Source organism: Streptomyces sp. NPDC003327, assembly GCF_053589515.1.
The window spans coordinates 1-56183 of record NZ_JBSFSA010000002.1; the positions used below are offsets into that span (position 1 = coordinate 1).

A 56183-nucleotide genomic window follows, 5' to 3' on the forward strand; every position below is an offset into this window, starting at 1 on the left:
CAGGTGACGCGGCGGGCCCGGTGCTTCACGGCGCGCAGGCGCGCCTCGGTGGGCAGCTCGGCGAGGCCCGCCGCCGTCCGGGCGTGGGCGAGCGCGCGCGTGCTCAGACCGTTCAGGGCCTCGCCCGGGGAGGCGTGGGGCTCCAGGAGCAGCGCGATCCGGGTACGGGGGGCGGAGCGGCGGCCGGTGAGGGAGACCTTCGCCCGCGCCACGCCCTCCTCGGCCGTGGCGTCCGCCTCCAGGACGCTCTCCAGGGCGCGGCCCCGCACGACCGCCTCCTCGCCGTCGCCGGTGTCCACGACGACCTCGGCGAGCCGGGCCCGCCGGAACTGGACGAGCAGCCACCACAGGGCGAGCAGGACGAGGAGGCCGAGGACGGCGATCACCACCGGCCACCACCAGCCCTCCTCGCGCCACCGGGTGCGGTCGGCGGTGGAGAGCAGGACGTCGGAGGGCCCCGACCAGGGCCACCAGGAGGGCACGGACAGGCCCGCCCCCGCGGCGAGGACGGCGCCGCCGACGAGGACGAGGAGCAGCCCGGCGAGGCCGAGCAGCACGCGGTTGACGCGCCGGAGGACGACCGTCACCGGCTCACCCCTTTCGGTTCGGACGGGCGACCCGCACGGTCAGCGCGGGCGGGCTGGCGAGGCCGAGGCCGACGATGCCGTCGGCGAGGGCGCTCTCCACGTCGGTGCGGACCTCGTCGAGGTCGCGGAAGTGCGAGACGGCCCGGGCGTTCACCTTGGCGCGGCCGACCTTGACCCGGACGGACTGGACGCCCGAGACCTCCATCGCCCGGTCGCGCAGGGTCAGCGCGGCGGCCTCCCGGTCGAGTCCGGCCCGGACGTCGGCGTGGTCGCGCCGCATGGGAAGGACGGCGCGGAGGCCGGGGGTGAGGGCGAGGACCAGGAGCCAGAGGCCGACGAGCACGGCGAGCGCCGCGCCGACGCGGACCCAGGTGTCGTCGAGGGGCCGGGTGGCGAGCCCGTTGGCGAGCTCGCGGCGCCAGGCCATGGCGTCGTGCTCGGCCCGGACGGCGGCCACGTCGTACAGGAGCAGGCCGGTGGCGCCGAGGACGACCGCGGCGAGGAGGGCCGCCGGGATGCGGCGGACGGACCAGAAGCGGCGGGCGGGTGTGCCGGAGGCGGCGCCGAGGACGGGTACGGAGGTGCTGTCCGCGCCCGGAGCGTCCGGGTCCGTGCGCGTGCCGGTGACGGTGCCGCCGGAGGCCGGGTTCGTGCCCGTACCGGGGTCCGGTCGTGGTGCGGTGGTCATGCGAGGCGTCCTCTCCCGGCGGTGGACCGGGTGTGCGCGGAGTGGAGGCGCTCCACGTGCACGGAGACCTCGTGGACCTCCATGCCGGCGAGCTCCTCCACCCGGCTGCGGACCCGGCCCCGGACGGCGCCGCACTGGCGGCCGACGTCCGAGGGGTAGTCGAGTTCGAGGCTCACCGAGACCCGGGCGACGTCACGGTGGACGGCGACCGAGGCGTGCGGCGGCGAGGCGCCCTCCGGGACCCGGCCGAGGCCCTCCCGGGCCGCCTGTGCGGCGATCTTGGCGACGACCCGGTCGGCGATCGTGGTCGCGCCCCGGTCCCGTACGGGATCGCGGGCCGGGTCCCGCCCGGCGGGAGCCGGGAGCCGGGCGGGGTTCGCCGCCGGACCCGGCCCCCGGCCGGCCGGGTCCTTCGGGTCGGCCGGGTCCGTCGCGGAGTGCGCCGTCACCCGCCGTCACCGCCGCCGCTCGCCGCTGCCGCGGCCCCGGAACAGGTCTCCGGGTTCGAGGTCGCCGTCGAGGAAGCGGCCGGCCACGAAGCCGATCGCGCCCAGGGCGGCGACCAGCAGGAACGCCCCGAATCCGCCGAAGTATCCGGCGAAACCCAGAGCCATGCCGGCCAGGAGGCCGACCACCGCCATGCTCATTGTGCGAGCCCCTTTCCACGGGTCTCCTCGGGCGGCCCGAGCGGGCCGCCGACGGTTACTGCAGCTTGGACTCCGGCTCGTCTTCCTCTTCGTCGGGCAGCTTCACATCGCTGACGGCGATGTTCACCTCGACGACTTCCAGGCCCGTCATCCGCTCCACCGCGGCGATGACGTTCTCGCGCACGTCACCTGCGACGTCCGCGATGGAGACGCCGTAGTCGACGACGATCTCCAGGTCGAGCGCGGTCTGCACCTCGCCGACCTCGGCCTTGACGCCCCGGGTGACGCTCGCCTTGCCCCCGCCGCCGCCCGGCACCCGGTCCCGTACGGCTCCGAAGGTGCGGGAGAGGCCGCTGCCCATGGCGTGGACGCCGACGACGTCCCGGGCGGCCATGCCCGCGATCTTCTCGACGACGCCGTCGGCGATCGTGGTCCTGCCACGCTCGGCCGGTGCGCCCGTCCCCCGCTTGGTCACGCTGGTCCGACGCGCCTCGCGCTGTTCGCCGCCCGCTGCGCCGCCGGTCTGTGCGGTGTCCGTCATCACGTTTAGCCCCTTCTGGGATATTTCGGGGTTCCTCGCCCACACTAAGGGCGCTTGCCCCGTCTCGCCCCGGGGATGCGGCAGGCTGGGGGAATGACGACGGCTGAGGGTGGATGGAAGACGGCGGTGCGGGACCGTCTGGCGGCGGGCAGGCTGCTGCCGCTCGGTGCGGCGGCGGACGGCGCGTGGATCACGGAGCGGGCGGCCCGGGAGGTACTGGGCCGGGCCGCCTCCGCGGTACGGGACGTGGTGCCCGGCGCGATGCGCGTCGGGCCCGGCGGGGAGGGCGGTTCCGACGGCGGGCCGGAGCGGGCGGGCGATCCGCCGCTCCCCGTACCGCCGAGCGGGTTGCCGCCGGGGCCGCTGCGGATCACCGCCGCGTTCGGGGCGGTGGCCGGGCGGCCGGTGCCGGACCTCGCGGCGGAGCTGCGCGGGGCCCTGTTCGCCGCGGCGGCTGACGGGCTCGGGCTCGACGTGACGGAGGTGGACCTGCGGGTGACGGAGCTGCTCGACGCGCCCCCGCCGCCCCCCTCCGCGCCGTCGAAGTCGCCCATGCCTCCGTCAGGGGCGCCCTCGCCCGCGAGCACCTCCCCCGCGACGGACGATCCCCTGGCGCTCGCCGTTCTGGCGGTCGCGGGAGTGGCGGCGGTGACGGACACCTTCGGGCCGCCCGTGCACCGGGGCCCGGGCGGAGAGGTACGGGTCGAGCTGGCGGTGACGGCCGGGCGGCGCGCCCTCGACGTGGCGCGCGCGGCCCGTGCGGCCGTCACCGCGGCCGCCCCGGAGGCGACCGCGGTCACGGTGCTGGTCTCGGACGTGCGGTAGCGCATCGCCCGCAGGGACGGGGACGGCCCGCACAGGGGGGTGCGGGCGCCCGCGCGGGAGGGCGGTCAGTCGCCGAGGCCCGTCAGGTCGCGCAGGCGGCGGGCCTGGGCGGCGCGCTCGGCGACGCGCTGCTCCTCGTACGAGCGGCCGGAGACGCCCTGGAGCAGCGCCTTGGTCTCGACGACCGCGTCGCGCGGGGCCGCGAGCAGGGCGGCGCTCAGGTCCCGTACGGCCGCGTCGAGTTCGGCGGCGGGCACGGCGATGTTGGCCAGGCCGATCCGCTCGGCCTCCTCGGCGTGGACGAAGCGGCCGGTGGCGCAGATCTCCAGCGCGCGGGCGTAGCCGACGAGCGAGACGAGCGGGTGCGTCCCGGTGAGGTCCGGGACGAGGCCCAGGCTGGTCTCGCGCATGGCGAACTGCACGTCCTCGGCGACGACCCGCAGGTCGCAGGCGAGGGCGAGCTGGAAGCCGGCACCGATGGCGTGCCCCTGGACGGCCGCGATCGACACGATGTCGCTGCGGCGCCACCAGGTGAACGCGTCCTGGTACTCGGCGATGACGGCGTCGAGGTCCGCGTCGGAACCGCGCGCCAGGTCGAGGAAGGACGGCTCGCCGTCGAAGCCCTCGGGCGTGAACGCCTGCCGGTCGAGTCCGGCGGAGAAGGACGCGCCCTCGCCGCGCAGCACCACGACCCGCACGCTGCCGGGCAACGACCGTCCGGCCTCCGTCAACGCCCGCCACAGAGCGGGAGACTGGGCGTTGCGCTTCGCCGGGTTGGTCAGGGTCACCGTGGCAACGGCGTCCTCGACGGTGAGCCGTACACCGTCCTTGTCGAACACGAGCTCAGAGTCGTCGAGCGTAGTCATGGGGCGCCTCCGGTTCCGGTGCAGCACTGCATGTGACATGCCAAGTGACTGCACAGTAACCACCGGGTCGGCCACACGGTCGACCGGGTGCCCACCGGGGAGGTCCCGGTGGGCCGGACGAGCCGCCCCGATGTCAGGCCGAGGCCGCCTTCTTGCCCCGTGTCGCTCCGCCGCGTCCGCGCAGCGTGACTCCGGACTCACTGAGCATCCGGTGGACGAATCCGTAGGAGCGGCCGGTTTCCTCGGCCAGCGCCCGGATGCTCGCACCGGAGTCGTACTTCTTCTTCAGGTCTGCCGCGAGCTTGTCGCGCGCGGCGCCGGTCACCCGGCTGCCCTTCTTCAGAGTCTCGGCCACCCGTGCCTCCTCATGGGAAGTGCGCTCTGGACTTCTCATGATCACCCCTTCCGGACGTCCTGGCCACCCATTCGACAAGGTCCGTGCCGCCGGGTTTGTGGACGGGTGCGTCGTCATCACGAACGGAATTTCAGATTCCAAGTGGCCCGAGAGCCTCACCCGGGTGGACCTCCGGGGGAAGCAGCAGGTCAGCGGCGCACGGGGAACAGACGTACGGCGCGGGCCTGCCGGAAGGATTCGGCAGAGCACCGCGCCGGGGGTACGAGACGCCCTCACTCAGATGAAGGATCACGCATGAGCCGAATGATCCAGCCCCGCATGATCCAGCCCGGGGTCGGGCGGCGTCAGGCCAGGGCCACCAGGTCCGCGTAGTCCGCGCCCCAGAGGTCCTCGACGCCGTCCGGGAGGAGGATGATCCGCTCCGGGTCGAGCGCCTCCACGGCGCCCTCGTCGTGGGTGACCAGGACGACCGCGCCCTTGTACGTCCGCAGGGCGCCGAGGATCTCCTCGCGGCTCGCGGGGTCCAGGTTGTTGGTCGGCTCGTCGAGGAGCAGCACGTTCGCGGAGGAGACGACCAGGGTGGCGAGCGCCAGCCGGGTCTTCTCGCCGCCGGAGAGCACACCGGCCGGCTTGTCGACGTCGTCGCCGGAGAAGAGGAAGGACCCGAGGACCTTGCGGACCTCGACGAGGTCGAGGTCGGGCGCGGCGGAGCGCATGTTCTCCAGGACGGTGCGCTCCGGGTCGAGGGTCTCGTGCTCCTGGGCGTAGTAGCCGAGCTTGAGGCCGTGGCCCGGGGTGACCTCGCCGGTGTCGGGCTGCTCGACCCCGCCGAGGAGCCGGAGGAGGGTCGTCTTGCCCGCGCCGTTGAGGCCGAGGATGACGACGCGGGAGCCCTTGTCGATGGCGAGGTTCACATCGGTGAAGATTTCGAGGGACCCGTAGGACTTGGAGAGTCCCTCGGCCGTCAGCGGGGTCTTGCCGCAGGGCGCGGGGTCCGGGAAGCGGAGCTTGGCGACCTTGTCGGAGACCCGGACCGCCTCGAGACCGGAGAGGAGCCGCTCGGCGCGCTTCGCCATGTTCTGGGCGGCGACGGTCTTCGTGGCCTTGGCGCGCATCTTGTCGGCCTGCGAGTTGAGGGCGGCGGCCTTCTTCTCGGCGTTCTGCCGCTCGCGCCTGCGGCGCTTCTCGTCGGCCTCGCGCTGCTGCTGGTAGAGCTTCCAGCCCATGTTGTAGACGTCGATCGTGGAGCGGTTGGCGTCCAGGTAGAAGACCTTGTTGACCACGGTCTCGACGAGGTCGACGTCGTGGGAGATCACGATGAAGCCGCCGCGGTAGGTCTTGAGGTAGTCGCGCAGCCAGATGATCGAGTCGGCGTCGAGGTGGTTCGTGGGCTCGTCGAGGAGCAGGGTGTCGGCGTCCGAGAAGAGGATGCGGGCGAGCTCGATGCGGCGGCGCTGACCACCGGAGAGGGTGTGCAGCGGCTGGCCGAGGACCCGGTCCGGCAGCCCCAGGGCGGCGGCGATCGTGGAGGCCTCGGCCTCGGCCGCGTACCCGCCCTTGGTGAGGAACTCGGTCTCCTGGCGCTCGTACTGCTTGAGGGCCTTCTCGCGGGTGGCGCCGCTGCCGGTGGCGATGCGCTCCTCGTTCTGCCGCATCTTGCGGAGCAGGACGTCGAGGCCGCGGGCGGAGAGGATGCGGTCGCGGGCCAGGACGTCGAGGTCACCGGTGCGCGGGTCCTGCGGGAGGTAGCCGACCTCGCCGGAGCGGGTGATGGTGCCGCCGGCCGGCTGGCCCTCGCCCGCGAGGCACTTGGTGAGCGTGGTCTTGCCCGCTCCGTTGCGGCCGACGAGGCCGATGCGGTCGCCCTTGGCGACGCGGAAGGAAGCGGACTCGATGAGGACGCGGGCGCCGGCGCGCAGCTCGATGCCGGAAGCGGTGATCACGGACAGACTCCAGAACGGTGGGGATCGGGGCGGGAGGACGGCTGGGGATCGGCTTCGACGCCGCTAACCCACGAGGAGAATGGCCATGCGGCCAGTCTAACGGGCGCCTGCAACTGGTTTTCGGCCATGGACCGCGAATGACGGAAACCCCACATTTCCCTGCACATCTCCCATGTCACGCATGACGCTCATGTCACGCATGCCACGCACAAGGGGTGAACGGCACCGCGCTGCCCGATACTCGGCTCAGACGCGAAGGGTGGTGGCCATGCAGTTCGACGACAAGGCCGGTCTGGACACCTCTGAGGTGCGGGACGTCCGGGGCAGCCGCATCCCGGGCGGCAGGGCCACCGTCGGCGGCGGCGTCATCGGCGTCGTCGCCCTGGTCCTGGGGCTCCTCTTCGGGGTGGGCCCCGACCAGCTCGGGCTCTCCTCGGGCGGCGACGAGCCGGCCGCGACCTCCTCGTCCGCGGCCCAGCTGGAACGGAGCTGCCGGACGGGCGCGGACGCCAACGCCCGCGAGGACTGCCGGATCGTGGCCGTCGTCAACAGCCTCCAGGACTACTGGCGCGGTGAGTACGCCCGCCGGGGCGGCAGCTACACCGCCGCCCCGACCGTGCTGTTCACCCAGCGGGTCGGGACGGCCTGCGGCGCGGCGACCTCGGCCGTCGGGCCCTTCTACTGCCCCGGTGACCGGCGGGTCTATCTGGACCTGGGGTTCTTCGAGGAGCTGCGCACGACGTTCGGCTCGACGGGCGGGCCGTTCGCCCAGGCGTACGTCGTCGCGCACGAGTACGGCCACCACGTCCAGAACCTGATGGGCACGCTCGGCCGGGCCCAGGACGGGCGGACCGGCGCGGACTCCGACGCCGTGCGGGTCGAGCTCCAGGCGGACTGCTACGCCGGGGTGTGGGCACGCCACGCGACGACCACCCCGGACGACAGGACGGGCCGGCCGCTGCTGACGGCCCTCACCGACCAGGACATCCGGGACGGCCTGGACGCGGCGGCGGCGGTGGGCGACGACCGGATCCAGGAGCGGTTCCAGGGCCGGGTGACCCCGGAGAGCTGGACGCACGGCTCGGCGGCGCAGCGGCAGCGGTGGTTCTACGACGGCTACCGGACGGGTGACATGGCCCGGTGCGACACCTTCCGCTGAGTTGTCGGTGGGGCCTGCCAGACTGAGACGCGGGTCACAATCGACCGCATCGACGCGAGAGGACGTGTGTGCGATGGCCGAGGCACCCCACATCTGCCCGACGCTGACGTACCGGGACGCGAAGGCCGCGATCGCCCAGCTCACCGAGGGCCTCGGCTTCACCGCGACGGCCGTGTACGAGAGCGAGGACGGCCGGGTCCAGCACGCCGAGCTGACGTACGGCAACGGCATGGTGATGCTGGGGAGCAGGGGCACCGGCAGCGAGTTCGACAAGCTGATGGCGGACGCCGGGCCCGTGGGCGTCTTCGTGCACGTGGACGACGTGGACGAGCACCACGCGCGCGCGGTCGCCCACGGCGTCGAGATCGTGATGCCGCCCACGGACCAGGAGTACGGCTCGCGGGACTACATGGCCCGCGACGCCGAGGGGAACATCTGGAGCTTCGGCACGTACGTCCCCGGCGCCGCGGAGTAGGCCCGGCGGGCGGACCGGGGGCGGGCCCCGGCGGCGTCACCCGCCCGGGAGGCCCCGGTCCGGCGAGCCGTCAGGCGCCCCCGGTGTGGACCTGGAAGGCGGCGCGGCGGACCGCCTTGGCCAGGGCCGGGTCGGGGTGGGCGGCGGCCAGGGCGACGAGGACCTGGACGGTGCGCGGGTGGCCGACGGCCCGGACCTCGTCGAGCAGGGCGGGCACCGTGCCCTGCACGGCCGAGTCGAGGTGCCGGACGAGCAGCGCGCTCTCGCCGTGGTCGGCGACGGCCGCCGCGGTGTCCACCCAGAGCCAGGTGGCCTCCTCGCGGGTGAGGACCTCGGGCGCGTCGTCGGGGTCGGCGCCCTCGTACTCGGCGAGCCAGAGCAGCGCGTACGGGCGGAGGGACGGCTCGGTGACGGCGGCCCGCACCTCGGCCTCGGCGGGGGCGCCGACGACGCGGAGCGCCTCGAAGGCGAGCCCGCGCAGCAGGGCGTCCTCGCCCCGGGCGACGGCGAGGAGCTCGGCGACGGCGCTGGAGAGGGTGCGGGCGGCGAGCCAGGCGCGGTACTCGTCGCGGGCGGGGCCGGGGGTGAGCCGGGCGCAGCCGCGGAGCATGTCCTCGGCGGACTGCTCGATGTTGCCGGCGGGGCTCTGCGCGGCGACGCAGATCTGCTCCAGCTTGACCCAGACCGCCCAGTTGCCGAGCGGGGTGAGGGTGGCGTGACGTCCCTCGGGCCCCTCGTCGAGGGTGAGCGCGCCGACTTCGGCGAGCCCTTCGAGGGCCCAGTCGAGGAGCGCGGGCAGTCCGTCGGCGGCGGGCCCCTCCCCCTGCGCCGCCGGGTCGGAGGTGTCGGCCGGGTCGGGGGCGTCGGCCGGGTCGGGGGCGTCGGCCGGGTCGGGGACCTCGCAGCGTTCCCCGCGGAGTTCCTCGACGCGCTGGGCGAGCAGGTCGAGGAGGGCGGGCAGGGCGACGGGGCCCTGGGAGAGCTGGAGCAGCGAGAGCACTTGCGGGACGGCCTCGACGACCTCGGCGACGGCGCCCGGCGCGACGCCCTCGGGGGCCGGGGGGACCAGCGACCAGGCGTCGAAGAGCGCGACCCAGCCGCGCAGGACGGCGGAGTCGTCGCGGTCCCACGCGTGCAGCCGCCAGCCGGGGCGGGCGGTGTCGCCGTGGAGTTCGACGAGCCCGGCGAGGCGGGCGCTGTCCCAGCCGGCCCGGACCTGGGCGGTCGTCAGGTCGAGGGCCGCGGCGGCCCGTTCGCGGGCGGGGAGGGCCTCGGGACCGGTGCGGGGCGCGAGTTCGGCGTCCGGCGACGTGGCCGCCCAGCGGGCGATGCGCACGGCGTCGGCGAGGACGAGCCGCGCCTGGCGGGCGAGTTCCGCGCGGGGCGGCGTGCCCTCGGGCGGGCGCGGCGCGGGCCGGGTCCGCCGGGTCGTCACGGCCCGTCTGGCCGTGGCGAGCGCCCGCGGGCGGACGAGTCGGAGTCTGGAGTTGCGCGCCAATGGTTCATCGGGCTTTCGAGACGTCACGGGGGCAGTCTTCCCGCTGACGGCCCGAAAGCCCAATCGGAATCCGCAGTGCCGTCGGGGCGGGCCCCGGCGGGGCCTCACAGGAAGGGCGTGAGGAAGCGGCGCAGGGCCTCTTCGTAGCGCACCGGGTCGGCGTTCCACATCGCGGTGTGCGGCGCGTTCCGCACGGTCCGGAGGGTGACGAGGCCGGGCCGGCGGGCGGCGAGCTCCACGCTGGGTTCCCAGGGGGCGAGGGTGTCCTCGGGGCCGTGGAACAGGAGGACGGGGACGCGCAGGGCGTCCGGCGCGCAGGCGGCTTCGAGCCGGTCGCCGTGGGGGCCCGTCCTGCCCCGGGCGGCGCGGACGGCGAGCGGTACGAGGGGGGCGGGGACGCGGCGGGCCGCGGCGAGGTTGCGGAGGGTGGCCTCCCAGTCGAGGACCGGGGAGTCGAGGACGAGGCCGCGGATCCGGTCCCGTACGCCCGACTCGGCGGCGGCGCGCAGGGCCATGGCGGCGCCGGTCCCCCAGCCGTGCAGGACGACGTGGGCGGCGCCGCGCCGGACGGCGTAGCGGATGGCGGCGTCGACGTCGCGCCACTCGGAGTCGCCGAGCTGGGCGAGGCCGTCGGGGCTCGGCGGGGCGCCCTCGTCGCCGCGGTAGGCCGGGACGAGGACCGGGACGCGGCGGCGGGCGTAGAAGAGGCCGAGGTTGAGCGCGTGCTCGCGGGTGGCGCCGAGGCCGTGCAGGGCGATCACCCAGGTGGGGCGGGGCCCGGAGACCAGCCAGGCGGGCAGGGGGCCCAGCTCGCCGGGAATCTCCAGGTCCTCGTGCGGGAGGCCGAGGGCGGTGGTGGGGGTGCCGAGGTGGAGCTGGGGGGTGAGCCGGACGCGGGCGCCGGGGCCGGGGGCGCCGAGCTCGACGCGTTCCAGGCGGCGGACGACGGTGTCGGCGGTGTGCGGGACCCGGTCGAGGACGGGGCCGAGGACGGCGTGCAGGCCGGGCGCCTCCATCCCGTACGTACCGGGGCGCAGGGAGGCGAGGCTGCGGGTGAGGGTGATCCGTTCGGGGCCCGTGGCGTGCACGGTGAGCCGTGGTTCTCCCGGGAAGGGGCGGCCGGACGAGGCCCTGAGGGCGACGTCGCTGGCGTACCGGCCGGCCGCGACCGCGGCCGCGCCGACACCGAGCAGGGTGGTGACGGCCGCTGCCGTCGCTGTAGCCGGGCGCACGCTCCCAGTGTCGGCAGGGCGGGGGCGGGCTGCCACCGGACGGGGCCGATCGGATCGGAGGAGGGCCGTCCGCCCCGGACCGTCCGCTGCGGGGCGGCCACTCCGGGGAGTGACAAGGGTCTCCTCGCGGGGTCCCCCGGACGGCTGGTCCGTCCAGGGAGCGGACCGGGCGGGCGGACGGTAACCCCGCGGGGGCGGCATGTGCCCGGGGATCGCCGGGATTACCCGGGGTTGGGGGTGTTCGCATGGTGGACAACCGGCCCGCCGAAGCGCGAAGCGGAATGTCTTGACACCGGTTCGGGACACCATGCCGCCCGGCCCAGTTCACCTTCCGTTCACCCAGGTTGCTTACGTTCGACGAGCCACTGACGTCAAACGATTGCCTGGGTAAATGGAACACATCACGCTGCTGCTCGCCATTGTGGTCGTGACAGCTCTCGTGTTCGATTTCACGAACGGTTTCCACGACACCGCCAACGCGATGGCCACGACCATCTCGACCGGTGCGCTCAAGCCGAAGACGGCGGTGGCCATGTCCGCCGTGCTGAACCTCGTCGGCGCCTTCCTCTCCGTGGAGGTCGCCAAGACGATCTCCAAGGGACTCGTCAACGAAGAGGGCATCCAGCCAGAAGTCATCCTCGCCGCACTCGTCGGCGCCATCCTCTGGAACCTCGTGACCTGGCTGGTCGGACTGCCGTCCAGCTCCTCCCACGCCCTGATGGGCGGCCTCATCGGCGCGACCGTGGCCTCGATCGGCGTCAGCGGCGTCAACGGCGGTGTCGTCGTCACCAAGGTCCTCATCCCGGCGGTCGCCGCCCCGATCGTCGCCGGCGCGGCCGCGATGCTCGCCTCCCGCCTCACGTACCGCCTCGACCGGAACGTGAACGCCAAGACGTCGGAGAAGGGCTACCGGGCCGGCCAGATCGCCTCCGCCGGTCTCGTCTCGCTCGCCCACGGCACCAACGACGCCCAGAAGACCATGGGCATCATCACCCTCGCCCTGGTCGCAGGCGGCGCCATCGCCCCCGGCTCGAACCCGCCCCTGTGGGTCATCGTCTCCGCCGGCCTGGCGATCGCGCTCGGCACCTACCTCGGCGGCTGGCGCATCATCCGCACCATGGGCAAGGGCCTCACCGACCTCCAGCCGCAGCAGGGCTTCGCCGCGCAGACCAGCGCCGCCACGGTCATCCTGGCCTCCTCGCACCTGGGCTACTCCCTCTCGACCACGCACGTCTGCTCCGGCGGCGTCATGGGCGCGGGCCTCGGCCGCAAGGGCGGAGTCGTCCGCTGGTCGACCGCCACCCGCATGTTCGTCGCGTGGGGCCTGACCCTGCCGGCCGCCGGCCTCGTCGGCGCGGGCGCCGAGTTCGTCGCCCGCCAGGGCGACTGGGGCGTCTACACGGTCGCGGCCTTCCTCGTCGCCTCCTGCGTGGCCATCTGGCTGATCTCCCGCCGCCAGGTGGTCGACCACACCAACGTCAACGACGTCGAGTCCGGCGACGACGAGCCCGCGGGCGTCGTGACCACCGCCATCGCGGCCGTCACCCCGCCGCCGGCCGGCACCGTCGCCGCCGTCGCGGACGAGGACCTCAAGACCACCATCCCGGCGCCGGCTCCCACGGACCCGGCCGCTCCCCCGGCCCCCGCCGCAGCGGTGTAAGGAACGAACGACATGAAGATCGACTGGGCAGCTCTCGGCTCCGTCTTCGGAGTCAGCCTCGTGGCGACCGTCGCCCTCGTGGGCCTCTTCACCCTCGGCATCATCGGCCTCGGCAAGCAGGAGGAGGCCGCCGCCCAGGGCGGCTCCGCCGCCCTGGCCCGCACCGGCGCCTACGCCTGCTTCACCCTGTGCGCGGCGGCCGTGGCCTACGGCATCTACCTGATCGTCGCCTGACGGCCCCCGGGCCGACAGTCCGCACGTGACCGGCGGGGCGGTCCGCACCTCAGGGTGCGGGCCGCCCCGTCGCCGTGTCTGTGGCGCTCCGCACAGTGACCCCCCGCAGGTCAAGGTGAGTTGACGGTTGTTCTCGGCGCGTGGTGGACTGCCGGGGCCATTACGGCGGCAAGGAAGAGGAAGTCCGGTGCGATTCCGGCGCGGTCCCGCCACTGTGACCGGCCCCCGCCAGGGGTCCGGGAGCCAGGAACTCTCGCCGCCGGTCACGTCGATCCAGGGCGCGGACCCTGAGTGAGGACAAGCGCATGCCCGGCCGCAGCCGCAGCGTTTCGAGAGCCACCGGTGTCTTCGCGTACGGAGCGGCCGCCGGCCTCGCCGTCGACCTGCTCCTCGGCGACCCCCGCCGCGGCCACCCCGTCGCCGCCTTCGGCCGCGCCGCCGGCGCCGTCGAACAGGCCATCTGGCGCGACCACCGGGGCCGGGGCGCCCTCCACACCGCCGTCTGCGCCGGTACGACCGTCGCCGCGGGCGCCCTCGCCGCCCGCGCCGTACGGAGCAGCCGCCTCGCCTCCACCGCCCTGACCGCCGCCTCCGTGTGGGCCGTCGTCGGCGGTACGACCCTGGGCCGGGAGGCCCGCGCCGTCGGCGGGGCGCTCGCCGCCGGCGACCTGGAGGTGGCCCGGGAACGGCTGCCCCACCTGTGCGGGCGCGACCCGCACTCCCTCGACGGCCCCGCGATGGCCCGGGCCGTCGTCGAATCGGTCGCCGAGAACACCTCCGACGCCGTCGTCGGCGCCCTCTTCTGGGGGGCCGTCGCGGGCGTGCCGGGGCTCGTCGGCTTCCGGGCCGTCAACACCCTCGACGCCATGGTCGGGCACAGGTCGCCCCGCCACCGCCGCTTCGGCTGGGCCTCCGCCCGCCTCGACGACGTGGCCGGCTGGCCCGGCGCCCGGCTGACCGCCGTGCTCGCCGCGGCGGCCGGGGGGAACCCGCGCGGGGCCGTGCGGGCCTGGCGGGCCGACGCGGCCCGGCACCCCAGCCCCAACGCGGGACCCGTCGAGGCCTCCTTCGCGGGGGCGCTCGGCGTACGGCTCGGGGGGACCCTCTCGTACGGCGGCCGGGTCGAGCACCGGCCCGTCCTCAACGGGGAGGGGCGGCCCGTCGAGGTCGCCGACATCGAACGGGCGGTCCGGCTCTCCCGCCGGGTCACCGGACTGACCCTGGCCGCCTGCGTGGGCGGCCGGCTGATCGCGGACGCACTGAAGCGGAGGACCAAGTGAGGGGTGGGGGGCTGCTCGTCGCCGGCACCACGTCGGACGCGGGCAAGAGCGTCGTGACGGCCGGGATCTGCCGCTGGCTGGTCCGCAAGGGCCTGAAGGTGGCGCCGTTCAAGGGACAGAACATGTCCCTCAACTCCTTCGTCACTCGCGAGGGCGCCGAGATCGGCCGCGCCCAGGCCATGCAGGCGCAGGCCGCGCGGGTGGAACCGACCGCGCTGATGAACCCGGTCCTGCTGAAGCCGGGCAGCGACCGGTCGAGCCAGGTCGTCCTGATGGGCAAGCCGGTCGGCGAGCTGAGCGCCCGCGGCTACCACGGCGGGCGGCAGCAGGAGCTGTTTGAGCCGGTCCTGGCCTGCCTGGAGGAGCTGCGGGCCACGCACGACGCCGTCATCTGCGAGGGCGCCGGCAGCCCGGCCGAGATCAACCTGCGGCGCACCGACATCGTGAACATGGGGATCGCGCGGGCCGCGCGGCTGCCCGTGGTCGTCGTCGGGGACATCGACCGGGGCGGGGTCTTCGCCCAGTTCTTCGGCACGACGGCGCTCCTCGGCCCCGAGGACCAGTCGCTGGTGGCGGGCTACCTCGTCAACAAGTTCCGCGGTGACGTGACCCTCCTCGAACCGGGCCTCGACATGCTGCACGGGCTGACCGGGCGCCGGACGCTCGGCGTGCTGCCGTACGCGCACGGCCTCGGCATCGACGAGGAGGACGGCCTGCGGGTCTCCCTGCGCGGCGCCGTCCGCGAGTCGGTCGTCGCGCCGCCGGTCGGCGAGGACGTGCTGCGGGTCGCCGTCTGCGCCGTACCGCTGATGTCGAACTTCACCGACGTGGACGCGCTGGCCGCCGAGCCGGGCGTCGTCGTCCGGTTCGTGGACCGGGCCGAGGAACTCGTCGACGCGGACCTCGTCGTCGTCCCCGGCACCCGCGGGACGGTGAAGGCGCTGGCCTGGCTGCGGGAGCGGGGGCTCGCCGACGCGCTCGTCCGGCGCGCCGCCGAGGGGCGGCCGGTGCTCGGCGTCTGCGGCGGCTTCCAGGTCCTCGGCGAGCACATCGAGGACGAGGTCGAGTCGCGGGCGGGCGCCGTCGACGGGCTCGGGCTGCTGCCCGTGCGCGTCCGGTTCGCCCGCGAGAAGACCCTCGCGCGGCCGGTGGGCGAGGCGCTCGGCGAGCGGGTCGAGGGGTACGAGATCCACCACGGCGTCGCCACCGTCGACGGCGGGGAGCCGTTCCTCGACGGGTGCCGGGTCGGCGCCGTCTGGGGCACGCACTGGCACGGCTCCCTGGAGAGCGACGGATTCCGCCGGGCGTTCCTGCGGGAGGTCGCGGCGGCGGCGGGGCGGCGGTTCGTGCCGGCGCCGGACACGTCGTTCGGGACCCTGCGCGAGGAGCAGCTGGACCGGCTCGGCGACCTGATCGAGGAGCACGCCGACACGGGCGCGCTGCTGCGGCTGATCGAGGAGGGCGCGCCGGCGGGGCTGCCGTTCGTCCCGCCGGGTGCGCCGTGAGCACGGGCCGGGGCCCGGGGCGCCGCACGGCCGCCGCCCACCTCCCGCTGATCTTTTCCGCGTCGTCGCGACCCGAAGGAGCCACCCTCCGATGAGCACCCGCTACCCGTTCACCGCCGTCGTCGGCATGGACGACCTGCGGCTCGCGCTGCTGCTGAACGCCGTCAGCCCGGCGGTGGGCGGCGTCCTCGTGCGCGGCGAGAAGGGAACCGCGAAGTCCACGGCCGTCCGGGCGCTCGCCGAGCTGCTTCCCGAGGTCCCGGTCGTCCCCGGGTGCCGGTTCAGCTGCGACCCGGCGTCGCCCGACCCCGGCTGCCCGGACGGGCCGCACGACCGGGGGGCCGGGGCGTCCGCGCGGCCCGCGCGGATGGTCGAGCTGCCCGTCGGCGCGTCCGAGGACCGGCTGGTCGGCGCGCTCGACATCGAGAAGGCGCTCGCCGACGGCGTGAAGGCCTTCGAGCCGGGGCTCCTGGCCGCCGCGCACCGGGGCATCCTCTACGTCGACGAGGTCAACCTCCTCAGCGACCACCTGATCGACCATCTGCTCGACGCCGCCGCCATGGGCGCCTCCCACGTGGAGCGCGAGGGCGTCTCCGTGCGGCACGCGGCACGGTTCCTGCTCGTCGGGACCATGAACCCCGAAGAGGGCGAGCTGCGGCCGCAGTTGCTCGACCGGTTCGGCCTCACGGTGGAGGTCGCGGCCTCCCGCGTGCCCGAGCAGCGGGTCGAGGTCGTCCGGCGGCGGCTCGCCTTCGAGGACGACCCGGCCGCGTTCGCCGCGCGCTGGGCGGGCGAGGAGACCGCGCTGCGGGCGCGGATCGTCGCCGCGCGCGCCCTGCTGCCGGAGGTGGTCCTCGGGGACGCCGCGCTGCTCCAGATCGCCGCGACCTGCGCCGCGTTCGAGGTGGACGGCATGCGCGCCGACATCGTGATGGCCCGGACCGCGACCGCGCTCGCGGCGTGGGCGGGCCGGACCGAGGTGACCTCGGAGGACGTGCGGCAGGCCGCGCTGCTCGCGCTGCCGCACCGGCGGCGGCGCAACCCCTTCGACGCGCCGGGCCTCGACGAGGACAAGCTCGACGAGACCCTGGAGCAGTTCAAGGGCGAGGAGCCGGACGAGGACCCGGAGCCGGACGGCCCCGGCGACGGCGGTCCGGACAACGGCGGTCCCGGCGACGGCGGTCCGGGGGGCGGTCCGGACGGCGGGGGCGTCCCGCCGCAGGGCGGCGAGGCGCCCGCGCCCGAGACCGAAGGGGCTCCCGAGACCGAAGGGAAGCCGGAGGACGCGCCCGCGCGGGCGAGCGCCCCGCAGGGCCCCGGCGCCGGTGAGCGCGCCGCCGTGGGTGCCGCCGAGCCGTTCCGCACGAAGGTGCTGAGCGTGCCGGGACTCGGCGAGGGCGCGGCCGGGCGCCGCTCCCGGGCCCGTACCGAGCACGGCAGGACCACCGGGTCGACCCGGCCGCGGGGGGCGCTGACGAAGCTGCACCTGGCGGCGACCGTGCGGGCCGCCGCCCCGCACCAGAAGGCGCGCGGGCGGTCCGGGCCCGGCCTGGTCGTGCGCCGCGACGACCTGCGGCAGGCGACCCGGGAGGGCCGCGAGGGGAACCTCGTCCTCTTCGTGGTCGACGCCTCCGGGTCGATGGCCGCCCGGCGGCGGATGAGCGCCGTGAAGGGCGCGGTGCTCTCGCTGCTGCTCGACGCCTACCAGCGGCGCGACAAGGTCGGTCTGGTCACCTTCCGCGGCCGGGACGCCGAGCTGGCACTGCCGCCGACCTCGTCCGTGGACGCGGCGGCCGCCCGTCTGGAGCAGCTGCCGACCGGGGGGCGCACACCGCTGTCGGCCGGGCTGCTCAGGGCCCACGACGTGCTGCGGGTGGAGCGCCTGCGGGACCCCTCGCGCCGTCCCCTGCTCGTCGTCGTGACCGACGGGCGGGCCACCGGCGGCGGTGCCGATCCTGTGGCGCTCGCCGCCCGCGCGGCCCGGCTGCACGCCGCCGAGGGCACGGCGAGCGTCGTCGTGGACTGCGAGTCGGGCCCCGTACGGCTCGGGCTCGCCGGGCAGTTGGCCCGTGACCTCGGCGGCACCGCCGTGACCCTGGACGAGCTGCGCGCCGACTCGATCGCCGGGCTGGTCAGGACCGTACAGACAGAGAACGCCACCAACGCTCCCAGGAGGGCCGCGTAATGCCGCAGGGACAGCCGACCGTCGTACCCGACGACGGCCTCACCACCCGTCAGCGCCGCAACCGCGCACTGGTGATGGTGCACACCGGCGTCGGCAAGGGGAAGTCGACGGCCGCCTTCGGCATGGCGCTGCGCGCCTGGAACCAGGGCTGGCCGATCGGGGTGTTCCAGTTCGTCAAGTCCGCCAAGTGGCGGGTCGGCGAGGAGAACGCCCTCAAGGCGCTCGGCGAGACCGGCAAGGGCGGCACCGTCACCTGGAACAAGATGGGCGAGGGCTGGTCCTGGATCCAGCGCGAGGTCGCCGAGGGCGAGCAGTCGCACGAGGACAAGGCGCGCGAGGGCTGGGAGCAGGTCAAGCGGGACCTCGCGGAGGAGCGGTACAAGTTCTACGTCCTCGACGAGTTCGCGTACCTGCTGCACTGGGGCTGGATCGACGTCAAGGAGGTCGTCGAGGTGCTGCGGGACCGGCCCGGGCAGCAGCACGTCGTCATCACCGGCCGCAACGCCCCGCAGGAACTGCTGGACTTCGCGGACCTGGTGACCGACATGTCGAAGGTGAAGCACCCGATGGACGCGGGTCAGAAGGGCCAGCGGGGCATCGAGTGGTAGCCCGTCTCGTCATCGCCGCCCCGTCCTCGGGTGCGGGCAAGACCACGGTCGCGACCGGCCTGATGGCCGCGTTCGCCGGCCGCGGTCTGGCCGTCTCGCCGCACAAGGTCGGCCCGGACTACATCGACCCGGGCTACCACGCGCTCGCCACCGGCCGCCCGGGACGCAACCTCGACGCGTTCATGTGCGGTACGGGGCTGGTCGCGCCGCTCTTCGCGCACGGGTCGCGCGGCTGCGACCTGGCCGTGGTCGAGGGGGTGATGGGCCTGTACGACGGGGCCGCCGACCAGGGCGAGCTGGCCTCCACCGCGCAGGTGGCGAAGCTGCTCAGGGCGCCGGTGGTGCTGGTCGTCGACGCGTCCTCGCAGTCGCGGTCGGTGGCGGCGCTCGTGCACGGCTTCGCGTCCTGGGACCCGGAGGTGCGGATCGGGGGCGTGATCCTCAACAAGGTCGCCACCGACCGGCACGAGCACCTGCTGCGGGAGGCGCTCGGGGAGTCGGGCGTGCCGGTGCTCGGCGTCCTGCGGCGGGCCCCGGCGGTCGCCACGCCGTCGCGGCACCTGGGTCTCGTGCCGGTCGCGGAGCGGCAGGCGGCGGCGGTCGAGGCCGTGGCGGCCCAGGCGGAGCAGGTGCGCGAGGGGTGCGACCTGGACGCGCTGCTGGCGCTCGCGCGGTCGGCGCCGCCGCTGCACGCCGAGCCGTGGACGGCCGAGGACGAGCGTCTGCGGTCGTCGGCGGAGCGGTCCGGGCCCAGGCCGGTCGTCGCCGTGGCGGGCGGGGCCGCGTTCACGTTCTCGTACGCCGAGCACGCCGAGCTGCTGGCCGCGGCGGGCGCGGAGGTCGTGACCTTCGACCCGCTGCGGGACGAGACGCTGCCCGAGGGCACGCGCGGGCTCGTCATCGGGGGCGGGTTCCCCGAGATGTACGGGGAGCAGCTGTCGGACAACGAGCTGCTGCGGAAGGCCGTGGCGGAGCTCGCCGCCTCGGGGGCGCCGGTCGCGGCCGAGTGCGCCGGCCTGCTGTACCTGGCGCGGTCGCTCGACGGGCGGCCGATGTGCGGGGTGCTGGACGCGGACGCGCGGATGTCGCAGCGGCTGACGCTCGGCTACCGGGACGCCGTCGCCGTCGGCGACAGCGTGCTGGCGGCGGCCGGAACGCGGGTGCGGGGGCACGAGTTCCACCGCACGGTGATCGAGCCGGGCGCGGGTGAGCGGCCCGCCTGGGGGCTGCGGCAGCCGGAGCGCCGGGTGGAGGGCTTCGTCCGGGGCGGGGTGCACGCCAGTTATGTGCACACCCACTGGGCGGGGGCCCCGGGGGTCGCCGCGCGTTTCGTGGCGCACTGCGGGTGAGTTCAGTGTCCCGAGAGGCCCACCACGAGCCAGATGAAGGCCACGCCCGCGACCGTGCACAGCAGGGTGGAGCGGGCGGGGTGTTCGTGGTGCGCCTCGGGGAGGATCTCGGCGGCGGCGAGGTAGAGCAGGGCGCCGCCGAAGAAACCGAGATAGCCGCCGAGGAGTTCCTCCGGAAGGGTGAACAGCAGGGTGGACGCGGCGCCGACGATCGGGGCGAGCGCGTCGGCGACGAGCATGGCGACGGCCCGGCGGCGGGCGTTCCCGTAGAGGCTCGTGATCGTGTAGGTGTTGAAGCCGTCGGCGAAGTCGTGGGTGATGACGGCGACGGCGACGGTGGCGCCCATGCCGCCGCCGACCTGGAAGGCGGCGCCGAGGGCGATGCCGTCCATGAGGCTGTGCAGGACCATCGCGGCGGCTGCGGTGAGGCCGACCTGCGGCACGCGGTCGTCGGCGCCGACGCCGTGCGCGGCCCGGCGGACGGCGAGCAGCCGCTCCACGACGTGCGCGAAGAGGAAGCCGCCGACGAAGAGCAGCAGGGCCTCGGGGACGCCGAAGACCTCGCCGCCCGCGGCCTCCAGAGCCTCGGGCAGCAGGTCGAGTCCGACGACGCCGAGCATGAGCCCGCCGGCGAGGCCGAGGACCAGGTGGCGACGGTCGGTGACGCGCCCGGCGACCCATCCGCCGAAGAGGGTCATGAGGAACGCGCCGAGCGCGACGACGACAGCCATGGGGCTTTGGTAGCGGATGAGGGCCTGTTCGTGCACCTCGGTGTCGGGGTCCGGTCGGGTGCTCCGGTGGACGAGGTGCTCGGTCTGATCGGGGCGTGTCTGCGGGAGGGCGGTCTGTCGGCGGCCCGGGTGCGGGGCGTCGCCACGCTGGACGCGCGCGTGGCCGAGCCGGGGCTCGTGGGCGCGGCGGCCGCGCTCGGGGTGCCGGTGCGGGGGTTCACGGCGGAGGAGCTGGCCGCCGTCCGCGTACCGCATCCGTCGTCGGTGCCGCTGGCGGCGACGGGCACGGCGTCCGTCGCGGAGGCGGCGGCGCTGCGCGCGGCGGAGGAGGAATCGGCGGCGGACGCGGAATCGGCGGAGGCGGAGGGCCGGGCCGGAGGGGCCGGGCGGGGAAGGGCGGGGGTGCGGGCCGTACTGCTCGTACCGAAGCGGAAAACGCGGCGCGTGACGTGCGCAGTTGCGGCATGTGTCCCGTTACGTCCGAACGAAGGTGCCGCGGGCGTACGGTTGTTGCCCTTGACGCCCGGGTACATCGCTGGCGAGCCTGGCTCACCCCCCACCATCCCCACCCCCCACACGACGGCGGCCATGGACACGCACACGCACTCCGATGCCCACGACCTGCGTCACCACGGTGATGCCGAGGTCCGGGACGAGAAACTCATCGACCTCGCGGTCAACGTCCGCACCCACACCCCGCCGGGTTGGCTGCGGGATCGCCTCGCGGCCTCGCTCGCGACGCTCGCGGCCTACCCCGACGGGCGGTCCGCGCGGGCGGCGGTGGCGGTGCGCCACGATCTGCCGCCCGGCCGGGTGCTCCTGACCGCCGGTGCGGCGGAGGCGTTCGTGCTGATCGCGCGGGCGTTGCCGGCGCGACGGCCGGTCGTGGTGCATCCGCAGTTCACCGAGCCGGAGGCGGCGCTGCGGGACGCCGGGCGGTCGGTGGAGCGGGTGCTGCTGCGCGAGGAGGACGGGTTCCGGCTGGATCCGGCGGCGGTGCCGGAGGAGGCGGATCTGGTGGTGATCGGCAATCCGACGAACCCGACGTCGGTGCTGCACCCGGCCGACGCGATCGCCGCGCTGGCCCGGCCCGGGCGGACCCTGGTGGTCGACGAGGCGTTCATGGACGCGGTGCCGGGCGAGCGGGAGTCGCTGGCGGGGCGGACCGACGTGCCGGGGCTCGTGGTGCTGCGGAGCCTGACCAAGACCTGGGGGCTCGCCGGGCTGCGGGTCGGGTACGTGCTCGCGGCACCCGGGACGGTCCGGGAGCTGGAGCGGGCGCAGCCGCTGTGGCCGGTGTCGACTCCGGCGCTGGTGGCCGCGGAGGCGTGCATGTCGCGGGTGGCGCTCGCGGAGGCGGAGCACGCGGCGCACCGGGTCACGGTGGAGCGGGAGCACCTGCTGGCGGGGCTCGCGGAGTTCGACGAGGTGCGGACGGTGGCGGGTGCGGCGGGTCCGTTCGTGCTCGTCCGGATCGACGGGGCGGACGCGGTACGGGAGCGGCTGCGGGCGCTGGGCTTCGCGGCCCGCAGGGGCGACACGTTCCCCGGCCTGGACCGCAACTGGCTGCGGCTCGCGGTCCGGGACCGGGCGACGACGAACCGGTTCCTGCAGGCGCTGGACCAGGCGCTGCTGATCGGGGGCTGAGCGGGCGACCGGACGGGGCCGCCCCCCTCTCCCGCCCCGACCGGGCCGACCGGACCGGGCGCGGCCCGCGTGCGGCCCGGGGCCGGGTCGCCCCGCCGCCGGGCGGACACCGCGGAGGCCGGGGCGTGCGGTGTCGTCACCCCGTGCGCCCCGGCCTCCGTTCCCCCTGCCCCCCCCGTTCCCCCGGCGGCGCCCCCCGGCGCCTCCCCCTCGGGCCGGGGGCGTCAGCCCCGGGCGCGGGCGCGCGAGCGGGTGAAGGCGAGGGCGCCGCCGCCCGCGACGAGGAGGGCGAGGGCGCCGGCCGCGAGGTACGGGGTGGTGGAGCTGCCGCCGGTCTCGGCGAGGTTCTCGGTCGGGGTGGTGCCGCCGGTGTTGGGCTTGACGCCGCCGTCGCTCGGCTCGACGGTGGGCTGTCCCGTCGGCTCCTGCGACGGGCGCTCCGTGGGCCGCTCGGTCGGCTTCTGCGTGGGCTCGGTCGGCCTCGGCGTGGGCGACGCGTCCTCGGGCGTCTCGCAGGTGGCCTCGGCGAGCGTGACCTTGCCCTTGACCTCGGCCACGCCGAGCTTGAGCGGGTCGACGTCCACCGCGAGCTCCAGGGCGGTCGCGGCGGCCGTGCGGTCGGTGACGGTGGTGCGCGAGAGGTCGAGGGTGACCGTGCCGACGGCCGGGACGTCGACCTGGGTGCGCCCGCCCGCGGAGAGGGTGGTCTTCTTGCCGAAGACGGTGACGTGCCCGAGCACGTTGGACTCGGCGACCGGCTTCTTCCCCGTCTCGCAGAGCGCCTTGGACGTGACCTTCTCGACCTCGATGAGGGAGAGCGCGGGGATGCCGGGGACGTGGACCCGCGCCTTGGCGATGTTCACGTACCCCTCGGCCTTGTGCTCGTCCACGGTGGCGGTCGAGGTGGCGACGTCGGCCTTGAGGAGGTCGATCGGCTGCCCGCCCTCGGCGCCCTGCACCCGCACGCTGAGCGCGGTCTCGCTCTCGGTCTCCGGCGCCTCGACCTCGTTGAGGGAGGTGCGGACGGGGACGCTCACCGTCTTTCCGAGGAGGTCGACGTCGAGGCCGGCGCGGAGGACGACGGCGGTGGCGTGCCCTTCGCCGTCCGTCGCGCCGGTGGCCTGCGCCGCGGTGGCCGCGAGGAGCACGGGGCCGGCCGCGAGGGCGGCGACGGTCGCGACGGCGGCGGTACGGCGTACGGGCGCACGGAAGGTGTTGCTGTTCACGGTGGTGGAACCCCCACAGAAGACATGGCGTCGCCGGCCGCTCACCACGGGGACGGTGGGTCGGCGCGGCCTCGGCGACTTGAGACACCGGAATCTTTACGCACGGAGAGTGAACTGGCGGTCTCCTGACGTGAGTTCACTCCAAGGGGGGTTTCCGTGTTCATTTTCGATTTTTTTCGACACAACCGTTCTCGGCTTTCCCTCGTCTTTCGCACGAAGGGGCGGGAACCGCGTCGGGTGGGAACGGTGAGAACGACCGGCACCGGACGCGGGTAACGGATCGTCAACCCGGCGCACCGCGACCGTCGGAAGCGGCGACGGCCGGGCTCAGCTCGCGTCGCGCCAGTATCCGAGGGCGTGCACGCGCTCCTTGGGAAGGGCCAGGTCCTTGCGCGCGTACGCGGCGAGGGTGCGGGTGGTCGCGGTGTCGCAGGCGATCCAGACGTACGCGTCGGGGGTCGCGAGCGCGGGCAGTTCGGCCTTCACGCGGGCGACCAGCCCGGCCCCGCCGTCCTCGCGCGGGATCGTGCGCAGCTCGTGGCGGGCCGGGTCCGTCCGGAACGGCAGCCCGGCGTCGGAGGCGTGCTGGGTCTCGAACCAGATCGTGGCCGGTACGTCCGGGAGGGCGTCGAGGAGCGAGTTCACCGCGGGCAGGGAGGCGGAGTCGCCGACCAGGAGCAGCCGCTCGGGCCGCGGCTCGGGGGCCTCGAAGCCGGTGCCCTGGAGGGTGGCCTCCACGGTGTCGCCGGGGACGCAGCTCCGCGCCCACCGGCTGGCGGGCCCGTCGTGGAGGGCGAACTCCAGGCTGAAGGTGCCGGCCGCCGGGTCCGGGTCGACCAGGGTGTAGGCGCGCTGGTGGGGCTTGCCCGCGTTCTCGAACCAGATGCGGACCCACATCGTCGGGTGGACCCCGGCGGCGGCGAGCAGGCCGCCGTCCGAGAAGTGCACCCTGCGGTAGTCCTCGGTGACCTGCTCGGCGTCCGTCACGGTGAACGTGAAGTCCTTGCCGCGCATCAGCTTGAGGACGGCCCCCTGCCAGCCATGACCCACTGCGATCCCCACCCCTGAGCTCCTGTAGATTAATTTAGGACAGCCTAACCTAATGAGGCTGGGTCAACGGGGCTGGACAGCCACGGACGGAATCGGGGTCGGGCGTTGGGCATCGAGGTCTTCAGGGACGCCTTCGGCGTCCCCCATCTGCGCGCCGCCGACGCGCGGGAACTCGCGTTCGCCCAGGGGCGGGTCACCGCGCGCGACCGCGCCTGGCAGCTGGAGGTCGAGCGGCACCGGGCCCGGGGCACCACCGCCGCGTTCCTCGGCGCCGCCGAGCTCGGCTGGGACACCTTCGTCCGGCAGGCCCGGCTCGCCGACACCGCCCGCCGCTGCTACGACCGGCTCGCGGACGGCGACCCGGCGACGGCGGCATGGGTCCGGGCGTACGTGGACGGGGTGAACGACGGGCTCGCCGAGGGCGCGCACCGGGCGCCCGAGTTCGCCGCCACGGGGCTCGCGGCGGGCAGGTGGGAGCCGTGGACCCCGCTCGCCGTCTGGCTCTCGACCCACATCCTCTTCGCGGGCTTCCCCACCAAGCTGTGGCGGGAGGAGGTCGCCCGCCGGCTCGGCGAGGAGTGGACCGAACTCTTCGCGACCGACGGACCCGGCACCGCGGGTTCCAACGGCTGGGTGGTGGCCGGCGAGCGCACCGCGTCCGGCGCGCCCCTCGTGGCCGGGGACCCGCACCGCTTCATCGAGGCGCCCGGCGTCTACCAGCAGATCCGGCTCGCCTGCCCCGCCTACGACGTGGTGGGCCTCGCCGTCCCCGGCGTCCCCGGCCTCGCCCACTTCGGCCACACCGGCTCGGTCGCCTGGGCGATCACCAACGCCATGGCCGACTACCAGGACCTGTACCGCGAGCGGCTGCGCCGCCTCCCGGACGGCGGCGTGGAGGCGCTCGGCCCGGACGGCTGGGAGCCCGCCGCGCGCCACACGGAGGAGATCGAGGTCGCGGGCGCGGACCCGGTCCTGATCGAGGTGATCGAGACGGCCCGCGGTCCGGTGATCATCGGCACGGCCCCGGAACCGGACGCCGCGACGGGTGAGGCGGGCGGGGCGGCCGGCGAGGCGGCCGGAGCGGCCGGGGAGGCGACCGCGGGCGGCGGGTCCCGGGCGGCCGAGGGGCTCGTGTGGGAGGCCGTCAGCCTGCGGCACCCGCCGCGCGTGACCGGGGAGCTGGGCTTCGGGGTGCTGCCCGCGCTGCTCGGCGCCCGCACCGTCGAGGACGTGGACGCCGCCGTCGACGGCTGGGTCGAGCCCGTGAACGTCCTCCAGGCCGCCGACACCCGGGGCGGGCTCCTCCACCGGGTCGCCGGGCACGTCCCCGTACGCCACCGGAGCAACTCCCTGCGCCTCGTGCCCGCCTGGGACGCGGCGCACGCCTGGGCGCCCGAGCCCGCGCCGCTGCCGCGCGCCGAGGTGCGCGGGCACGCCGTCATGGCCAACGCCCGGGGCCTCGCCGCGTCCCTGGGCGTCGAGTTCGCCCCGCCGCACCGGGCCGCCCGGATCGACGCGCTGCTCGGCGCCTCGGCCGACTGGACCCCGGAGACGACGGCCGCGGTCCACCGGGACACCGACAATCCCTCCGCGGCCCGGCTCCTGGACGCGGTGCGCCTCGCGGACGGGCTCTCCCCCGCCGCCTCGGCCGTCCGCGCCCGGCTGCTCGCCTGGGACCGGCGGATGGAGGCCGAGAGCACCGACGCGGCCCTGTACGCCGCCGTGCGCGGGGCCGTCGTGCGCCGCGTCGCCGGGCACGAGGCCTTCGCGGCGCTCCGCGAGCCCGCCCCGTACCCCGCCCTCTTCCAGCCGTGGCTGGCGCTCGGGCCGCGCGTCGCCTTCGCCCTGGAGACGCTCCTGGTCTCCGGTCCCGTACCGGCCGGGGACGTCGGGCGGATCGTGCGCGAGGCCCTGGAGGAGGTCGCGGCGAAGGAGCCGCCCGCCGCCTGGGGCACCACCCACCGGCTGGCGCCCTGGCAGGCGCTGCCCGACCCCGACGACGCGCGGTGGCCAGGACTCGGCGGCGACCACGACTGCGTGCTCTCCACCTCCAGCGTGCCCGGCTGGACCGACCGCAGCGCCCGCGCCTCCGCCGCCCGGTACGTCTGGGACCTCGCCGACCGCGACAACAGCCGATGGGTCGTGCCGTTCGGCGCGTCCGGCGTGGCCGGCGACCCGCACCACGAAGACCAACTCCCCCTGTGGCTGCGGGGCGAACTCGCCCCCGTCACCACCGACTGGCAGGACCTCACCAAGGAGCAGGGATGACCACCGCCGCGTACGTGCACACCGTCGAGGGCTTCGGGACCGTCACGGTCCGGCCCGTCGACCCGGACGGCGACGCCCCGCTCCTGCACGCCTGGGTCAACGAGGAGCGGGCCCGCTTCTGGGGCATGAACGGGACCACCGTCGAGCAGGTCAGGGACGTCTACGCCCACCTGGACTCGCTCACCACCCACCACGGCTTCCTGGTGGCGAGGGACGGCGAGCCCGTCGCCCTCTTCCAGACGTACGACCCCGAGGCCGACCGGGTGAGCGAGTGCTACGACGTCGAGCCGGGCGACATCGGCGTCCACCTGCTGATCGCGCCGGGGCTCGCGCCGGAGCCGGGCTTCACGGGCCGGCTCCTCACCGCGCTCGTCGCCTTCTCGCTGCGGGACCGGACCCGGATCGTGGTCGAGCCCGACGCCGCCAACGAGAAGGCGATCGCCCGCATGGTGCGCGCCGGGTTCACGCTCGGGCCGGAGGTCGTGCTGCCCGAGGTGGACCTGCCGGAGGTCTTCATCCCGGAGAAGAAGGCCCGCCTGGCCTTCCTGCGCCGCGCCTGACGGGCAGACCGGGCCCACGGCCTTCCTGCGCCGCGCCCGACCGGCCGCCCGGCCCCGCGGCTCGGGTGGCCGGGCGGCTCAGGTGGCCGGGCGGCTCGGGCGGTCCCGCGGCTCGGGTGGCCGGGCGGCTCAGGCGACCACGCGGCCGTTGACGACGACCCGCCGCGGCGCCGCCAGGGCGCGGACGTCCGCGCGCGGGTCCTCCCCGTAGACCACGAGGTCGGCGGGGGCGCCCTCCTCCAGGGCGGGGCGGCCGAGCCACGCCCTGGCCCCCCAGGTGGTGGCCGAGAGCGCGTCGAGCGGCGGGATGCCGGCCCGGGTCAGCTCCTCCACCTCCTCGGCGACCAGGCCGTGGGCGAGGGAGCCGCCCGCGTCGGTGCCGACGAAGACGGGGACCCCGGCGTCGAAGGCGGCGCGGACCGTGTCGTACCGCCGCTCGTGGAGCCGGCGCATGTGGGCCGACCAGCGGGGGAACTTCGCCTGGCCGCCGTCGGCGAGGTGCGGGAACGTCGCGATGTTGACGAGGGTCGGGACGATGGCGACGCCCCGCTCGGCGAAGAGCGGAATGGTCTCCTCGGTGAGCCCGGTGGCGTGCTCGACGCAGTCGATGCCCGCCTCGACGAGGTCGCGCAGCGAGTCCTCGGCGAAGCAGTGGGCGGTGACGCGGGCGCCCAGCCGGTGCGCCTCGGCGATGGCCGCCTCGACCTCGGGGCGCGGCCAGCAGGCCGTGAGGTCGCCGGCCTCGCGGTCGATCCAGTCGCCGACGAGCTTCACCCAGCCGTCGCCGCGCCGGGCTTCGCGCCCCACGTACGCGACGAGGTCGGCGGGCTCGATCTCGTGGGCGTAGTTGCGGATGTAGCGGCGGGTGCGGGCGATGTGCCGGCCCGCGCGGATGATCTTCGGCAGGTCCTCGCGCTCGTCGATCCACCGGGTGTCGGACGGCGAGCCCGCGTCGCGGATGAGCAGCGTGCCCGCGTCCCGGTCGGTGAGGGCCTGCTTCTCGCTGGTGGCCCCGTCGACGGGGCCGTGCCGGTCGAGGCCCACGTGACAGTGGGCGTCGACGAGGCCGGGCAGCGCCCAGCCCTCGACGGTCACCGCCTCCGCGGCGGGTCGCTCGAAGGTGATCCGCCCGTCGACGCACCACAGTTCGTCCCGTACGTCCTCCGGGCCGACGAGCACCCGCCCCTTCACATGCAGCACCACGTGATCGCTCATGTCTGCACTGTACGAGGGCGGGTGCGGCCGCATGCGGGCGCGGACGGGGACGCGGGCGCCGGGAAGCCCGCTCGGTACCCTGACCGGGAGGGTGAACCGCACCGAACCGCACTGAACCGCACCGAACCGAAGAAGGCACCGCCGTGACCGTGACACATCCGCTCCTGGACCTGGCCCCGCTGACCGCCGCGCACTTCGCGTCGATCGAGCGCCGGGTGGCCGCGCTGCTCTCCACGGAGCAGGACGTGGTGATCACCCAGGGCGAGGCGCTGCTGCCCCTGGAGGGGTGCATCCGCAGCGGGGCGCGGGCGGGTTCCACCGCGCTGAACGTGGTCACCGGTCCGTACGGCCAGACCTTCGGGAACTGGCTGCGGGACTGCGGGGCGACCGTCGTCGACCTGGAGGTGCCGTTCCACACGGCGGTGACGGCCGAGCAGGTGGAGCGGGCGCTCGCCGAGCACCCGGAGATCGACTTCGTGTCCCTGGTGCACGCGGAGGCCGCGACCGGGAACACCAACCCCGTCGCGGAGATCGGCGAGGTCGTACGGGCGCACGGCGCGCTGTTCTACCTGGACGCGGTGGCCTCGATCGGCGCGGAGCCGGTGCTGCCGGACGCCTGGGGCGTGGACATGTGCATCATCGGCGCGCAGAAGGCGATGGGCGGCCCGGCGGGCGTGTCGGCGGTGTCGGTGAGCGCCCGGGCCTGGGAGCGGTTCGCGGCGAACCCGGCCGCGCCGCGCCGCTCGTACCTCTCGCTCCTGGACTGGAAGGAGCGCTGGATCGACGGCGGCCGCAAGACGTTGCTCCACGCGCCCGCGCAGCTGGAGATGCTCGCCCTGGAGGCGTGCGTGGAGCGGATCGAGGCGGAGGGTCTCGACGCGCTGATGGCCCGGCACGCCTCGGCCGCGGCGGCGACCCGGGCGGGCGCGCTCGCGCTGGGCGGCGGCCTCGAACCGTACGTGCGCGAGGCGAAGGACGCGGCCCCGGTCGCCACGACGCTGCGCACCCCGGCCGGGGTGGACGCCGCGGAGCTGGTGGCGAAGGCGCTGGCCGCCGATCCGTCGCTGCCGCTGATCGCGGGCGGCGGGGCGCTCGCGAAGGAGATGATCCGGGTGAACCACTACGGGGTGGACGCCACCCCGGGTGCGGTGCAGTCCTCGCTCGCGGCGCTGGGCGCGGCACTCGGCGAGTCGGGCCGGACGGTGGACCTGGAGGGGGCGCGCCGGGCGGTCACGGGCGCCTGGAAGTAGCGCCGTACGGGAGGGGCGGGGCGGGGGACCCGGCGGGGGCCCGGCCCGGCGTCGGGGGCCCGGCCCGGTGTCGGGCCCGCCCCGGCGCCGGCGCCGCGCCCCGCCCCGTGTCGGTGCCGTCAGGCGGCGAGGACCTCCAGCGCCCGGTCCACGTCCGCCGCCGTGTTGTACAGGTGGAACGACGCCCGCAGGTTGCCCGCGCGGGACGAGAGCAGGACGTCCGCCTCCCGCAGGGCGTCCGCGCGGTCCCCGAGGCCCGGGACGGCGACGACCGTCGAGTCGTCCATGACCGGGGCGTGGCCGAGGGCGAGCAGCCCCGAGCGGAAGCGGGCGGCGAGCCCCTTGTCGTGAGCCTCGATCCGCTCGATCCCGATCTCCTCCAGGAGGGCGAGCGAGCGGGCCGCCCCGTGGTACGAGAAGAAGGCCACGGGCTCGTCGAACCGCCGCGCCGAACGGGCGAGCCGGCGCACCGGCCCGTAGCTGTTGACCCACAGCTCCTCGCCCGTGACCCAGTTCGCGTGGATCGGCAGGAGCGAGTCCTGCGCCTCCTCGGTGACCGTCAGGAAGGACGCGCCGCGCGGGCAGAGAAGGTACTTGTAGCCTCCGGCGACGGTGTAGTCCCAGTCCCCCGCCCGCAGCGGCAGCCAGCCCGCCGACTGGGTGGCGTCCAGGAGCGTCCGGGCGCCGTGCGCGGCCGCCGCGGCCCGGATCGCCGCGAGGTCGGCCGTCCGGCCGTCCGCCGACTGCACGGCGGAGAAGGCGACGAGCGCGGTCTCCGGGCGGACCGCATCGGCGAGCCGCTCCAGCGGCACGAACCGCGTCTTGAGGTCGCCGCGGACGGTGAAGGGGGTGATGACGGACGAGAAGTCGCCCTCGGGGAAGAGGACCTCGGCCCCCGCGGGCATCGACTGGGCGACCATCCCGCAGTGGACGGCGACCGAGCTGCCGACGGCGACGCGCTGCGGAGCCACGCCGACGAGGCGGGCGTAGGTGGCCCTGGCCTCGTCGACGAGGTCGAAGCTGCCGGCGCCGTCGGGACGGCCGTCCGCGGTCTCCTCGGCGAGGAGCGTGACGGCGTCGATGGTGCGGCGGGGCAGCAGCCCGCAGGCGGAGGTGTTCAGATAGGTCTTCTTGGGCGCGAACTCCGCGCCCCCCAGCGGCTGATCCAAGGAGTCCATGCCCCCACCCTGGATTCCCCACGATCACCCGTCAATGGCGATCCGACCGTGGGGATCACCCAAGCCGCCCTTATCTCCGCAGGTCAGAGCCGCGAGGCGTCAGTGGGTCTGCGGGACCTCGCAGGCGCCGTCCGGGCCGCAGACCTCGGCGCCGGAGCCGACGGGCTGGAGGACGCGGCCCTGCCAGGCCTGTTCGAGGGCCTGGGTGAAGACCTCGGCGGGCTGGCCGCCGGAGACGCCGTAGCGGCGGTCGAGGACGAAGAACGGCACGCCGTTGGCGCCGAGTTCGGCGGCCTCGCGCTCGTCGGCCCGTACGGCGTCGGCGTAGGCGGACTCGTCGGCGAGGACGGCCCGGACCTCGGCCTCGTCGAGACCGGCCTCGACGCCGAGGGCGACCAGGGTCTCCGGGTCGAAGACGGAGCGCTCCTCGGCGAAGTTGGCCCGGTAGGCGAGGTCGAGCAGCTCGTTCTGGCGGCCGCGCTCCTTGGCGAGGTGCAGCAGCCGGTGGATGTCGAAGGTGTTGCCGTGGTCGCGGCCCTCGGTGCGGTAGTCGAGGCCCTCGGAGCGGGCGTTGCCCGCGACGTGCGCCTCCATGGCGCGGGCCTCGTCGAGGGTGCGGCCGTACTTCTTCGCCAGCATCTCCAGGACGGGGGCCGTGTCGCCCTTGGGGCGGTTCGGGTCGAGCTCGAAGGAGCGGTGGACGACCTCGACGTCGTCGCGGTGGGCGAAGGCCGCGAGCCCCTTCTCGAAGCGGGCCTTGCCGATGTAGCACCAGGGGCAGGCGATGTCGCTCCAGATCTCGACGCGCATGTGACTTCTCTCCGAGGGTTGCCGGTGGGGGTTCTCCCCGGCGGCAACGCCCGCCCCGGCCCGGTTCATTCCGTTTCCGGCCCCGGTGTGAGCCGGAGCACGGGCCCGGGGACGCACCCCGGGCCCGTACCCGGGCCCGGGGACTGCGGCGCTCCGGGCCCGGGGACTGCGGCTCAGTGGCGGGGGACGCCCAGCGGGTTGTCGTCGCGCAGCTCCGGCGGGAGCAGCTCCTGCGGGGTGGACTGGTAGGTGACCGGGCGGAGCCAGCGTTCGATCGCGGTGGCTCCGACGGAGGTGGAGGTGGAGGTGGTGGCCGGGTAGGGGCCGCCGTGGTGCTGGGCGGGGGCGACGGCGACGCCGGTCGGCCAGCCGTTGACGAGCACACGGCCCGCCAGCGGGGTCAGCTCGGCGAGGAGCGGGGCGGCCGCCTCGTCCTCGGCGGCCTCCGTCGCGATGTGCAGGGTGGCGGTGAGGTTGCCGGGCAGCCGGCCGAGGACCGTGCGCGCCTCCTCGCGGGTGCCGTAGCGGGCGACGACGGTGACGGGCCCGAAGCACTCCTCCAGGAGCAGGTCGTGGCCGTCCCCGGCGAGCAGTGCGGCGTCGACGGCGAGGACGCCGGCGGTGACGGTGTGCTCGTCGGCGGCGCCCGGGAGGACGGCGGCCTCGACGCCGTCGAGCGCGGCGCGCTCGGCGACTCCGGCGACGTAGGCGTCGCGCATGCGGTGGTCGAGGAGGACGGCCGGCGTCGTCCCGCCGACCCCGTCGGCCAGCGCGGCGAGGAAGCGGTCCCCCGCCTCGCCGCGGGGGGCGAGGACCAGTCCGGGCTTGGTGCAGAACTGGCCGCCGCCCAGCGTCATGGAGCCGGCGAGTCCGGTGCCGATCTCCTCGGCGCGCTCCTCGACGGCGGCGGGGGTGAGCACGACGGGGTTGAGCGAGCCGAGCTCGCCGTGGAAGGGGATGGGTACGGGCCGGGCGGCGGCCGCGTCGAAGAGCGCCCGCCCGCCGCGTACGGAACCGGTGAACCCGGCGGCGGCGACGAGCGGGTGGCGGACCAGGGCGACGCCCGCGTCGAAGCCGTGGACGAGGACGACGACGTCCTCGGGGAGCCCGGCCTTGGCGGCGGCCCGGCGCAGGAGCCCGGCGCAGAGCTCGGAGGTCGCCGGGTGGTCGGGGTGGGCCTTGATCACCACGGGGCAGCCCGCGGCGAGGGCGCTCGCGGTGTCGCCGCCGGGGACGGAGAAGGCGAGCGGGAAGTTGCTGGCGGCGTAGACGGCGACGACGCCGAGCGGGATCTTCCAGCGGCGCAGGTCCGGGGTGGGCGGCGTGGTGGCCGGGTCGGGCAGGGAGATCCGCACGTCGAGGAAGGAGCCCTCGTCGACGACGTCGGCGAAGGCCCGCAACTGGGCGGTCGTCCGGGCGAGTTCGCCGGTGAGCCGGACCGGCCCGAGGGCGGTCTCGGCGTCCGCCGTCCCGACGATCTCCTGGGCCGCACCGTCGAGGAGGTCGGCCGCGGTACGGAGGAAGGCGGCCCGCACCGTGCGGTCGGCGAGGCTGTCGCGTGCGGCGTGCGCGGCGCGGACGGCGCGGTCGACGTCCTCGGTCGTGGCCTCCGCGGCGACCCGGTCGCGCGCCTTCCCCGTCCGGGGGTCCACACTCCACACTGGTTCTGCTGCCACCACTACGTCCCCTGTTCGTTATTCTGAACACAGTTCCTGTGGATGAACATAGCCGTGGGAGGCTCCCCGCGGAACACCGGGGCGGCCGGAGACGGCCGGATACGGCCACGAGCGGACGAGACGAACGGACAAGGGGTGAGGGCATGGTGACTGCCGACGCGGGTGGGGCGCAGGTGAAGTCCGCGGTGCGGACCGTGGAACTGCTCGAGTACTTCGCCGGGCGCCCCGGGATGCACTCGCTCGCCGCCGTCCAGGAGGCCGTCGGCTACCCCAAGTCCAGCCTGTACATGCTGCTGCGCACCCTGGTCGAGCTGGGCTGGGTGGAGACGGACTCCACCGGCACGCGGTACGGCATCGGGGTGCGGGCCCTGCTCGTCGGCACCTCCTACATCGACGGCGACGAGGTGGTGGCCGCCGCCCGGCCGACCCTGGACCGGCTCTCGGACGACACCACCGAGACCATCCACCTCGCGCGGCTCGACGGCACGAACGTGGTCTACCTGGCGACCCGTCAGTCCCAGCACTATCTGCGGCCGTTCACCCGGGTCGGGCGGCGGCTGCCCGCGCACTCGACCTCGCTCGGCAAGGCGCTGCTCGCCACCCACAGCGACGAGCAGGTCCGCAAGCTCCTCCCGGAGACGCTCCCGGCGCTGACCGAGCACACCGTCACCGACCGCGAGCGGCTGATCGAGGAGCTGCACGTCATCCGCGAGCAGGGTTTCGCGGTGGACCGCGAGGAGAACACCCTCGGGCTGCGCTGCTTCGGCATCGCGATCCCCTACCGGACGCCGGCCAGGGACGCGATCAGCTGCTCGGTGCCGGTGGCGCGGCTCACCCCGGCCCACGAGCAGATGATCAAGGACGCGCTCTTCGACGCGCGCGACCGGCTGACGCTGGCCACCCGCCGCCTCTGACGGCCGGAGCGCGGCCCCTCCCCGGGCCGGGCGCCTCCTTCTGAAGCCCCCGGCGTCGCGCCCACCGCCCGGGCCGCGGGCCGAGATGAAGGTTCGCTGAGAATCGGACGCATCCGGAACGGGCGCCACCGCGCCGTTCGTCCGGACAAGTGCCATGAACAAGACGATCAGGCGCACCTCGGTCTTCGCCCTGCTCCTCGTGCTCGCCCTCCTCGGGCGGGCCACCTGGGTGCAGGCGTACCAGGGCAAGGCGCTCGCGGACGACAGCAGCAACCGGCGGAAGACGATCGCGCGGTACGCGCAGCCGCTCGGGAACATCGTGGTGGCCGGCTCGCCGGTCACCGGGTCGACGAGGACGGAGGGCGGCGACCTCGCGTACAAGCGCGTCCACACCGACGGCGAGCTGTACGCGGCGGTCACCGGCTACAGCTCCCAGGCGTACGGCGCGACCCAGCTGGAGGGCATCTACGGCGACGTCCTCGACGGCACGGACGACCGGCTGAAGAACCCGCTGGACGCGGTCACGCGCGCCCGGGAGGAGCCGGGCACGGTCGTCACGACGATCGACCCCGAGGTCCAGAAGGCGGCCTACCGGGCGCTCGGGAACAAGAAGGGCGCGGCCGTGGCCGTCGACCCGGCGAGCGGCCGGGTCCTGGCCATGGTGTCCACCCCGTCCTACGACCCGTCGAGGATCGCCGGGACGACGGACGGCGACGCCTGGCGTGAGCTGACCACCGACCCGGACAAGCCGCTGGTCAACCGGGCGCTGCGCCAGCCCCTGCCGCCGGGCTCCACCTTCAAGCTGGTCGTCGCGGCGGCGGCCCTGGAGGACGGTCTGTACGGCTCCGTGGACACGAGGACGGCGAGCCCCGACCCGTACACACTGCCGCACACCCGGACCGTGCTGCCGAACGAGAACCCCTCGGCGCCGTGCGAGAACGCCACGATCCGCACCGCGCTCCGCTACTCCTGCAACAACGTCTTCGCGAAGATGGCCGCCGACCTCGGACAGGACAAGGTGCGGGCGATGGCCGAGAAGTTCGGCTTCAACGACGACGAGCTCGACGTACCGGTACGGGCGTACGCCAGCGTGTACCCATCCGGGATGGACGCGGCGCAGACGGCGCTGACCGGCATCGGCCAGTTCGACGTGACGGCAACCCCGCTGCAGATGGCCCTCGTGTCGGCGGCGATCGCCAACGACGGGCTGCTCGCCGGGCCGCACATGGTCGCGGAGGTGGTCGACTCCGACGGCGACGCGCTGACGTCCTACGAGGACGGGGACACCCGGCGGATCGTCTCGTCCTCGACGGCCGAGCAGCTGCGCAGCGCGATGGTGACCGTGGTGGAGGAGGGGACGGGCTCGAACGCGGCCGTCCCGGGGGCCGAGGTCGGCGGCAAGACGGGCACCGCGCAGCACGGCGAGAACAACAGCAAGACGCCGTACGCCTGGTTCACCTCCTACGCGAAGGACGCGTCGACGGGGAAGCAGGTGGCCGTCGCGGTGATGATCGAGGACTCGGGCGCGGCCCGCTCCGAGGTGAGCGGCAACGGCCTCGCGGCCCCGGTGGCGCAGAAGATGATGGCGGCGGCCCTGCGGTGACCGGGCCGAAGTGACGGGGGCGGGAGCCGATTGGCCGTCGGCCCCCGTCACGCGATATGCAAGGGCACGCCCGCCTTCCGAGCAGGCTTTCGAATCCCTGTCAGGGCCGAACCCCTGCCCCTGCCGAACCCCTGCCGTTGCCGCCCTCGCTCTCACCTCGTCGGAGAACCGCCGTGCGCCTGCCCCGTTCCCTGTCCGGCTGGACCATGGCGGTCTTCGGCGTCCTCGCCGCCGCCCTGGGCGTGGTGGGCCTGGTCGCCCCGGACGCCCTGCTCACGATCATGGGCTTCACGCCCGTGCCGGACGGCGCGCGGGCGAACGGCGACCACACGCCGGTCTTCCTGACCGCCTCGTCGATGGCCGCGCTCAACATGGGCGTCTACTACGTCCTCGCCGCCCTCGCCGACTGGAAGGCCTTCTTCCGCTGGACGGTCCCGTTCCGGCTCCTCACCTGCGCCGTCTTCACCCTGGCGGTCCTCACCGACCGCGCCCCGACCGGTTTCCTGGGCGTGGGCCTCTGGGAGGGGCTCGGCGCGGTGGTGACGGGGGCCGCGCTGCGGTACGAACGGCGGGGCGGCGCCCGGTGACGGACGGGCCGCGCGGGGCGGCCCGCGCCGCGCTGCTCGCCGTCGCACCCGGGGGGACAGTCGGGTGACCTCTGCCTGACGCCGAGGAGCTGCTCGATCGGGTCGATCGCGACGTACCCGGCGAAGAGGGCGGCCGTTGCCGAGGACCGACCGGGGCCCGTGACACCCGGGGGGCGGGCTTCGCCGTGCGGGGTGGCGGGTGCCCGGGGAGCATGGGGTGGAGAGGGTGGGCGCGGCGGGAGGAGGCAGGGTGACGGCCGGTTCCTTCCCCAGTCCGCAGGGGCCGGCGGGTGTGCCCTTCGACGGCAAGGGGCTCCTCGACGTCCTGGGCGTCGCCGCCATCGTCGTCGACGACCGGGGCCGCATCGTCCTCTGGAGTCCGCAGGCGGAGGCCCTCTTCGGCTACGCGGCGCAGGAGGCCCTCGGCCGCTACGTGGCCCGGCTGATCGTCGACCCCGAGCACCGGGAGGAGGCGAAGCGCCTCTTCGGTGAGGTGCTGGGCGGCGGCACGACCTGGGCCGGCACCTTCCCCGTACGGCACAAGGACGGGTCGACCCGTCGGGTGGAGTTCCGCAACATGCGGCTCACCGACGACATCGGGGGGCTGTACGCGCTGGGCATCGCCGCCGACCGGTCGGTCGTCGAGCGCGTCGAGACCGATCTGGCCCTGTCCGACCGGCTGATCTCGCAGTCGCCGGTCGGGGTGGCCGTCTTCGACACCGAGCTGCGGTACGTCCTGGTCAACCCGGCCCTTGAGCGGATCAACGGCATCCCGGCCGAGCGGCACGTGGGCCGCCGGGTCGGCGAGATGCTGCCGGAGTCGGACGCGACGCCCCTGGAGGCGGCGGCGCGGAAGGTGCTGGCCACGGGCACGCCGCTGCTCGCCCAGCAGATGGTGGGCCGGACCCCGGCCGATCCGGGCGCCGACCACGCCTGGTCCGTCTCGCTCTACCGGCTCGAAGGGGCCGAGGGCCGGGTCCTCGGGGTGGCGGTCTCGGTGATCGACGTGACCGAGCGGCACCGGGCGGACGCCGAGGCGGACCGGTCCCGGCGGCGGCTCGCGCTCATCGCGGACGCCTCGGCGCGGGTGGGCACCACCCTGGAGGTGGAGCGGACCGCCGACGAGCTGGCCTCCGTGGTGGTGCCGGAGGTCGCGGACATCGCCGCCGTCGACGTCCTCGACTCCGTCCTCGCGCTGCGCAGGCCCGGCTCCGTCGAGAGCGGTCCCGCGCTCTTCCGGGCGCTCGCCGTGAAGGCCTCCCACGAGACGGAGGCGGTGCCGGCGGCGGACCCGCCGGGGGCGGTCGCCATGTACGGCGAGGACCGGCTGGTCACCCGGGTCGTGCACACCGGGATGCCGGTCCTGGTGGAGCGGGTGGGGCCCGAGGACCTGCGCCGGATCGCCCGGAACGCGCCGGCCGCCGAGCGGCTGGCGCGCGCGGGCGTGCACTCGTACCTGGCGGTGCCGCTGACCGCGCGCGGCGAGGTGCTGGGCGCGCTCACCCTCGCCCGGGACCGCAATCCGCTGCCGTTCGACGGCGACGACGTGCTGCTGGCGACGGAGCTCGCGGCCCGCGCGGCCGTCAGCATCGACAACGCCCGCTGGTACCAGAGCGTGCGGAACTCGGCCGTGACCCTGCAGCGCAGTCTGCTGCCGGGGGCCCCGCCGCGGCTCGCGGGCCTCGAGGTGGCCGCCCGCTACCAGCCGGCACAGGCGTCGAGCGAGGTCGGCGGCGACTGGTACGACGTGATCCGGCTGCCGGACGACAAGACGGCCCTGGTCGTCGGGGACGTCATGGGCAGCGGGATCGACGCGGCGGCGACGATGGGCCGGCTGCGGACCGCGACCTGCGCCTTCGCCGACCTGGACCTGTCCCCGGCGCAGGTGCTGCGGCATCTGGACCGGATCACGGCCGGCCTGGAGCACTACATCGCGACCTGCCTGTTCGCCGTGCACGATCCGCACCACAACCGCTGCCGGATCGCGAACGCGGGCCATCTGCCGCCCGTGCGGGTCCCGGCGCACGGTCCCGCCGAGCTGGTGCGGCTCTCGACGGGGGTGCCGCTGGGGGTCGGCGGGGGCACGTTCCGTACGGCCCGGGTGCCGTTCGTGCCCGGGGACCGGTTGGTGCTGTACACGGACGGTCTGATCGAGACGCGGGACGAGGCGATCGACGAGCGGCTGGCCCTGCTGGTCGGCCTGGTCGACGAGACCCGGGGCCTGCCCCTGGAGGAGGCCTGCGACCGGCTGCTGCACGCCCTGCGCAGGCCCGGCGCGCAGGACGACGTGGCGCTCCTGATCGCCCGGAGCACGGGATGACGGCCCCCGGCCGCCGGGGAGGCGGCGGTGACGCCGGCCGGGGGCCGCGGGGCCGCGCCACGGGGCTGCGGAGCGTCGCCGGGCAGGTCTTCGCCCTGGAGGCGCTGATCGCGCTCCTGGTGATCGCGGCGGCGGTGTTCATCACGTTCCACCAGGCCCGGCAGGACACGGAGCGGGACGCCCGGATCCGGTCGCTGGCGGTGGCGGAGGCCTTCGCCCGCGCGCCGGGCATCGACGCGGCCCTCGCCTCGCCCGATCCGACGGCCGCGCTCCAGGAGCGGGCGGAGCAGACCCGGCGGGCCACCGGGGTCGACTTCATCGCGGTGCTGAGCCCCGACGGGGTGCGGTACACGGACTCGCAGCCGGAGCTGATCGGTAAGCAGGCCACCGGGGACCTCACGCGGGCGGCGGTCGACGGCGAGTCGTTCACGGAACTGTTCCGGGGGGAGCCGAACGACGCCGTGCGGGCCGTGGTGCCGGTCGTCGACGACCGGGGCCGGATCGTCGGCATGGTGAGCAGCGGCATCGAGGTGGAGAGCATCGCGCAGGCCGTGCAGAAACGACTGCCGCTGCTGGCGGCCGCGGCGGGAGGCGCGCTGGTGGTCGCGGTCGGCGGGGCGGCGCTGGTGAGCAGGCGGCTGCGGCGGCAGACGCACGGCCTCGGTCCGGCGGAGATGACCCGGATGAAGGAGCACCACGAGGCGGTGCTGCACGCGGTCCGTGAGGGCGTGCTGATCGTGGGCCCGGACCGGCGGCTGCTGCTCGCCAACGACGAGGCGCGGCGGCTGCTCGGGCTCGGGCCGGAGGCGGAGCACCGGCACGTGTCGGAGCTGGGTCTCGACGCCCGCACGGTCGAGCTCCTGGAGTCGGGGCGGTCGGCGACGGACGAGGTGCACCGGGCGGGCGACCGGCTGCTCGCGGTGAGCGTGCGGCCCACGCTCCTCGACGCGAGCGGGGTGCGGGGGGCGCCGCTGGGCGGAGTGCGGGGCGGTGCGCGCGACCGGGCGGGGGCCGCGTCGGGGAGCGTGATGACGATGCGGGACACCACCGAGCTGGCCGCCCTGTCGGGCCGGGCCGCGGTCGCCAGGGGCCGGCTGCAGCTGCTGTACGAGGCGGGCGTGCGGATCGGGACGACGCTGGAGGTCGTGCGGACGGCGGAGGAGCTGGCGGAGGTGGCCGTGCCGCGGTTCGCGGACTTCGCGACGGTGGAGCTGCTGGAGCCGGTGCTGCGGGGCGAGGAGCCGCCCCGGGAGGCGGCGGCGGTGACGGAGATGCGGCGGACGGCGCTGAGCGGTCTGCGGCCCGACCAGCCGCTGCAGCCGGTCGGGGACACGGTGCGGTTCGACGTGCCCAGTACGCCGATGGCGCGGGCGCTCGACGCGGGGCACGCGGTGGCGGAGGCGGAACTGGCCTCGGCGGAGGGCTGGCGGGCGCAGGACCCGGAGGGGGCGGCGCACGCCCTCGCGTACGGGATGCACTCGCTGCTGACGGTGCCGCTGCTGGCCCGTGGGGTGGTCCTCGGGATGGCGAACTTCTGGCGCTCGGACACGCCGGAGGCGTACGGCGAGGAGGACCTGTCGTTCGCGGAGGAGCTGGCGGCGCGGGCGGCGGTGGCGATCGACAACGCCCGCCGGTTCACCCGGGAGCACGCGATGGCGGTGACGCTCCAGCGGAGCCTGCTGCCGCGGGTGCTGCCCGACCAGAACGCGGTGGAGGTGGCGTACCGCTACCTGCCGGCGAAGGCCGGGGTGGGCGGCGACTGGTTCGACGTGATCCCGCTGCCGGGGGCGCGGGTGGCGCTCGTGGTGGGGGACGTGGTGGGGCACGGGCTGCACGCGGCGGCGACGATGGGGCGGCTGCGGACGGCGGTGCACAACTTCTCGACGCTCGACGTGCCGCCCGACGAACTGCTCGGGCACCTGGACGAGCTGACGGGGCGGATCGACGAGCGGGAGGGGGAGGGTCCGGAGGGCGACGGGCGCCGCAGGGAGGAGGGCATCACGGGCGCGACCTGTCTGTACGCGATCTACGATCCGGCGTCGGGCGTCTGCACGATGGCGAGCGCGGGCCATCCGGGGCCCGCCGTGGTGACCCCGGACGGCCGTGTCGCGTTCCCGCCGCTGGAGCCGGGGCTGCCGCTGGGGCTGGGTCTGGGCGACGTACCGTTCGAGGCGACGGAGCTGCGGCTGACGGAGGGCTCGAAGCTGGTGCTCTTCACGGACGGGCTCCTGGAGGACCGGGGGCGCGACCTCGACACCGGGCTCGGGATGCTGGGGTCGACGCTGGCGCGTCCGGACCGGACGCCGGAGCAGATCTGCGCGGACGTCCTCGCGACGCTGCTGTCGCCCGCGCCGGCGGACGACATCGCGCTGCTGGTGGCCGAGACCCGGCTGCTCGACCGGGACCGGATCGCGGAGTGGGACGTCGTACGGGATCCGTCGGCGGTCTCGCCGGTGCGGAACGCGGCGGCGGCGAAGCTGGCCGAGTGGGGCCTGCGGGACCTGGGGTTCACGGCGGAGCTGATCCTGAGCGAGCTGATCACGAACGCGGTGCGGTACGGGGCGGACCCGGTGCGGGTGCGGCTGCTGCACGACCGGCGGCTGATCTGCGAGGTGTCGGACGGGAGCAGCACGTCGCCGCACCTGCGGCACGCGGCGACGACGGACGAGGGCGGGCGCGGCCTGTACCTCGTGGCGCAGTACGCGGAGCGGTGGGGGACGCGGTACGGGCGGCGGGGCAAGACGATCTGGGCGGAGCTGCCCGTGGACGCGGGGACCGCGGAGCCGGTGGCGGCGGAGGTGCCGGACCTGGACGCGCTGGAGGACCTGGCCTGGTGAGGGCGGGGGTGGTGCGGCCGGGCGCCGGGACGGCCCGTAGCGGGACCGGGCCGGGGAAGGGGCGCCGTACGCGGGTGCGAGGCGCCCGGAACCCCGTCAGAGGGCCCGCAGGGCCGTGCGGACGGCCGCCAGGTCCGCGTCCGAGGCCAGGCCCGCGTGGTAGAGCCGCAGTTCGGTCGCGCCGTCGGCGAGCGCCCGCCCGGCGTCGAGCGCCAGGCGCTCGGGCGCGCCCCCCATGCCGGTGACGACGGAGAGGTTGGCGGCGACGGCGCCGCCGGGGCGGAGGTGCGCCGCGAACTCCGCGACCTTCGGCGGCCGGGCGACCACCCCGTCCGCGAGGCCCAGGACGTGCGCGGGGTCGGTGCCCGCGTCGGCGCCGCAGCGGTACGGGTCGGGGTCGGCGTGCAGCAGGACGCGGAAGCCCGGCGGGGCGGCGGCCCGCACGGCGGCGACCGCGGCCTCCTGGAAGGCGCGGGCGGTCCGGGCGCGCCAGGCGCGGGCCGGACCCTCCAGGCCGCCGAGGCCGCCGGCCGGTCCCGCGCCGGCCCAGACGGGTGCCAGGGCGGCGCGCACGGCGGCGGCCAGCTCGTCGGGGTCGGCGCCCTCGTTCCCGTACCCCTCGCGGCAGGAGGGGCAGAAGCAGAGGGACATGAGGTACTGCTCGCGGTCCCCGAGCGGGACTCCGGCGGTCTTGTCGTGGGCGTGCAGGTGGGCGAGGCCGTACCAGCCGCAGGACTCCAGTTCGGTGCCGGCGGCCCCGGGCCGTACGGCCGCCTCGGCGGCCAGGTCGACGAGCAGGGCGCGGACGTCGGGGCGGGCGATGCAGGGGGCCCAGGGGTAGCGGTCGCCGTGGGCGTTGACGACGGAGGTCTCGGGGTGTTCGGCGCCGAGGCGGGAGTTGTGGGCGAGGACGACCCAGCTGTGCACCTCGACACCGGTGGCGGCGAGGGCGTCGGCGGCCCGGCCGTAGGCGTCGCCTGGAGCCCACTCCCCCGCGGGGTACGGGCGCAGGGCGCGGCCCGCCCAGCGCCGTTCGTCCGGCGGGTAGAGCACGGCGGCGTGCTCGGCGGTGACGATCCGGTGGGCCGGGTGACGGGGGCTCAGCGCGCGGGTGGAGTGGTAGGCGGCGGCGAGGGTGACCTGCTGGACGCCGAGGTCCGCGAGGAGCGCGGGCGCGGCGGGGTCGCCGTCGACGTCCCAGGGGTAGAGGAAGGTTCCGGTCCTCACGCGCCGGCCTCCTCGAGGAGGGCCCGGCCGCGCTCGACGAGCCGGGCGAGTTCGTCGAGGTGCTCGGGGGCGGGCTCGCTCAGCGGGGGCCGGACGGGACCGACGTCCAGGCCCTCCATCCGTACGGCCGCCTTGACGAGCGAGACGGCGTAGCCGCGGCCCCGGGAGCGGAGTTCGACGAGCGGCCGGTAGAACTCGTCGACGAGCAGTCGGACGGTCGCCTCGTCGCCGGTGGCGAGGGCGCGGTGGAAGGCGAGGGCCAGGGCGGGGGCAAAGCAGAAGACGGCGGAGGAGTAGAGGGTGACGCCGATGGCCCGGTAGGCGGGGCCGGTGAGTTCGGCGGTCGGCAGGCCGTTGAAGTAGAGGAGGTCGAGGCCCTCGGAGCGGACGGCGCTGACGATCCGCTGCATGAGGTCGAGGTCGCCGTGGCCGTCCTTGAGGCCGATGACGCCGTCGGTGCGGGCGAGGGCGACGACGGTATCGGGGGTGAGGATCGCGTTGTCGCGCTGGTAGACGATGACGTCGAGGCGGGTGGCGGCGGCGAGTTCGGTGTAGTGGCGCAGGAGTCCGGCCTGGTCGGCGACGACGAGGTACGGGGGCATGGCGAGGAGTCCGTCGGCGCCGGCTTCCTCGGCGAGCCGGGCGTAGTGGATCGCGAGGGCGGTGCCGTAGCCGGCTCCGGCGACGACGGGCACGCGGCCCGCGGTCTCCTCGACGGCGGCGGCGACGCACTCCCGGAACTCCTCGGGGGTGAGCGCGTGGAACTCTCCGGTGCCGCAGCAGGCGAAGACGGCGGCGGCGCCCGCCTCGACGCCCGCGCGGACGTGGGCGCGGAAGGCGGCGAGGTCGACGGAGCCGTCCGGGCCGAAGGCGGTGACGGGGAAGAACAGCAGGCCGTCGAGCCGGTCGGCGAGCGGGGCAGTGGTCACGGGCGCTCCCAGAGAAGTCCGTCGTGCATGTTTCTGACTGTCATCCATATGCATGAACGCTGACCTCACGCACGCTAGAACAGCGGCGTTCCGCGGGTCAAGGAGCAAACACGGGCAGGAGCACACCCTTGACGGTCCGTCGGCCCGCTCCCTAGCGTGTCCACGGTTGTGAATGCCGCCCAACGGAGGAGACTCGCTCCATGCCCGCACCCCGCACCCTCCTGCTCACCGGCGCCGCCGGCGGCGTCGGCACGCTGATGCGGGAGCTGCTGCCCGCGTACGGCTACGAGCTCCGCCTCCTCGACGTCGTCCCCGTCCCCGGGGCCCCGGACGCGATCGTCGCCGACCTCGCCGACCGCGCGGCACTGCGCGAGGCCGTCCGGGGCGTGGACGCGGTGGTGCACCTCGCCGGGATCTCCCTGGAGACCGCCTTCGAGAAGATCGTCGCCGCCAACATCACCGGGCTCCACCACCTCTACGAGGCCGTCCGCGAGGAGGGCGCCGACCGGGGAGAGGCCACGGGCCGGGGAGAGACCGCGGGCCGGGAGGAGGCCGCGGGCCGGGTCGGCGCGCCCCGGGTGGTCTTCGCCTCCAGCAACCACGCCGTCGGCTTCACCCGCCGCCCGCGCGACGGCGAGCGGCCGGTCCCCGTCGACACCCCGCACCGCCCCGACACCTTCTACGGCCTCTCCAAGTGCTTCGGCGAGGACCTCGCCCAGCTCTACTGGGACCTGCACGGCGTCGAGACCGTCTCCGTCCGGATCGGCTCCTGCTTCCCGGAGCCCACCTCCGTGCGGATGCTCTCCATGTGGCTCAGCCCCGACGACTGCGCCCGCCTGCTGCACGCCGCGCTCACCGCCGAGGACGTCGGCCACCGCGTGGTCTACGGCTCCTCCGCCAACACCCGCCTGTGGTGGGACCTCTCCACCGCCCGGTCGCTGGGCTACGAACCGCGGGACGACTCCGAGGCGTACGCGGAGAAGCTGATCGCCGAGAAGGGCGTCCCGGAGGAGGGCAGCGCCGACGACCTCTACCTCGGCGGGCACTTCTGCGTGGACCCGCCGCGCTGGCCCCACTGATCGCCGCCGGGGAAGGGGACGAGGGGATGCGCGGGACCCGGCCGGAGGAATACGGGGGATCCGGCCGGGCCCCGGTTCACGGTCGCGCTGGCAGACCGGACCCACCCACGTTAGGCGCCGACGAAGATCATCGCGAGCCGCGGAACGCGGACGTGTCCGGATAACGCGGTGGGCCGGAGCACACCGACGCACGCGCGGGCGCACGCCGCTCCGGCCGCTCAGCGCCCCGCGCGCAGCGTCCGTGACGGCGACTCGCCGAACCGCTCGCGGTAGCGGGCCGCGAAGCGTCCCTGGTGCGCGAAGCCCCAGCGCCAGGCCACCTCGCTCACGCTCACCTCGTCGGGCGCCGCGGCCCGCAGCTCCTCCCGCACCCGGTCGAGCCGCACCTCCCGCACGTACGCCATCGGGGACATCCCCACGTACTCCCGGAAGGACTCCTGGAGCCGCCGCACGCTCACCCGCGACAGGGCCGCGAGTTCGGTGGTGGTGAACGGGTGCTCCGGGCGCTCCCGCACCGCGTCCATCGCGCGCTTCACCGGCGCGGGCCGCAGCGGCTCCCCCGGCCGGTCCAGCTCCTCGCGCCAGGGGTGCTCGGCCGCGAGCAGCAGCCCGTTGAGCAGCGCCTCCTGGAGCGGGCGCGCCACCAGCTCGTGATGGGCGAGCCCGTCGCCCGCGAGCGCCCCGTGGGCCACCTGCCGGGCGAAGCGCACCCAGCTGAGGCCGGGGCCGCGCGTGATGTCGACCCGGGGCGCGAAGGAGAGCCGGCCGCGCGGCGGCCCCCCGAGGAGCCGCTCCAGGCGGTCCCGCAGCTCCTCGGCGCCGACCTTCACCGACAGGGTCCGGCAGTCGCCGCTCCACCGGTCCAGGTGCGTGTCACCCGCGGGGTCGAGGAGCAGCGCCTCGTCGGCCGTGGCGACGATCGGCCCGCCGCCGCCCTGGCGCATCTCCATGCGCCCGCTCAGCGGCGCGTTCACGTGGTACGCGCCGAGCTCGCCGAAGCTCATCCGCACGTCCGCCCCGCAGCTCAGGTCGCCGATGACCAGCGGCCCGAGCCGTACGGTGTCGAAGCGCGCCGCGAACGGGCGCCGGCGGTCGACCACGTCCATGCGGTTGGCGTAATACCGCGCGTCGAGCTCGTCGCGCGCCTCGTCGACGTCGCTCGTCCGGAAGGAGCTCCCGCCCACTGCACCCGCAGCACCCACAGCACCCACAGCACCCACGGCTCGAAAGGATATGCGCCGCCTTTCGGCGGTCCGCGGCCCCGGGTGCCACCGGGTGCCACCGGGCGTCACCGGGGTGGCCGAACCCGGCGAGGGTAAGGGAACGGCAAAGCCGTCCGGATCGTTAGCCCTGGCATGACCGCTATGACCCCCGGCTCGAACATCCCTCTCACCGCCGTCCGCGTGGCGGTGGACGTCTCCGCCCCCGTGCGGCTCGACGTCTCGGGCCTGCTGCTCGGCGCCAACGGCAAGGTGCGCTCGGACGACGACTTCATCTTCTACAACCAGCCCTCGGGGCCGGGCGTCACCTACCGCTCCGGCGGCGGGACCGCGCCGGACGCGATCGTGGTGGACACCGGCGCCCTGCCCGCCGGCATCGAGAGGATCGTCGTCACCGCGAGCCCGGACGCCGCGGGCCAGACCTTCCAGGGCATCGAGCCCACCGCGACCCTGCGCAACGCCGACGACGGCAGCGTCCTCGCCACCTTCACCCCGCCCCGGCTCGGCACCGAGACGGCCCTCGTGGTCGTCGAGGTCTATCTGCGCAACGGCGCCTGGAAGGCCCGCGCCGTCGGCCAGGGATACGCGAACGGGCTGGCCGGCATCGCGACCGACTTCGGCGTCTCCGTGGAAGACGAGCCCGCCGCCGCCCCGGCCGCGGCGCCCGCCGCGCCCCAGGCCCCCGCCCCGGTGGCCCCGCCGGTGCCGCCCGCCCCGCCGGCCGCTCCGCCCACGCCCTCGGTGGACCCGCGGATCGCCGCCGCGGCCCCGGCCGCCCCCGTCCCCGCCACGGGCGGGAAGATCAACCTCGACAAGGGCCGGGTCAGTCTCCAGAAGAACCAGACCGTCTCCCTGGTCAAGGGCGGCCGCCCGCTGCTCTCCCAGGTCAAGATGGGCCTCGGCTGGGAGCCCGCGTACCGGGGTAAGGACATCGACCTGGACGCCTCCGTCATCGCGTACGGCCCCCAGCGCAACCACCTGGACAGCTGCTACTTCGGCAAGCTGTCGATCCTCAACGGGGCGATCAAGCACTCCGGCGACAACCTCACGGGCGAGGGCGCGGGCGACGACGAGGTGATCGTGGTCGACCTCGGCCGGCTCCCCGCGGACGCCACCGGTCTGGTGTTCACGGTCAACTCCTTCTCCGGGCAGAAGTTCACCGAGGTCGCCAAGGCCTACTGCCGGCTGATGGACGCGGCCACCGGCGAGGAGCTGGTCCGCTTCGACCTGACCACCGCCGAGCCGCAGACCGGCGTGATGATGGCCAAGCTCATCAAGCAGTTCTCCGGCGAGTGGGAGATGACGGCGATGGGCGAGTTCGTGAAGTCCCGGACGGTCCGGGGCATGGTGAAGCCGGCCGCCCAGGCCCTCTGAGCGAGGCCTACGCGAAGAGCGCGCTGTAGGCGTTGAGGGCGGGCTGGCCGCCGAGGTGGGCGTAGAGCACGGTCGAGTCGCGGCCGATCTCGCCCCGCTCCACCAGGTCGATCAGGCCCGCCATCGACTTCCCCTCGTAGACGGGGTCGGTGATCATGCCCTCGGTGCGGGCGGCCAGCCGCATCGCGTCGAGGGTGGCCGCGTCGGGGACGCCGTACACCCCGGCGTGGTACCGCTCGTCCAGCTCCACGTCGGCGGCGGTCACCTCGCGCTCCACGCCGATGAGGGCGGCGGTGTTCCGGGCGATCCGGGTGATCTGCTCGTGCGTGGCCGCCGGTTCGGCGGAGGCGTCGATGCCGACGATCCGGCGCGGCCGGCCGCCCTCCTCCGCGAGCGCGGCGAACCCGGCGACCATGCCGGCCTGGGTGGAGCCGGTCACCGAGCAGACGACCACCGTGTCGAAGAAGACGCCGAGCGCGCGCTCCTGCTCGGCCACCTCGTGGGCCCACTGGGCGAAGCCGAGACCGCCGAGCGGATGGTCGGAGGCGCCGGCCGGGATCGCGTACGGCTTTCCGCCGGCCTCCTCGACCTCGCGGAGCGCCCGCTCCCAGCTCTCCTTGACGCCGATGCCGAACCCGGCCCTCACCAGCCGGACGTCGGCTCCGGCGAGCCGGCTGATCAGGATGTTGCCGACCTTGTCGTAGACGGCGTCGGGCCAGTCCACCCAGCTCTCCTGCACCAGGACGCACCCGAGCCCGGCGCGGGCGGCGACGGCGGCGACCTGACGGGTGTGGTTGGACTGGACGCCGCCGATGGAGACGAGGGTGTCGCAGCCCTGCGCGAGGGCGTCGGCGACCAGGTACTCCAGCTTGCGCGTCTTGTTCCCGCCGTACGCCACACCGGAGTTGCAGTCCTCGCGCTTGGCCCAGAGGGTGGCGCCGCCGAGGTGGTGGGTGAGCCGTTCCAGGGGGTGGACCGGGGAGGGGCCGAAGAGCAGCGGAAAGCGTTCGAAGTCGATGACGGGCACGGCGGCTCCCTCGGGTGCGGTGGACGGGTCGGGGACGGCTCGCGGCGTACGGCTCCGGCCCTCGCGGCGCCGGTTCCCGCCACGCCGGGGCAACGCTCCGGGGTGCGGATCCGGAGGCGGACGGCTCCGGGGCTACGGCTCCGAGGGCGCGGGGATGCCCGTGACCTCGGCCACCTCGGTGGCGTCGTCCGCGAGTTGTTCGAGCGCCGCCCAGATCTCGGTGGTCACCCGCACGGCCTCCTCCGCGTCCCCGGCCTCGCAGGCGTCGATGAGCCGGGCGTGCAGCCCGACGGAACCGCAGCTCCAGGCGTCGCCGAAGAGCCGCCGCTCCACGCGGCGCAGCAGCGGGGTGTAGCGGGCGATGGTGGCGGCCGCCGCGTGGTTGCCGCTGGCGAAGACGAGGACCTCGTGGAGTTCGTCGTCGGCGCGCAGGGCGGCCTCGACGTCGGAGGCGCGGACGGCGGCGGCGAAGCGCTCGTTGGCCGCGCGCATGGCCCGGATGCCCTCGGGCCCGAGCAGCGGCACGCCGGTCCTCGCGGCGAGTTCGTGCATGACCCGCACGACGGAGGCGGCGTCGCGGACGACGCGGCTCACGGGCCGGGTGACCCGGGTGTAGCTCTGCGGCCTGGCCTCGACGAGGCCCTCGTCGCTGAGCCGGGCCAGGGCCTCGCGCACGGGCGCGCGCGAGAGCCCCAGCCGGTCGGCGAGGTCGGCGTCCATCAGCGGCGCGCCGGGCGCGAGGTCACCGCGCACGATGGCCTCGCGCAGTGACTCGTAGGCCCGGTCGCGCAGCGGGGTCCGGCCCACGGGCCTCAGTGCGTCCATGGGCTGGCATGTTAGATGTCGCTTCGAGGGGCTGACCAGGGCTCAGGGCCTTGATCCATCAGGTCGGGAGCCTCAGCGGCGCGGCTGGCGGCGCCACGGTCCGGTGATCGCCAGCAGGATGCCCGGGTTCTGGATGCAGGCGAAGAGGGTCTCGCCGTCCGGGGAGAAGGTGACGCCCGCGAACTCGCTGTCGTTCAGGTCGTTGCGGGCGATCGGGTAGGTGCGGCCGGAGTCGGTGGCGCCGAAGAGGTGCTGGACGCCCTCGCCGTCCTCGGCGATGACGATCCCGCCGTAGGGGGAGACGGTGATGTTGTCGGGGCCGTCGTAGGCACCGTCCTCGTCGGGGTTCGCGTTGACGCCGAGGAGCACCTTGAGGGTCAGGGTGCGGCGCTTCGGGTCGTAGAACCAGACCTGGCCGTCGTGCGCGGCGCCGGGGCTCTCCGCGCGGGCGTAGGAGGAGACGACGTAGGCGCCGCCGTCGGCCCACCACATGCCCTCCAGCTTGCGGGCGCGGGTGACCTGACCGTCGGTGAACTGCTTGCGCACGGGGGTGGTGCGGGCGTCGCGGTCCGGGACGTCGACCCAGTCGACGCCGTAGACGGTGCCGATGCGGGTGGCGCGGGAGAGGTCGTCGACGAAGCGGCCCTGGGAGTCGATGCAGCGGAAGGCCTGGAGGACGCCGGCGTCGTCGGCGAGGGTGCGGAGCTTGCCGCGGCCGTGCTCGAAGCCCTGCGGCGGCACCCAGCGGAAGAGGAGGCCGTTGGGGCCGGAGGCGTCCTCGGTGAGGTAGGCGTGGCCGCGCTTGGGGTCGATGACGACGGCTTCGTGGTCGTAGCGGCCGAAGGCCTTGACGGGCTTCGGGTCGCGGTTGGCGCGCCGGTCGCGCGGGTCGACCTCGAAGACGTAACCGTGGTCCTTGGTCATGCCGTTGACGCCGGCGCGGTCGGAGTTCTCCTCGCCGGTCAGCCAGGTGCCCCAGGCGGTGCTGCCACCGGCGCAGTTGGTGGAGGTGCCGGCGATGCCGACCCACTCGGCGACGGTGCCGTCGCGGTGGACCTCGACGACGGTGCAGCCGCCCGCGGCCGCGGGGTCGTAGACGAGTCCCTCGGTGAGCGGCACGGGGTGGGCCCACTTGGAGCGGGGGCCCTTCAGTTCGTGGTTGTTGACGAGGTACGTGGTGCCGCGCGGTCCTGCGAAGGCGGCGGTGCCGTCGTGGTGGGACGGCGTGAACTCGCCGCTCTCCAGTGTCGTGACGCCGCTCCGGGTCAGGACGCGGTAGGTGAAGCCCTCGGGGAGGGCGAGCAGGCCCTCGGGGTCGGCGACGAGCGGGCCGTAGCCCAGCCGGTGGCCGTGGCCGTGGCCGCCGTGCGCGTCGCCGTGGCCTTCGCCATGGCCGGATCCGTACGTCTCGGGGTCGTCGGCTGCGAGGGCCTCGGGCGCGGTGGCGAGCGCCCCGACGACGCCGGTCAGGGCGAGCCCCGCACCGGCGCCGGCGGTCTGCTTGGTGAACTCTCTGCGGTTGAGGCCCATGGTCTGCGGTCTCCCTCTGGTGGCCGGATGTCGCGGGCCACCCTTCCGGGCCTCCGCGAACTCCGGTTGAACACCACGGGAACGCCCGCCCGGCCGCCCGTCGAACCTCGGGCGCCGACCGGGAAGGGACGTGGACTGGGTGCGGGCCGGGCGTGGACCGGGCGTGGACCGGGTGCGGGCCGAGGGTGGACCGGGTGTGGGCCGGGCGTGGAGCGGGGCGTGGACCGAGCCGCCCCGCGTCAGGCGTCCTGCGCGCTGCCGCCCGAGCGGGAGCGGGCCTTGAAGGCGGCCTTGCGGGCCTCCTTCGCCGAGGCCTTGTCCCGGTGGAGGCGGCCCATCGCGTCCAGGACGTCGGCGGTGGCCGGGTGCCGGACGCGCCAGGCCGCCTCGAAGAAGCCGCTGTGCCGGCCGGTCAGGCCCTCGATCAGCTCCTGGAGCTCCTGCAGGTCGCCGTCGGCGTCGAGCTGGGCGGCGATGGTGTCGATGGCCAGCCAGAAGATCATGGACTCCGGCGGTGCGGGCACGTCCGTCGCGCCCCGCTCGGCGAGCCAGACGCGGGCGAGGCCGCCGAGTTCGGCGTCGTCCAGGACCTCGCGGAGGGCGGGCTCCGCCTCCGGGCCGACCAGGGCGAGCGCCTGCTGGCAGTGGAGGCGCCGGAGCGGCGAGGCCGTGTCGGTGCCGCGCGCGGCGGCGAGGAGGTCGCGGGCGGCGTCGACGGTGTCGCGGCCGGCGAGCCAGCCGGTGGTCTCGGCGCGCGCGGCGGCCTCCGGGTAGCCGGCGATGCCATCGAGGAGCACGTCGGCCCCCTTGTCGGCGAGGTCGCCGACGGCCGGTGCGGCGACCCCGGCCTCCAGCATGCGGGCGCGCACGCCGTACAGCCCCAGCGGGGTGAGGCGGACCATGCCGTAGCGAGTGACGTCCTCGTCGTCGACCGGCGGCACGGGCTCCTCGCCCTCCTCGGCCATCAGGGCCTCGTCGACGGGCTGGTAGTCGACGAGGCCGATGAGTTCGAGCAGCCGGAACTGGTCGTCGAGCCGCATCATGGCGTCGGAGACCTGCTCCAGGACGTCGTCGGTGGGTTCGCCCATGTCGTCGGGGACGACCATCGAGGCGGCGAGCGCGGGCAGCGGCACCGGCCCCTCGCCGGGGCCGCCCTCGGCGACCGTCAGCAGGTAGAGGTTGCCGAGCACGCCCTCCAGGAACTCGGCCTCGGCCTCGGGGTCCCAGTCGAGCGCGTCGACGTCGAGGCCGCCGTCCTCGCCGATCAGCTCCTCCAGGTCGTCGAGGACGGGGGCGACGGCGTCGGCGAAGACGGCGTCGAAGCCGTCGAGCCAGAGCGCGAGGACGTCCTTCGGCGAGCCGCCGGTGACGAGCGCCAGGTTCTCGCCGGGCGCGGCACGGCCGGGGGTGTCGCCCTCCGCGTCGTCGCCGTCCTCGCCGTCGCCGTCCTCGCCGTCCTCGACCTCGACGAGGCCGGTGTCGACGGCGAGCCGCCAGGCGTCCCCGGCCAGGTACGCGCCGTCCTCGTCGTCGGTGAGGCCCAGGACCCCGACGGCGGCGGGCAGTTGCTCGTCGGCGAGTTCGCCGCCCGCGCCGACCCGGGTTTCGGGTCCGGCCCAGCGGGCGAGACGTACCGCGTGGGCGAGGAGGGGTGCGGCCAGGGCGTCCCGCGCCAGCTCCGCGTCCGAACGGAGCCGAACGGGGGGAAGGGTGGGGTGGTCCGCTGCCATGTGGGAGGTCTCCTCGACGCGTACGGGTGGGGTCAGGCGGGCCCGCGAGGGCGCGGCCCTCAGCGTAGACGCATCCGGGAGGCCGTCCGTCGGTTCATCCAGGTGTCAGCCTTCGTACACCCGTCGACTCTTGACAAGGGCGCCGCTCTGGCAAGAGATTGACGCGCGTAGATGTTCTGCCCTTCCTCCAAGCACCTTCGGAGTTCCTTGATGTCTTCCTCCATACCGAGATCCGCCGCCGTCTCCGCGGTCGTCGCGGCCGCCCTCGCCGCCGGCCTGCTCGCCGGTTCGTCGGCCGCCGTGGCCGAGGAGACCGCGGCCGTCCGCATCCACGACATCCAGGGCACGACCCGCGTCTCGCCGTACGCCGGCAAGCAGGTCACCGGCGTCACGGGCATCGTCACCGGCGTCCGCGCCTACGGCTCGCGCGGCTTCTGGATCCAGGACCCCGAGGCGGACGCGGACCCGGCGACCAGCGAGGGCCTCTTCGTCTTCACCAGCTCCGTCCCGACCGTGGCCGTCGGTGACGCGGTGCGCCTGAACGGCACGGTGACCGAGTACGTGCCCGGCGGCCTGAACTCCGGCAACCAGTCGCTGACCCAGATCTCCAAGCCGGTGATCACGGTCCTGTCGAAGGGCAACCCGGTCCCGGCGCCCGTGACGATCGCGCCCTGGTCCGTGCCGGACGCCTACGCCCCGGCGGGCGACCCGGAGGCGGGCGGCTCGATCAACGGCCTGACGCTGGCCCCCGAGACGTACGCCCTGGACTACTACGAGTCCCTGGAGGGCACCAACGTCCGGATCGGCTCCTCGCGGGTGGTCGGCGCCACCGACCCGTACGCGGAGCTGTGGGTGACGGTGAAGCCGTGGGAGAACCGCAACGTGCGCGGCGGCACGGTCTACGGCTCGTACGCCTCGCAGAACACCGGCCGCCTCCAGGTGCAGTCGCTGACCCCGCTCGCCCAGCAGCCCTTCCCGAAGGCGAACGTGGGCGACTGGCTGACCGGCACCACCGAGGGCCCCCTCGACTTCAACCAGTTCGGCGGCTACACGCTGACGGCCCGCACGCTGGGCACGGTCGCGGACGGCGGCATCGAGCGCGAGACCACGGACAAGCAGCACAAGAACGAGCTGGCCGTGGCGACGTACAACGTCGAGAACCTCGACCCGACCGACCCGCAGGAGAAGTTCGACGCGCTCGCGAAGGCGGTCGTGGAGAACCTCGCGGCGCCCGACATCCTGGCCCTGGAGGAGATCCAGGACGACAACGGCGCCAAGAACGACGGCACGGTGACGGCCGCGCAGACGCTGAAGAAGTTCACGGACGCGATCGTGGCGGCCGGCGGTCCGGCGTACGAGTGGCGCTCGGTCGACCCGCAGAACAACAAGGACGGCGGCGAGCCCGGCGGCAACATCCGTCAGGTCTTCCTCTTCAACCCAGAGCGGGTCTCCTTCACGGACCGCGCGGGCGGCGACGCGACCACCGCCACCGCCGTCACCGGCTCGAAGGGCCGCGCCGCGCTGACCCTCTCCCCCGGCCGGATCGACCCGGCGAACACCGCCTGGGAGAACAGCCGCAAGCCGCTCGCGGGCGAGTTCACCTTCCGCGGCCGCACGGTCTTCGTCATCGCCAACCACTTCGGCTCGAAGGGCGGCGACGAGGGTCTGACCTCGCACCGCCAGCCGCCGAACCGTTCCTCCGAGGCGAAGCGACTGCTCCAGGCGCAGGCCGTGAACGCCTTCGTGAAGGAGATCGTGGCCGTCGACAAGCAGGCGGACGTCCTCGTCGTCGGCGACATCAACGACTTCGAGTTCTCCGCGACGACCGAGGCCCTCACCGACGGCGACGTCCTCTACCCGGCCGTGCTGTCGCTGCCCCGCGCCGAGCGCTACTCGTACGTCTACCAGGGCAACAGCCAGGTCCTCGACCAGATCCTGACCAGCCCCGGCGTGCACCACTTCGAGTACGACAGCGTGCACATCAACGCCGAGTTCGCCGACCAGGACAGCGACCACGACCCGCAGGTCGTGCGCTTCCGCCCGTAGGCTCCACCCCTCTCCCCCCGTCTACACGCCCGGGCTCAGGCTGAGCGCGGGCGTGTAGCGGCGCACCCGGCTGCCGGTGAGGGCCGGGTGCCGGTGGACCGCGGCCCAGGCGTCGCCGAGCGGGCCGTCCTCGGCCAGCCACTCCGCGTGGGCCCGCTCGCTCTCCCACTCGGCCAGGTTGAGCACCCGGGCGCCGTCGGTGGAGAGGTGGAAGTGGGCGCCGATCCCGCCGCGGGCCGGCCGGCTCCCGGCGTCACCGGCCATGGCCGAGAGCACGGCCTCCACCCACTCCTCGCGGACCCCGGGGGCCGCACCCCCGAAGTCGGTCTCGACGACCGCCACGGCCCCGGGCAGCGCCGCCGCGCTCTCCTCGGAGAGGACCGCGGAACGGTGGATCGGGGCGTAGCGGCGCAGTTCGACGCGCTCGATGCCGGGGACAGCGGCGTCGATCTCGCCGTTCCGGTCGTCGCGGTAGGTGCGGACGAACTGTTCGTAGGCGTCCTCGCTCGTCCACTGCGAGTAGTGGAGGAGGGTGTCCCCGTCGGTGCCGATGCAGACGCTGTACGACAGCAGCCCGAGGTCGGGCCACTCCCGGCTCTCCCAGGTGGTGCGGACGGCCTCGACGGCGGCCCGCTGGCGCTCGGGCGTGCCGACCCGCCAGGTGCTGGCGAGAACGGCTCCGACGCCGGGGCGGTGCAGGTCGGGGCGGGCGTCGGGGCGGGCGACGGCGTTCATGGATCTCTCCTTCTGCTCGGTTGCCCCCACCGTTCCCCCTCAACCTTGGTTGAGGTCAAGCGGGTGTGTCCCCTTTTCCGGTCCGGGAATCGCCGCAGCCCGCCGACCGGGAGGCGGTCGACGGGCTGCGGGCGGCGCACCAGGCGCCGGGTGCGGAACGGAGGGTCCCGCGCGCTCAGGCGGAGTCGGTCGTGGTGGTGCGGCCGAGGATCGCGGCGTGCTCCAGGACGTCCTCCAGCGGATCGTCGATCTGCCCGGTGTGGAGCGCGAGGGCGGGCCCGTTGTTGACGGTGGGTCCGTTGTGCGTGTGCGTCTCGTCCGCACGGGCCGCGCCGACCTGGAGCAGCACCGCCGCCACCGTGAGCACTCCGACGACCGTGGGCCTCGTCCTCATGTCGACTCCTCGTTCTGTCCGACCGCAGTGACTCTGCGCCTGCTCAACGACGTGCGCTGACGCAGGGTCACCACCCCGGTCAGTTGTGGCTGTGGAGGATGTCGTTCAGGCCGCCCCAGACCGCGTTGTTCGGGCGGGCCTCGACGGCGCCGGTCACCGAGTTGCGGCGGAAGAGGATGTTCGAGGCGCCGGAGAGCTCACGGGCCTTCACGATCTGGCCGTCGGGCATGGTGACCCTGGTGCCGGCGGTGACGTACAGACCGGCCTCGACGACGCACTCGTCGCCGAGCGCGATGCCGACGCCCGCCTCGGCGCCGACCAGGCAGCGCTCGCCGATGGAGATGACGACGTTGCCGCCACCGGAGAGGGTGCCCATGGTGGAGGCGCCGCCGCCGATGTCGGAGCCGTTGCCGACGACGACGCCGGCGGAGATGCGGCCCTCGACCATGGAGGTGCCGAGGGTCCCGGCGTTGAAGTTGACGAAGCCCTCGTGCATGACGGTGGTGCCGGCGGCGAGGTGGGCGCCGAGGCGGACGCGGTCGGCGTCGGCGATGCGGA

Annotated in this window: 49 protein-coding genes and 1 riboswitch (1 of these 50 running past the window's edge); of the genes, 22 read left to right on the forward strand and 27 right to left on the reverse strand. The window is 74.9% G+C overall.

Features of this window, described 5'->3' with window-relative positions:
* The 5 genes from amaP to ACWDVG_RS01670 all read right to left on the reverse strand — a co-directional run.
* The coding region (gene amaP, locus ACWDVG_RS01650; RefSeq protein ID WP_451695117.1) for an alkaline shock response membrane anchor protein AmaP at positions 1-587 on the reverse strand (587 nt) is incomplete at its 3' end.
* Positions 588-591: 4 nt separating this feature from the next.
* Complete coding sequence (locus tag ACWDVG_RS01655) at positions 592-1275, reverse strand: DUF6286 domain-containing protein (protein ID WP_451695118.1); 684 nt, start codon at positions 1273-1275, stop codon at positions 592-594.
* Positions 1272-1724 (reverse strand): Asp23/Gls24 family envelope stress response protein, encoded by a 453-nt coding sequence (locus tag ACWDVG_RS01660; protein WP_451695120.1) that lies wholly within the window; start codon positions 1722-1724, stop codon positions 1272-1274. Before ACWDVG_RS01660 ends, ACWDVG_RS01655 begins: the two co-directional genes overlap by 4 nt.
* Before the next feature lie 6 nt (positions 1725-1730).
* Positions 1731-1922 (reverse strand): hypothetical protein, encoded by a 192-nt coding sequence (locus ACWDVG_RS01665; protein WP_451695122.1) that lies wholly within the window; start codon positions 1920-1922, stop codon positions 1731-1733.
* A 55-nt stretch (positions 1923-1977) separates the two neighbouring features.
* On the reverse strand, positions 1978-2463 hold the full coding sequence (locus tag ACWDVG_RS01670) for an Asp23/Gls24 family envelope stress response protein (RefSeq protein WP_451695124.1): 486 nt from the start codon (positions 2461-2463) through the stop codon (positions 1978-1980).
* Between the two features lie 93 nt (positions 2464-2556).
* Between ACWDVG_RS01670 and ACWDVG_RS01675 the strand changes: the two genes are divergently transcribed.
* Positions 2557-3288 (forward strand): hypothetical protein, encoded by a 732-nt coding sequence (locus ACWDVG_RS01675; RefSeq protein WP_451695125.1) that lies wholly within the window; start codon positions 2557-2559, stop codon positions 3286-3288.
* A 65-nt stretch (positions 3289-3353) separates the two neighbouring features.
* On the opposite strand, the gene ACWDVG_RS01680 is transcribed toward ACWDVG_RS01675, so the two are convergent.
* From ACWDVG_RS01680 to ACWDVG_RS01690, 3 genes are all read right to left on the reverse strand, one after another.
* Positions 3354-4154, reverse strand: a complete 801-nt coding sequence (locus tag ACWDVG_RS01680; RefSeq protein WP_451695127.1) for an enoyl-CoA hydratase/isomerase family protein — start codon at positions 4152-4154, stop codon at positions 3354-3356.
* A gap of 133 nt (positions 4155-4287) precedes the next feature.
* Complete coding sequence (locus ACWDVG_RS01685; RefSeq protein ID WP_006123601.1) at positions 4288-4509, reverse strand: helix-turn-helix domain-containing protein; 222 nt, start codon at positions 4507-4509, stop codon at positions 4288-4290.
* A 344-nt stretch (positions 4510-4853) separates the two neighbouring features.
* Complete coding sequence (locus ACWDVG_RS01690) at positions 4854-6452, reverse strand: ABC-F family ATP-binding cassette domain-containing protein (protein WP_451695128.1); 1599 nt, start codon at positions 6450-6452, stop codon at positions 4854-4856.
* A 268-nt stretch (positions 6453-6720) separates the two neighbouring features.
* Here ACWDVG_RS01690 and ypfJ point away from each other — a divergent pair, with 268 nt between their 5' ends.
* Positions 6721-7611: a KPN_02809 family neutral zinc metallopeptidase gene (gene ypfJ, locus ACWDVG_RS01695; RefSeq protein ID WP_451695130.1), complete on the forward strand. Its 891-nt coding sequence runs from the start codon at positions 6721-6723 to the stop codon at positions 7609-7611.
* Positions 7612-7684: 73 nt separating this feature from the next.
* Complete coding sequence (locus tag ACWDVG_RS01700) at positions 7685-8086, forward strand: VOC family protein (protein ID WP_451695131.1); 402 nt, start codon at positions 7685-7687, stop codon at positions 8084-8086.
* 70 nt (positions 8087-8156) lie between these two features.
* Here ACWDVG_RS01700 and ACWDVG_RS01705 read toward each other — a convergent pair whose 3' ends face one another.
* The gene (locus ACWDVG_RS01705) at positions 8157-9611 is read right to left on the reverse strand and encodes a hypothetical protein (protein ID WP_451695133.1); all 1455 of its coding nucleotides are present in this window, start codon (positions 9609-9611) and stop codon (positions 8157-8159) included.
* Between the two features lie 77 nt (positions 9612-9688).
* On the reverse strand, positions 9689-10816 hold the full coding sequence (locus ACWDVG_RS01710) for an alpha/beta hydrolase (RefSeq protein ID WP_451695135.1): 1128 nt from the start codon (positions 10814-10816) through the stop codon (positions 9689-9691).
* 391 nt (positions 10817-11207) lie between these two features.
* Here ACWDVG_RS01710 and ACWDVG_RS01715 point away from each other — a divergent pair, with 391 nt between their 5' ends.
* From ACWDVG_RS01715 to ACWDVG_RS01745, 7 genes are all read left to right on the forward strand, one after another.
* Positions 11208-12476, forward strand: coding sequence for an anion permease (locus tag ACWDVG_RS01715; protein ID WP_451695137.1), 1269 nt, complete (start codon positions 11208-11210; stop codon positions 12474-12476).
* Positions 12477-12488: 12 nt separating this feature from the next.
* Positions 12489-12710: a hypothetical protein gene (locus ACWDVG_RS01720; RefSeq protein ID WP_451695139.1), complete on the forward strand. Its 222-nt coding sequence runs from the start codon at positions 12489-12491 to the stop codon at positions 12708-12710.
* Positions 12711-12837: 127 nt separating this feature from the next.
* A riboswitch (cobalamin riboswitch) is annotated at positions 12838-12982 on the forward strand.
* Positions 12983-13015: 33 nt separating this feature from the next.
* Complete coding sequence (locus ACWDVG_RS01725) at positions 13016-13990, forward strand: cobalamin biosynthesis protein (RefSeq protein ID WP_451695141.1); 975 nt, start codon at positions 13016-13018, stop codon at positions 13988-13990.
* Positions 13987-15495 (forward strand): cobyric acid synthase, encoded by a 1509-nt coding sequence (locus ACWDVG_RS01730; protein ID WP_451695143.1) that lies wholly within the window; start codon positions 13987-13989, stop codon positions 15493-15495. The genes ACWDVG_RS01725 and ACWDVG_RS01730 overlap by 4 nt, the downstream gene beginning before the upstream one ends.
* 91 nt (positions 15496-15586) lie before the next feature.
* Entirely contained in the window at positions 15587-17680 is a 2094-nt protein-coding gene (locus ACWDVG_RS01735) for a putative cobaltochelatase (protein ID WP_451695145.1), read from the forward strand.
* A complete protein-coding gene (cobO, locus tag ACWDVG_RS01740) occupies positions 17680-18288 on the forward strand; it encodes a cob(I)yrinic acid a,c-diamide adenosyltransferase (RefSeq protein WP_451695147.1) in 609 nt (202 codons plus the stop codon). The genes ACWDVG_RS01735 and cobO overlap by 1 nt, the downstream gene beginning before the upstream one ends.
* Positions 18282-19637: a cobyrinate a,c-diamide synthase gene (locus ACWDVG_RS01745; RefSeq protein WP_451695149.1), complete on the forward strand. Its 1356-nt coding sequence runs from the start codon at positions 18282-18284 to the stop codon at positions 19635-19637. Before cobO ends, ACWDVG_RS01745 begins: the two co-directional genes overlap by 7 nt.
* A 2-nt stretch (positions 19638-19639) precedes the next feature.
* Here the strand turns inward: ACWDVG_RS01745 and ACWDVG_RS01750 are convergent, their stop codons facing one another.
* The gene (locus ACWDVG_RS01750) at positions 19640-20368 is read right to left on the reverse strand and encodes a ZIP family metal transporter (RefSeq protein WP_451695151.1); all 729 of its coding nucleotides are present in this window, start codon (positions 20366-20368) and stop codon (positions 19640-19642) included.
* A gap of 66 nt (positions 20369-20434) precedes the next feature.
* On the opposite strand from ACWDVG_RS01750, the gene cobC reads away from it, so the two are divergent.
* Positions 20435-22015 carry an Rv2231c family pyridoxal phosphate-dependent protein CobC gene (cobC, locus tag ACWDVG_RS01755; RefSeq protein ID WP_451695153.1) on the forward strand — a complete coding sequence of 527 codons (1581 nt, stop codon included), beginning with the start codon at positions 20435-20437 and terminating at the stop codon, positions 22013-22015.
* Positions 22016-22239: 224 nt separating this feature from the next.
* On the opposite strand, the gene ACWDVG_RS01760 is transcribed toward cobC, so the two are convergent.
* Together ACWDVG_RS01760 and ACWDVG_RS01765 are read right to left on the reverse strand one after the other, a co-directional pair.
* Positions 22240-23241, reverse strand: a complete 1002-nt coding sequence (locus ACWDVG_RS01760; RefSeq protein WP_451695155.1) for an SCO1860 family LAETG-anchored protein — start codon at positions 23239-23241, stop codon at positions 22240-22242.
* A gap of 327 nt (positions 23242-23568) precedes the next feature.
* Positions 23569-24291: a siderophore-interacting protein gene (locus ACWDVG_RS01765; RefSeq protein ID WP_451695624.1), complete on the reverse strand. Its 723-nt coding sequence runs from the start codon at positions 24289-24291 to the stop codon at positions 23569-23571.
* 105 nt (positions 24292-24396) lie between these two features.
* On the opposite strand from ACWDVG_RS01765, the gene ACWDVG_RS01770 reads away from it, so the two are divergent.
* Complete coding sequence (locus ACWDVG_RS01770; protein WP_451695157.1) at positions 24397-26559, forward strand: penicillin acylase family protein; 2163 nt, start codon at positions 24397-24399, stop codon at positions 26557-26559.
* Positions 26556-27119, forward strand: coding sequence for a GNAT family N-acetyltransferase (locus ACWDVG_RS01775; protein WP_451695159.1), 564 nt, complete (start codon positions 26556-26558; stop codon positions 27117-27119). Before ACWDVG_RS01770 ends, ACWDVG_RS01775 begins: the two co-directional genes overlap by 4 nt.
* A gap of 129 nt (positions 27120-27248) precedes the next feature.
* Here ACWDVG_RS01775 and ACWDVG_RS01780 read toward each other — a convergent pair whose 3' ends face one another.
* Positions 27249-28334, reverse strand: coding sequence for an amidohydrolase family protein (locus ACWDVG_RS01780; protein WP_451695161.1), 1086 nt, complete (start codon positions 28332-28334; stop codon positions 27249-27251).
* A gap of 149 nt (positions 28335-28483) precedes the next feature.
* Between ACWDVG_RS01780 and ACWDVG_RS01785 the strand changes: the two genes are divergently transcribed.
* Positions 28484-29584, forward strand: coding sequence for a pyridoxal-phosphate-dependent aminotransferase family protein (locus tag ACWDVG_RS01785; RefSeq protein WP_451695626.1), 1101 nt, complete (start codon positions 28484-28486; stop codon positions 29582-29584).
* 119 nt (positions 29585-29703) lie between these two features.
* Here the strand turns inward: ACWDVG_RS01785 and ACWDVG_RS01790 are convergent, their stop codons facing one another.
* The 3 genes from ACWDVG_RS01790 to ACWDVG_RS01800 form a co-directional block, all read right to left on the reverse strand.
* Complete coding sequence (locus ACWDVG_RS01790; RefSeq protein WP_451695163.1) at positions 29704-30762, reverse strand: aminotransferase class V-fold PLP-dependent enzyme; 1059 nt, start codon at positions 30760-30762, stop codon at positions 29704-29706.
* A gap of 99 nt (positions 30763-30861) precedes the next feature.
* Positions 30862-31572: a DsbA family oxidoreductase gene (locus ACWDVG_RS01795; protein ID WP_451695165.1), complete on the reverse strand. Its 711-nt coding sequence runs from the start codon at positions 31570-31572 to the stop codon at positions 30862-30864.
* A 173-nt stretch (positions 31573-31745) separates the two neighbouring features.
* Complete coding sequence (locus ACWDVG_RS01800; protein ID WP_451695167.1) at positions 31746-33248, reverse strand: aldehyde dehydrogenase (NADP(+)); 1503 nt, start codon at positions 33246-33248, stop codon at positions 31746-31748.
* Between the two features lie 143 nt (positions 33249-33391).
* Between ACWDVG_RS01800 and ACWDVG_RS01805 the strand changes: the two genes are divergently transcribed.
* From ACWDVG_RS01805 to ACWDVG_RS01825, 5 genes are all read left to right on the forward strand, one after another.
* Positions 33392-34162, forward strand: a complete 771-nt coding sequence (locus ACWDVG_RS01805) for an IclR family transcriptional regulator (protein WP_451695169.1) — start codon at positions 33392-33394, stop codon at positions 34160-34162.
* A gap of 154 nt (positions 34163-34316) precedes the next feature.
* Positions 34317-35765 (forward strand): peptidoglycan D,D-transpeptidase FtsI family protein, encoded by a 1449-nt coding sequence (locus ACWDVG_RS01810; RefSeq protein WP_451695171.1) that lies wholly within the window; start codon positions 34317-34319, stop codon positions 35763-35765.
* 206 nt (positions 35766-35971) lie between these two features.
* The gene (locus tag ACWDVG_RS01815; protein WP_451695628.1) at positions 35972-36352 is read left to right on the forward strand and encodes a hypothetical protein; all 381 of its coding nucleotides are present in this window, start codon (positions 35972-35974) and stop codon (positions 36350-36352) included.
* Between the two features lie 250 nt (positions 36353-36602).
* Entirely contained in the window at positions 36603-38672 is a 2070-nt protein-coding gene (locus tag ACWDVG_RS01820) for a SpoIIE family protein phosphatase (protein ID WP_451695173.1), read from the forward strand.
* Positions 38669-41509, forward strand: coding sequence for a SpoIIE family protein phosphatase (locus ACWDVG_RS01825; RefSeq protein WP_451695175.1), 2841 nt, complete (start codon positions 38669-38671; stop codon positions 41507-41509). The genes ACWDVG_RS01820 and ACWDVG_RS01825 overlap by 4 nt, the downstream gene beginning before the upstream one ends.
* Before the next feature lie 96 nt (positions 41510-41605).
* Here ACWDVG_RS01825 and ACWDVG_RS01830 read toward each other — a convergent pair whose 3' ends face one another.
* Entirely contained in the window at positions 41606-42736 is a 1131-nt protein-coding gene (locus tag ACWDVG_RS01830; protein WP_451695176.1) for a hypothetical protein, read from the reverse strand.
* Entirely contained in the window at positions 42733-43665 is a 933-nt protein-coding gene (locus ACWDVG_RS01835; protein ID WP_451695178.1) for a 5-dehydro-4-deoxyglucarate dehydratase, read from the reverse strand. Before ACWDVG_RS01835 ends, ACWDVG_RS01830 begins: the two co-directional genes overlap by 4 nt.
* 200 nt (positions 43666-43865) lie before the next feature.
* Between ACWDVG_RS01835 and ACWDVG_RS01840 the strand changes: the two genes are divergently transcribed.
* Positions 43866-44744 (forward strand): NAD-dependent epimerase/dehydratase family protein, encoded by an 879-nt coding sequence (locus ACWDVG_RS01840; protein ID WP_451695179.1) that lies wholly within the window; start codon positions 43866-43868, stop codon positions 44742-44744.
* 218 nt (positions 44745-44962) lie between these two features.
* On the opposite strand, the gene ACWDVG_RS01845 is transcribed toward ACWDVG_RS01840, so the two are convergent.
* Positions 44963-45928 (reverse strand): AraC family transcriptional regulator, encoded by a 966-nt coding sequence (locus ACWDVG_RS01845; RefSeq protein ID WP_451695181.1) that lies wholly within the window; start codon positions 45926-45928, stop codon positions 44963-44965.
* A gap of 180 nt (positions 45929-46108) precedes the next feature.
* Here ACWDVG_RS01845 and ACWDVG_RS01850 point away from each other — a divergent pair, with 180 nt between their 5' ends.
* Entirely contained in the window at positions 46109-47338 is a 1230-nt protein-coding gene (locus tag ACWDVG_RS01850) for a TerD family protein (protein ID WP_451695630.1), read from the forward strand.
* A 7-nt stretch (positions 47339-47345) separates the two neighbouring features.
* Here ACWDVG_RS01850 and ACWDVG_RS01855 read toward each other — a convergent pair whose 3' ends face one another.
* From ACWDVG_RS01855 to ACWDVG_RS01870, 4 genes are all read right to left on the reverse strand, one after another.
* Positions 47346-48365, reverse strand: coding sequence for a 1-aminocyclopropane-1-carboxylate deaminase (locus tag ACWDVG_RS01855; RefSeq protein WP_451695183.1), 1020 nt, complete (start codon positions 48363-48365; stop codon positions 47346-47348).
* Between the two features lie 132 nt (positions 48366-48497).
* Complete coding sequence (locus ACWDVG_RS01860) at positions 48498-49190, reverse strand: GntR family transcriptional regulator (RefSeq protein WP_451695185.1); 693 nt, start codon at positions 49188-49190, stop codon at positions 48498-48500.
* A 72-nt stretch (positions 49191-49262) separates the two neighbouring features.
* Positions 49263-50720: an alkaline phosphatase PhoX gene (locus tag ACWDVG_RS01865; protein WP_451695187.1), complete on the reverse strand. Its 1458-nt coding sequence runs from the start codon at positions 50718-50720 to the stop codon at positions 49263-49265.
* 239 nt (positions 50721-50959) lie between these two features.
* Positions 50960-52450 carry a hypothetical protein gene (locus ACWDVG_RS01870; RefSeq protein ID WP_451695189.1) on the reverse strand — a complete coding sequence of 497 codons (1491 nt, stop codon included), beginning with the start codon at positions 52448-52450 and terminating at the stop codon, positions 50960-50962.
* A gap of 210 nt (positions 52451-52660) precedes the next feature.
* On the opposite strand from ACWDVG_RS01870, the gene ACWDVG_RS01875 reads away from it, so the two are divergent.
* Positions 52661-54496, forward strand: a complete 1836-nt coding sequence (locus ACWDVG_RS01875) for an endonuclease/exonuclease/phosphatase family protein (RefSeq protein ID WP_451695190.1) — start codon at positions 52661-52663, stop codon at positions 54494-54496.
* Positions 54497-54517: 21 nt separating this feature from the next.
* Here the strand turns inward: ACWDVG_RS01875 and ACWDVG_RS01880 are convergent, their stop codons facing one another.
* From ACWDVG_RS01880 to dapD, 3 genes are all read right to left on the reverse strand, one after another.
* Positions 54518-55231: an antibiotic biosynthesis monooxygenase gene (locus ACWDVG_RS01880; RefSeq protein ID WP_451695192.1), complete on the reverse strand. Its 714-nt coding sequence runs from the start codon at positions 55229-55231 to the stop codon at positions 54518-54520.
* 175 nt (positions 55232-55406) lie between these two features.
* Complete coding sequence (locus ACWDVG_RS01885) at positions 55407-55625, reverse strand: hypothetical protein (protein WP_451695194.1); 219 nt, start codon at positions 55623-55625, stop codon at positions 55407-55409.
* Positions 55626-55704: 79 nt separating this feature from the next.
* On the reverse strand, positions 55705-56183 hold the 3' end of the coding sequence (gene dapD / locus ACWDVG_RS01890; RefSeq protein WP_451695195.1) for a 2,3,4,5-tetrahydropyridine-2,6-dicarboxylate N-succinyltransferase. It continues 505 nt past the right edge of the window; only the last 479 of its 984 coding nucleotides appear in the window; its start codon lies beyond the right edge, outside the window; its stop codon occupies positions 55705-55707.

Excerpts from the sequence above, each read along its gene's own strand:
- ACWDVG_RS01655 (WP_451695118.1), bottom strand. The coding sequence starts at position 1,275 with ATGACCACCGCACCACGACCGGACCCCGGTACGGGCACGAACCCGGCC.
- ACWDVG_RS01665 (WP_451695122.1), bottom strand. The coding sequence starts at position 1,922 with ATGAGCATGGCGGTGGTCGGCCTCCTGGCCGGCATGGCTCTGGGTTTC.
- ACWDVG_RS01670 (WP_451695124.1), bottom strand. The coding sequence starts at position 2,463 with ATGACGGACACCGCACAGACCGGCGGCGCAGCGGGCGGCGAACAGCGC.
- ACWDVG_RS01675 (WP_451695125.1), top strand. The coding sequence starts at position 2,557 with ATGACGACGGCTGAGGGTGGATGGAAGACGGCGGTGCGGGACCGTCTG.
- ACWDVG_RS01680 (WP_451695127.1), bottom strand. The coding sequence starts at position 4,154 with ATGACTACGCTCGACGACTCTGAGCTCGTGTTCGACAAGGACGGTGTA.
- ypfJ (WP_451695130.1), top strand. The coding sequence starts at position 6,721 with ATGCAGTTCGACGACAAGGCCGGTCTGGACACCTCTGAGGTGCGGGAC.
- ACWDVG_RS01700 (WP_451695131.1), top strand. The coding sequence starts at position 7,685 with ATGGCCGAGGCACCCCACATCTGCCCGACGCTGACGTACCGGGACGCG.
- ACWDVG_RS01715 (WP_451695137.1), top strand. The coding sequence starts at position 11,208 with ATGGAACACATCACGCTGCTGCTCGCCATTGTGGTCGTGACAGCTCTC.
- ACWDVG_RS01720 (WP_451695139.1), top strand. The coding sequence starts at position 12,489 with ATGAAGATCGACTGGGCAGCTCTCGGCTCCGTCTTCGGAGTCAGCCTC.
- ACWDVG_RS01725 (WP_451695141.1), top strand. The coding sequence starts at position 13,016 with ATGCCCGGCCGCAGCCGCAGCGTTTCGAGAGCCACCGGTGTCTTCGCG.
- ACWDVG_RS01735 (WP_451695145.1), top strand. The coding sequence starts at position 15,587 with ATGAGCACCCGCTACCCGTTCACCGCCGTCGTCGGCATGGACGACCTG.
- cobO (WP_451695147.1), top strand. The coding sequence starts at position 17,680 with ATGCCGCAGGGACAGCCGACCGTCGTACCCGACGACGGCCTCACCACC.
- ACWDVG_RS01750 (WP_451695151.1), bottom strand. The coding sequence starts at position 20,368 with ATGGCTGTCGTCGTCGCGCTCGGCGCGTTCCTCATGACCCTCTTCGGC.
- ACWDVG_RS01775 (WP_451695159.1), top strand. The coding sequence starts at position 26,556 with ATGACCACCGCCGCGTACGTGCACACCGTCGAGGGCTTCGGGACCGTC.
- ACWDVG_RS01780 (WP_451695161.1), bottom strand. The coding sequence starts at position 28,334 with ATGAGCGATCACGTGGTGCTGCATGTGAAGGGGCGGGTGCTCGTCGGC.
- ACWDVG_RS01790 (WP_451695163.1), bottom strand. The coding sequence starts at position 30,762 with ATGGACTCCTTGGATCAGCCGCTGGGGGGCGCGGAGTTCGCGCCCAAG.
- ACWDVG_RS01795 (WP_451695165.1), bottom strand. The coding sequence starts at position 31,572 with ATGCGCGTCGAGATCTGGAGCGACATCGCCTGCCCCTGGTGCTACATC.
- ACWDVG_RS01805 (WP_451695169.1), top strand. The coding sequence starts at position 33,392 with ATGGTGACTGCCGACGCGGGTGGGGCGCAGGTGAAGTCCGCGGTGCGG.
- ACWDVG_RS01810 (WP_451695171.1), top strand. The coding sequence starts at position 34,317 with ATGAACAAGACGATCAGGCGCACCTCGGTCTTCGCCCTGCTCCTCGTG.
- ACWDVG_RS01815 (WP_451695628.1), top strand. The coding sequence starts at position 35,972 with ATGGCGGTCTTCGGCGTCCTCGCCGCCGCCCTGGGCGTGGTGGGCCTG.
- ACWDVG_RS01825 (WP_451695175.1), top strand. The coding sequence starts at position 38,669 with ATGACGGCCCCCGGCCGCCGGGGAGGCGGCGGTGACGCCGGCCGGGGG.
- ACWDVG_RS01840 (WP_451695179.1), top strand. The coding sequence starts at position 43,866 with ATGCCCGCACCCCGCACCCTCCTGCTCACCGGCGCCGCCGGCGGCGTC.
- ACWDVG_RS01850 (WP_451695630.1), top strand. The coding sequence starts at position 46,109 with ATGACCCCCGGCTCGAACATCCCTCTCACCGCCGTCCGCGTGGCGGTG.
- ACWDVG_RS01860 (WP_451695185.1), bottom strand. The coding sequence starts at position 49,190 with ATGGACGCACTGAGGCCCGTGGGCCGGACCCCGCTGCGCGACCGGGCC.
- ACWDVG_RS01865 (WP_451695187.1), bottom strand. The coding sequence starts at position 50,720 with ATGGGCCTCAACCGCAGAGAGTTCACCAAGCAGACCGCCGGCGCCGGT.
- ACWDVG_RS01870 (WP_451695189.1), bottom strand. The coding sequence starts at position 52,450 with ATGGCAGCGGACCACCCCACCCTTCCCCCCGTTCGGCTCCGTTCGGAC.
- ACWDVG_RS01875 (WP_451695190.1), top strand. The coding sequence starts at position 52,661 with ATGTCTTCCTCCATACCGAGATCCGCCGCCGTCTCCGCGGTCGTCGCG.
- ACWDVG_RS01880 (WP_451695192.1), bottom strand. The coding sequence starts at position 55,231 with ATGAACGCCGTCGCCCGCCCCGACGCCCGCCCCGACCTGCACCGCCCC.
- ACWDVG_RS01885 (WP_451695194.1), bottom strand. The coding sequence starts at position 55,625 with ATGAGGACGAGGCCCACGGTCGTCGGAGTGCTCACGGTGGCGGCGGTG.